The organism is Amycolatopsis sp. CFH S0740, from assembly GCF_004522315.1.
Taxonomy (GTDB): Bacteria; Actinomycetota; Actinomycetes; order Mycobacteriales; family Pseudonocardiaceae; genus Amycolatopsis; species Amycolatopsis nivea.
On sequence record NZ_SDLS01000021.1, the window covers coordinates 114261 to 170639 of the forward strand.

51 protein-coding genes and 1 pseudogene (2 of these 52 running past the window's edge) are annotated in these 56379 nt (G+C 69.9%); 30 read left to right on the forward strand and 22 right to left on the reverse strand.

Going from position 1 to position 56379, the window contains the following annotated elements:
- A protein-coding gene (locus EIZ45_RS30210) for a glycosyltransferase family 2 protein (protein ID WP_134667107.1) crosses the window boundary here: on the forward strand, positions 1 to 1806 show its 3' portion. The gene continues 1500 nt to the left of window position 1, outside the view; 1806 of the gene's 3306 nt are visible here — the last part of the coding sequence; its start codon lies off the left edge, out of view; it ends in the stop codon at positions 1804 to 1806.
- Between the two features lie 215 nt (positions 1807 to 2021).
- Here the strand turns inward: EIZ45_RS30210 and EIZ45_RS30215 are convergent, their stop codons facing one another.
- A complete protein-coding gene (locus tag EIZ45_RS30215; RefSeq protein ID WP_037816621.1) occupies positions 2022 to 2486 on the reverse strand; it encodes a metallopeptidase family protein in 465 nt (154 codons plus the stop codon).
- A gap of 79 nt (positions 2487 to 2565) precedes the next feature.
- On the opposite strand from EIZ45_RS30215, the gene EIZ45_RS30220 reads away from it, so the two are divergent.
- The 5 genes from EIZ45_RS30220 (at position 2566) to manA (ending at position 7040) form a co-directional block, all read left to right on the forward strand.
- Complete coding sequence (locus tag EIZ45_RS30220; protein WP_037718335.1) at positions 2566 to 2919, forward strand: DUF3499 domain-containing protein; 354 nt, start codon at positions 2566 to 2568, stop codon at positions 2917 to 2919.
- 75 nt (positions 2920 to 2994) lie between these two features.
- A complete protein-coding gene (locus tag EIZ45_RS30225) occupies positions 2995 to 4350 on the forward strand; it encodes a phosphomannomutase/phosphoglucomutase (protein ID WP_037816618.1) in 1356 nt (451 codons plus the stop codon).
- 68 nt (positions 4351 to 4418) lie between these two features.
- Positions 4419 to 4637, forward strand: coding sequence for a Trm112 family protein (locus tag EIZ45_RS30230; RefSeq protein WP_037816616.1), 219 nt, complete (start codon positions 4419 to 4421; stop codon positions 4635 to 4637).
- Between the two features lie 2 nt (positions 4638 to 4639).
- A complete protein-coding gene (locus tag EIZ45_RS30235) occupies positions 4640 to 5725 on the forward strand; it encodes a hypothetical protein (RefSeq protein WP_037816614.1) in 1086 nt (361 codons plus the stop codon).
- 82 nt (positions 5726 to 5807) lie between these two features.
- Complete coding sequence (gene manA, locus EIZ45_RS30240) at positions 5808 to 7040, forward strand: mannose-6-phosphate isomerase, class I (RefSeq protein WP_134667105.1); 1233 nt, start codon at positions 5808 to 5810, stop codon at positions 7038 to 7040.
- Between the two features lie 7 nt (positions 7041 to 7047).
- On the opposite strand, the gene EIZ45_RS47440 is transcribed toward manA, so the two are convergent.
- Positions 7048 to 7737, reverse strand: a complete 690-nt coding sequence (locus EIZ45_RS47440) for a nucleotidyl transferase AbiEii/AbiGii toxin family protein (protein WP_134666993.1) — start codon at positions 7735 to 7737, stop codon at positions 7048 to 7050.
- A complete protein-coding gene (locus EIZ45_RS30250) occupies positions 7679 to 8197 on the reverse strand; it encodes a helix-turn-helix domain-containing protein (protein WP_043828417.1) in 519 nt (172 codons plus the stop codon). The genes EIZ45_RS47440 and EIZ45_RS30250 overlap by 59 nt, the downstream gene beginning before the upstream one ends.
- A gap of 170 nt (positions 8198 to 8367) precedes the next feature.
- Here EIZ45_RS30250 and EIZ45_RS30255 point away from each other — a divergent pair, with 170 nt between their 5' ends.
- From EIZ45_RS30255 to EIZ45_RS30265, 3 genes are all read left to right on the forward strand, one after another.
- A complete protein-coding gene (locus EIZ45_RS30255; RefSeq protein WP_134666991.1) occupies positions 8368 to 9282 on the forward strand; it encodes a cation diffusion facilitator family transporter in 915 nt (304 codons plus the stop codon).
- Between the two features lie 78 nt (positions 9283 to 9360).
- Positions 9361 to 10905 carry an amino acid permease gene (locus tag EIZ45_RS30260; protein WP_037816607.1) on the forward strand — a complete coding sequence of 515 codons (1545 nt, stop codon included), beginning with the start codon at positions 9361 to 9363 and terminating at the stop codon, positions 10903 to 10905.
- Positions 10906 to 11184: 279 nt separating this feature from the next.
- Positions 11185 to 11907: an LPXTG cell wall anchor domain-containing protein gene (locus EIZ45_RS30265; RefSeq protein ID WP_134666989.1), complete on the forward strand. Its 723-nt coding sequence runs from the start codon at positions 11185 to 11187 to the stop codon at positions 11905 to 11907.
- Between the two features lie 730 nt (positions 11908 to 12637).
- Here the strand turns inward: EIZ45_RS30265 and EIZ45_RS30275 are convergent.
- Positions 12638 to 14875 (reverse strand): hypothetical protein, encoded by a 2238-nt coding sequence (locus EIZ45_RS30275; protein WP_051729246.1) that lies wholly within the window; start codon positions 14873 to 14875, stop codon positions 12638 to 12640.
- A 128-nt stretch (positions 14876 to 15003) separates the two neighbouring features.
- Here EIZ45_RS30275 and ahcY point away from each other — a divergent pair, with 128 nt between their 5' ends.
- The 3 genes from ahcY (at position 15004) to EIZ45_RS30290 (ending at position 17305) form a co-directional block, all read left to right on the forward strand.
- The gene (ahcY, locus tag EIZ45_RS30280) at positions 15004 to 16476 is read left to right on the forward strand and encodes an adenosylhomocysteinase (RefSeq protein ID WP_134666987.1); all 1473 of its coding nucleotides are present in this window, start codon (positions 15004 to 15006) and stop codon (positions 16474 to 16476) included.
- A 101-nt stretch (positions 16477 to 16577) separates the two neighbouring features.
- Positions 16578 to 16865: a toxin-antitoxin system HicB family antitoxin gene (locus EIZ45_RS30285; RefSeq protein WP_037816605.1), complete on the forward strand. Its 288-nt coding sequence runs from the start codon at positions 16578 to 16580 to the stop codon at positions 16863 to 16865.
- A complete protein-coding gene (locus tag EIZ45_RS30290; protein ID WP_134666985.1) occupies positions 16859 to 17305 on the forward strand; it encodes a type II toxin-antitoxin system VapC family toxin in 447 nt (148 codons plus the stop codon). Before EIZ45_RS30285 ends, EIZ45_RS30290 begins: the two co-directional genes overlap by 7 nt.
- On the opposite strand, the gene EIZ45_RS30295 is transcribed toward EIZ45_RS30290, so the two are convergent.
- Positions 17302 to 17844 (reverse strand): helix-turn-helix domain-containing protein, encoded by a 543-nt coding sequence (locus EIZ45_RS30295; protein WP_134666983.1) that lies wholly within the window; start codon positions 17842 to 17844, stop codon positions 17302 to 17304. The genes EIZ45_RS30290 and EIZ45_RS30295 overlap by 4 nt on opposite strands.
- A 47-nt stretch (positions 17845 to 17891) precedes the next feature.
- Between EIZ45_RS30295 and EIZ45_RS30300 the strand changes: the two genes are divergently transcribed.
- The gene (locus EIZ45_RS30300) at positions 17892 to 18356 is read left to right on the forward strand and encodes a YbaK/EbsC family protein (protein WP_134666981.1); all 465 of its coding nucleotides are present in this window, start codon (positions 17892 to 17894) and stop codon (positions 18354 to 18356) included.
- A 3-nt stretch (positions 18357 to 18359) separates the two neighbouring features.
- On the opposite strand, the gene EIZ45_RS30305 is transcribed toward EIZ45_RS30300, so the two are convergent.
- On the reverse strand, positions 18360 to 19322 hold the full coding sequence (locus EIZ45_RS30305; RefSeq protein ID WP_240014178.1) for a hypothetical protein: 963 nt from the start codon (positions 19320 to 19322) through the stop codon (positions 18360 to 18362).
- Positions 19323 to 19688: 366 nt separating this feature from the next.
- Here EIZ45_RS30305 and EIZ45_RS30310 point away from each other — a divergent pair, with 366 nt between their 5' ends.
- Positions 19689 to 19937 carry a hypothetical protein gene (locus EIZ45_RS30310; RefSeq protein WP_205670142.1) on the forward strand — a complete coding sequence of 83 codons (249 nt, stop codon included), beginning with the start codon at positions 19689 to 19691 and terminating at the stop codon, positions 19935 to 19937.
- A 26-nt stretch (positions 19938 to 19963) separates the two neighbouring features.
- Positions 19964 to 20605 (forward strand): dTMP kinase, encoded by a 642-nt coding sequence (locus EIZ45_RS30315; protein ID WP_134666979.1) that lies wholly within the window; start codon positions 19964 to 19966, stop codon positions 20603 to 20605.
- Here the strand turns inward: EIZ45_RS30315 and EIZ45_RS30320 are convergent.
- Positions 20602 to 21174 (reverse strand): TetR/AcrR family transcriptional regulator, encoded by a 573-nt coding sequence (locus EIZ45_RS30320; RefSeq protein WP_134666977.1) that lies wholly within the window; start codon positions 21172 to 21174, stop codon positions 20602 to 20604. The genes EIZ45_RS30315 and EIZ45_RS30320 overlap by 4 nt on opposite strands.
- 84 nt (positions 21175 to 21258) lie before the next feature.
- Between EIZ45_RS30320 and EIZ45_RS30325 the strand changes: the two genes are divergently transcribed.
- Positions 21259 to 22161, forward strand: a complete 903-nt coding sequence (locus tag EIZ45_RS30325) for an SDR family oxidoreductase (RefSeq protein WP_134666975.1) — start codon at positions 21259 to 21261, stop codon at positions 22159 to 22161.
- Here the strand turns inward: EIZ45_RS30325 and solA are convergent.
- From solA to EIZ45_RS30340, 3 genes are all read right to left on the reverse strand, one after another.
- The gene (gene solA / locus EIZ45_RS30330; protein ID WP_134666973.1) at positions 22151 to 23275 is read right to left on the reverse strand and encodes an N-methyl-L-tryptophan oxidase; all 1125 of its coding nucleotides are present in this window, start codon (positions 23273 to 23275) and stop codon (positions 22151 to 22153) included. The two genes, EIZ45_RS30325 and solA, sit on opposite strands and share 11 nt — an antisense overlap.
- Entirely contained in the window at positions 23272 to 25509 is a 2238-nt protein-coding gene (locus tag EIZ45_RS30335; protein WP_134666971.1) for an FAD-dependent oxidoreductase, read from the reverse strand. Before EIZ45_RS30335 ends, solA begins: the two co-directional genes overlap by 4 nt.
- A gap of 183 nt (positions 25510 to 25692) precedes the next feature.
- The gene (locus EIZ45_RS30340) at positions 25693 to 26478 is read right to left on the reverse strand and encodes an IclR family transcriptional regulator (protein ID WP_037816581.1); all 786 of its coding nucleotides are present in this window, start codon (positions 26476 to 26478) and stop codon (positions 25693 to 25695) included.
- 173 nt (positions 26479 to 26651) lie between these two features.
- Here EIZ45_RS30340 and mtrA point away from each other — a divergent pair, with 173 nt between their 5' ends.
- From mtrA to secA, 6 genes are all read left to right on the forward strand, one after another.
- A complete protein-coding gene (gene mtrA / locus EIZ45_RS30345; protein WP_037355684.1) occupies positions 26652 to 27329 on the forward strand; it encodes an MtrAB system response regulator MtrA in 678 nt (225 codons plus the stop codon).
- 7 nt (positions 27330 to 27336) lie between these two features.
- A complete protein-coding gene (gene mtrB / locus EIZ45_RS30350) occupies positions 27337 to 29067 on the forward strand; it encodes an MtrAB system histidine kinase MtrB (protein WP_134666969.1) in 1731 nt (576 codons plus the stop codon).
- Positions 29064 to 30821, forward strand: a complete 1758-nt coding sequence (locus tag EIZ45_RS30355) for an LpqB family beta-propeller domain-containing protein (protein ID WP_037816578.1) — start codon at positions 29064 to 29066, stop codon at positions 30819 to 30821. Before mtrB ends, EIZ45_RS30355 begins: the two co-directional genes overlap by 4 nt.
- Before the next feature lie 191 nt (positions 30822 to 31012).
- Entirely contained in the window at positions 31013 to 31528 is a 516-nt protein-coding gene (locus tag EIZ45_RS30360) for a ComF family protein (protein ID WP_240690799.1), read from the forward strand.
- 954 nt (positions 31529 to 32482) lie between these two features.
- Entirely contained in the window at positions 32483 to 33166 is a 684-nt protein-coding gene (gene hpf, locus EIZ45_RS30365; protein WP_037816576.1) for a ribosome hibernation-promoting factor, HPF/YfiA family, read from the forward strand.
- Positions 33167 to 33428: 262 nt separating this feature from the next.
- Positions 33429 to 36350 carry a preprotein translocase subunit SecA gene (gene secA, locus EIZ45_RS30370; RefSeq protein WP_134666965.1) on the forward strand — a complete coding sequence of 974 codons (2922 nt, stop codon included), beginning with the start codon at positions 33429 to 33431 and terminating at the stop codon, positions 36348 to 36350.
- Positions 36351 to 36495: 145 nt separating this feature from the next.
- On the opposite strand, the gene EIZ45_RS30375 is transcribed toward secA, so the two are convergent.
- Positions 36496 to 36975 carry an Rv3235 family protein gene (locus tag EIZ45_RS30375; protein WP_205670141.1) on the reverse strand — a complete coding sequence of 160 codons (480 nt, stop codon included), beginning with the start codon at positions 36973 to 36975 and terminating at the stop codon, positions 36496 to 36498.
- 256 nt (positions 36976 to 37231) lie between these two features.
- On the opposite strand from EIZ45_RS30375, the gene EIZ45_RS30380 reads away from it, so the two are divergent.
- A complete protein-coding gene (locus EIZ45_RS30380) occupies positions 37232 to 37615 on the forward strand; it encodes an HAD-IA family hydrolase (protein ID WP_134666961.1) in 384 nt (127 codons plus the stop codon).
- Here the strand turns inward: EIZ45_RS30380 and EIZ45_RS30385 are convergent.
- Entirely contained in the window at positions 37608 to 38372 is a 765-nt protein-coding gene (locus tag EIZ45_RS30385; RefSeq protein WP_134666959.1) for an RNA methyltransferase, read from the reverse strand. The genes EIZ45_RS30380 and EIZ45_RS30385 overlap by 8 nt on opposite strands.
- A gap of 34 nt (positions 38373 to 38406) precedes the next feature.
- Here EIZ45_RS30385 and EIZ45_RS30390 point away from each other — a divergent pair, with 34 nt between their 5' ends.
- Both EIZ45_RS30390 and EIZ45_RS30395 read left to right on the forward strand, forming a co-directional pair.
- Positions 38407 to 39804, forward strand: coding sequence for a wax ester/triacylglycerol synthase family O-acyltransferase (locus EIZ45_RS30390; RefSeq protein WP_134666957.1), 1398 nt, complete (start codon positions 38407 to 38409; stop codon positions 39802 to 39804).
- A complete protein-coding gene (locus tag EIZ45_RS30395) occupies positions 39801 to 40292 on the forward strand; it encodes a hypothetical protein (protein WP_106961329.1) in 492 nt (163 codons plus the stop codon). Before EIZ45_RS30390 ends, EIZ45_RS30395 begins: the two co-directional genes overlap by 4 nt.
- A gap of 59 nt (positions 40293 to 40351) precedes the next feature.
- On the opposite strand, the gene EIZ45_RS30400 is transcribed toward EIZ45_RS30395, so the two are convergent.
- The 4 genes from EIZ45_RS30400 to rsgA form a co-directional block, all read right to left on the reverse strand.
- A complete protein-coding gene (locus EIZ45_RS30400) occupies positions 40352 to 41149 on the reverse strand; it encodes a hypothetical protein (protein WP_134666955.1) in 798 nt (265 codons plus the stop codon).
- 153 nt (positions 41150 to 41302) lie between these two features.
- A complete protein-coding gene (locus EIZ45_RS30405) occupies positions 41303 to 42199 on the reverse strand; it encodes a hypothetical protein (RefSeq protein WP_037816559.1) in 897 nt (298 codons plus the stop codon).
- Between the two features lie 166 nt (positions 42200 to 42365).
- The gene (locus tag EIZ45_RS30410) at positions 42366 to 43157 is read right to left on the reverse strand and encodes a hypothetical protein (RefSeq protein ID WP_134666953.1); all 792 of its coding nucleotides are present in this window, start codon (positions 43155 to 43157) and stop codon (positions 42366 to 42368) included.
- A gap of 72 nt (positions 43158 to 43229) precedes the next feature.
- On the reverse strand, positions 43230 to 44249 hold the full coding sequence (gene rsgA, locus EIZ45_RS30415) for a ribosome small subunit-dependent GTPase A (RefSeq protein WP_134667103.1): 1020 nt from the start codon (positions 44247 to 44249) through the stop codon (positions 43230 to 43232).
- A gap of 112 nt (positions 44250 to 44361) precedes the next feature.
- Between rsgA and EIZ45_RS30420 the strand changes: the two genes are divergently transcribed.
- From EIZ45_RS30420 to EIZ45_RS30435, 4 genes are all read left to right on the forward strand, one after another.
- Complete coding sequence (locus EIZ45_RS30420) at positions 44362 to 45117, forward strand: SOS response-associated peptidase (RefSeq protein WP_043832896.1); 756 nt, start codon at positions 44362 to 44364, stop codon at positions 45115 to 45117.
- Positions 45114 to 45722 (forward strand): alpha/beta family hydrolase, encoded by a 609-nt coding sequence (locus EIZ45_RS30425; RefSeq protein WP_037816554.1) that lies wholly within the window; start codon positions 45114 to 45116, stop codon positions 45720 to 45722. The genes EIZ45_RS30420 and EIZ45_RS30425 overlap by 4 nt, the downstream gene beginning before the upstream one ends.
- A 108-nt stretch (positions 45723 to 45830) precedes the next feature.
- On the forward strand, positions 45831 to 46163 hold the full coding sequence (locus EIZ45_RS30430; protein WP_037816550.1) for a hypothetical protein: 333 nt from the start codon (positions 45831 to 45833) through the stop codon (positions 46161 to 46163).
- A gap of 9 nt (positions 46164 to 46172) precedes the next feature.
- Positions 46173 to 47222 carry a hypothetical protein gene (locus EIZ45_RS30435; protein ID WP_037816548.1) on the forward strand — a complete coding sequence of 350 codons (1050 nt, stop codon included), beginning with the start codon at positions 46173 to 46175 and terminating at the stop codon, positions 47220 to 47222.
- Here EIZ45_RS30435 and EIZ45_RS30440 read toward each other — a convergent pair whose 3' ends face one another.
- On the reverse strand, positions 47223 to 49964 hold the full coding sequence (locus EIZ45_RS30440) for a BTAD domain-containing putative transcriptional regulator (protein ID WP_134666951.1): 2742 nt from the start codon (positions 49962 to 49964) through the stop codon (positions 47223 to 47225).
- 705 nt (positions 49965 to 50669) lie between these two features.
- On the opposite strand from EIZ45_RS30440, the pseudogene EIZ45_RS47025 reads away from it, so the two are divergent.
- A pseudogene (locus EIZ45_RS47025) lies at positions 50670 to 50927 on the forward strand (alpha/beta family hydrolase); the annotation flags it as partial.
- Positions 50928 to 51072: 145 nt separating this feature from the next.
- Here EIZ45_RS47025 and EIZ45_RS30450 read toward each other — a convergent pair.
- The 5 genes in view from EIZ45_RS30450 to EIZ45_RS30470 are tightly spaced (each overlapping or abutting the next) and all read right to left on the reverse strand, a layout consistent with a single transcriptional unit that may run on beyond the window.
- Positions 51073 to 52488 (reverse strand): carboxylesterase/lipase family protein, encoded by a 1416-nt coding sequence (locus EIZ45_RS30450; RefSeq protein WP_205670140.1) that lies wholly within the window; start codon positions 52486 to 52488, stop codon positions 51073 to 51075.
- A complete protein-coding gene (locus EIZ45_RS30455) occupies positions 52485 to 53381 on the reverse strand; it encodes an MBL fold metallo-hydrolase (RefSeq protein ID WP_134666947.1) in 897 nt (298 codons plus the stop codon). Before EIZ45_RS30455 ends, EIZ45_RS30450 begins: the two co-directional genes overlap by 4 nt.
- The gene (menC, locus tag EIZ45_RS30460; RefSeq protein WP_134666944.1) at positions 53378 to 54484 is read right to left on the reverse strand and encodes an o-succinylbenzoate synthase; all 1107 of its coding nucleotides are present in this window, start codon (positions 54482 to 54484) and stop codon (positions 53378 to 53380) included. The genes EIZ45_RS30455 and menC overlap by 4 nt, the downstream gene beginning before the upstream one ends.
- Complete coding sequence (locus tag EIZ45_RS30465; protein WP_134666942.1) at positions 54481 to 55641, reverse strand: M20 family metallopeptidase; 1161 nt, start codon at positions 55639 to 55641, stop codon at positions 54481 to 54483. Before EIZ45_RS30465 ends, menC begins: the two co-directional genes overlap by 4 nt.
- Positions 55638 to 56379, reverse strand: partial view of an MFS transporter gene (locus tag EIZ45_RS30470; protein WP_134666940.1) — the 3' portion only. 560 nt of this gene lie beyond the right edge of the window; 742 of the gene's 1302 nt are visible here — the last part of the coding sequence; the start codon falls outside the window, past its right edge; its stop codon occupies positions 55638 to 55640. Before EIZ45_RS30470 ends, EIZ45_RS30465 begins: the two co-directional genes overlap by 4 nt.

Consider the following 56379-nt stretch of genomic DNA (forward strand, 5'->3'; position numbering starts at 1 on the left):
TGGGGCGGCCAGTTGCTTCCGGTCGGCGGGCTCGGCGAGATCTGGTCGACGTACCTGTCGCCGTGGCATTCGGTCGCTGGCGGCACCGGTGCGCCCGCTCCCGCGACGCTGCCGGTGCTCGGCACGATCGGCGCGATCTTCGCCCCGATCGGCGGTCCGGCCGCGCTCGTGGCGATCCTGCTCATCGGCGACATCCCGCTTGCCGCGCTGAGTGCGTACGTCGCCACTCGCAAGCTCGCCGTGCGCCGCTGGGTGCGCGCTGCCGTTGCCGCGACGTACGCGTTGCTGCCTGCCGCGACCGCGTCGGTCGCGCAGGGGCGGCTCGATGTGGTTGTGGTGCATCTCGTGCTGCCGCTTGTGGTCGCGGGGATCGTTCGGTTGCTGACCCGGCCGGGCACGCGGTGGTTGCACGTTTCGGCGCTGTCGGCGTTCGGGGTCGCGTTGCTGGGGGCGTTCTCGCCGCTCGCGCACGGGCTGGCGCTGGTGGGTCTGCTGGTCGGGTTCGTGGTGCTGCCCGCGCCGTCCGGGCTGGCTCGGCGGGTGGCGTCGGTCGGGATCGTGGTGCTGTTGCCGCTGGTGCTGCTGCTGCCTTGGCCGACTGTGCTGCTGCGGCATCCGGAACTGTTGCTGCAAGGCCTTGGCGGTCCGGCTGCGCCCGCGTCCGCTACGGATCTTGCCGGGCTTACGCCGGGTGGACCGGGGGCGTGGCCGATCGGGGTGGTGGTGCTCGTGGCGACGCTGGTCGCGCTTGTGGTGCGGCCGCGGAAGCAGGTCGTTGGCGGGTTGGCGCTGGCGGTGCTGGGGCTGATCGGCGTCGTGCTGGTGCGGCAGGTGCAGCTGACGCCGATGCAGGGCGGGGCGCCCGCGTCCGGGTACGCCGGGGTGCCGTTGCTGGTGGTCGGGGCCGGGTTGTTGTGGGCGGTGCTGGCTACTTGGCAGCGGGGTGGTGCGGCGGTGCCTGCGGTTTGGTTGCCGAAGGTGCTCGCGGTCGCCGGAGTTGTGGTGGTGGCAGCGCTGGGTGTCGGGGCGGTCGCGACCGGGTCCGAGGGGCCGTTGACGGCGGCGGCGCGGCCGCAGCTTGCGCCTGAGGTGGCGGCGGATGTCGCGGCTACGGGGCGTTCGGTGCTGGACGTCAGCGCGGGGCAGGTGCGGCAGACCGGTGGTCGGCTGGCGCTCTTCGGGGACGATGAACTCGCGCCGGTCAAGGGGACGCCGGAGCGGCTGGCCGACTGGCGGCGTGGGCTGGGGCAGGGGGATGTCGCGGCGCTGAAGCGGGTGTTCGCGGCTGCTGCGGCTTCTGGGGTGCAGTACGTGGTGTTGCCGGTGGGGACGGACGCTCGGGCGTTCGCCGCGGCAGCTAGTGATCTCGCTGCGGTGGCCGCGCCGATGTCGGACGGGCGGCCTACGTTGCGGTTGCTGCCCAAGTCCGGGGAGGTGGCGTTGATCTCGCCGGAGTTGGCCAAGCAGGCCGTTACTGGCGGGGGTGCGCCGGGGACTAATCCCGGGATTTCGCCGGTGGCTGCTCGGTTGCCGGATGTGCGGGTGCGGGCTTCTGAGGGGCCTACTGGGCGGTTGCTCGTGCTGGCAGCTGAGCAGGAGGCTGGGTGGCAGGCGAGTGTCGACGGGAAAGCGGTGCCGATCGTGCCTGCTTGGGGGCATCAGGTTGCCGTGTCGGTGCCTGCGAAGTCTTCGGAGGTGTCGGTGACGTTTCCTGGGACTGAGCGGGGGTTGCTGCTGCTGGTTCAACTGGCGGCGGTGTTGTTTACGGCGTTGACGGCTATTCCGTCTCGGGGGCGGGTCGAGTGAGTTTCGGCTCGTCGCCTGGCGGCGACATTGCACACCTTGGTTGCGTGGGGCACCCCGAAGCTTGATTGTGCTGACCGCAGGTGCGCTTCGTATCGGGGTGCGGGGGAGGGCTGGGTGCCTCGCTCGTTGGGTGCACCGGCTGCGGTTTTAGGGCCGTGAGGGGAACCCTGAGGGAATCAGAGTCAATGAGGGTGGCCCTCACGGACGAGGGTGCGTCAGTCGCCTTCGATGACGTCTGGTTCTACGCCTAGGTAGCCTGCGACTTGCTCTACCAGGACGTCGTGGACCAGGTCCGCCAGTTCTGACGGGTCTTTTGCGCGTGCTTCCAGCGGGCGTCGGTAGAGGACGATGCGGGCGCGGGTGGGCAGGCCTGCTCGGTCGACACCGGCTGGGACCAGCCTTGACAGGGGCACTGCGCCGTCGTGCAGCACTCCGTCTGCGGGGGCTCGGCCGTCCATGCGGACTTCGGGGACGTCGTCCACCGCCACGTCCAGTTTCGTCAGCTCGTGTCGCCAGCGGGCCTCGATGGGCTCCAGGGCGTCCAGCACCAGCGCGTCGAAGCGTTCCGCGCGGCTCGCGGCCGCTGGCAGGGTCGCCGGATAGAGCGTTCCGCGCAGGCCCCGGCCGTGCCGGTCCCGTCGCAGCCGCTGCCGTTGTCGGTAGTCACGAGCCGTCGCCACCGGCCAAGTCTATGCGGTCGCCAGGGGAACGCGCGTGTCGCCGGTACTCGCTTGCGGCGACGCGCTATCGTTTCGGATCGTGCGGAGCGTACGGAAATGTTCGCGAACGGGTTGCCTCGAACCCGCTGTCGCCACGCTCACGTATGCCTACCAGGACTCGACCGCGGTCGTCGGACCGCTGGCCACCGCTTCCGAACCGCACTCCTACGACCTCTGCGAGGCCCACGCGCTGCGGCTGACCGTCCCGAAGGGCTGGGAAGTCGTCCGCCACGAGGGGGCCTTCGCCGCTCCGGAGCAGTCCGCCGACGAGCTGACCGCGCTGGCCGAGGCGGTGCGCGAGGCCGGTCGCTCCGACGTCCCGCCCGCGCAGCCCGAGCCCGAAGGGCCCTCCGGCAGGCGCGGCCATCTGCGCGTCCTCCCGGGGCGCGCCTGAGCCATCCTCCCGACCGGTAGGCTTTCGCCCGCGGCGCGAGTGGCGTCGCCACGGAACTAGCGGCGGGGAGAAGGCGTGCCAGACCTTTCGGGCATCGTGAAGGCCTACGACATTCGCGGCGTGGTCGGCGAACAGCTCGACGCCGCCCTCGTCCGGGACTTCGGGGCCGCGTTCGCGCTGCTCATCAAACCCGAGGCGCCGGCCGTGGTGATCGGCCACGACATGCGCGATTCGTCGCCGGAACTGTCCGCGGCGTTCGCCGACGGGGTGACCTCCCAGGGCCTCGACGTGGTGACGATCGGCCTGGCCAGCACCGACCAGCTCTACTTCGCCTCCGGTTCGCTCAACCTGCCGGGCGCGATGTTCACCGCCAGCCACAACCCCGCGAAGTACAACGGCATCAAGATGTGCCGCGCCGGAGCCTCGCCGGTCGGGCAGGACACCGGCCTCGCGGAGATCCGCGACACCGTCGAGCAGGGCGTTCCCGCTTTCGACGGCCAGCGCGGCACCGTCTCCGAGCGCGACGTCCTCAGCGACTACGCCGCCTACCTGCGCAACCTCGTCGACCTCTCCGGCTCGCGGCCGCTCAAGATCGTGGTCGACGCGGGCAACGGCATGGGCGGGCACACCGTCCCGACTGTGTTCGAGGGGCTGCCGATCGAGGTCGTGCCGATGTACTTCGAGCTCGACGGCACCTTCCCGAACCACGAGGCCAACCCGCTCGACCCGGCCAACATCGTCGACCTGCAGGCCAAGGTGCGCGAGGTCGGCGCGGACGCCGGGCTGGCGTTCGACGGCGACGCGGACCGCTGCTTCGTCGTGGACGAGCGAGGCGAGCCGGTGTCCCCGAGCGCGATCACCGCGCTGGTCGCGGTGCGCGAGCTGGCCAAGGAGCCGGGCGGAACGGTCATCCACAACCTGATCACGTCGAAGGGCGTCCCGGAGATCGTGTCCGAGCACGGCGGCAAGCCGGTGCGCACGCGGGTCGGGCACTCCTTCATCAAGGCCGAGATGGCCCGCACCGGTGCGATTTTCGGCGGCGAGCACTCCGCGCACTACTACTTCCGCGACTTCTGGCGCGCCGACACCGGCATGCTGGCCGCGCTGCACGTGCTGGCCGCGCTCGGCGAGCAGAACGGCCCGCTGTCCGCGCTCACCCAGGACTTCTCGCGCTACGCGGCGTCCGGCGAGATCAACTCGACGGTCAGCGACCAGGTCGCGCGGATGCTCGCGGTGAAGGACGCGTACGCGGGCAAGTCCGGCGTCCAGATCGACGAGCTGGACGGGCTCACCGTGCAGCTGCCCGGCGGCGCGTGGTTCAACCTGCGCCCCTCCAACACCGAACCGCTGCTGCGGCTCAACGTGGAGGCCGCCGACCGGGCCGCGGTCGAGGCGCTCACCGCCGAGGTGCTGGCCATTGTCCGGGCCTGACCGGCTGGCGCCGGATTGTGTCCGGAAGGCGCCCTCAACACCCCAACGACGCGTGGTATGGAGGAACTATGGCCATCACGCTTGACGCACAGCTGCTGGAGATCCTCGCGTGCCCGTCGCCGGATCACGCCCCGCTGCGTCCCGGTACGCCGGACGACGCCGAGGCCGACGCGCTGACCTGCACCGAATGCGGCCGGGTGTACCCGGTCCGCGACGGCATCCCGGTGCTGCTGCTCGACGAGGCGACGCTGCCCGGTTCGGCCGCTGACCACGGCGACAGTGCTTGACCATGCTTGACGATTCCCTGCTCGACGACTCCGCGCGGCTGGCCGATGCCGACCGCGCGGGGTTGCTGCGCGCCGCCGCGATGGCCGGCGCGCAGGTGCGGGCCACCGCCGAGGCGGCGGCCGAACTGGAGCTGAGCGAACGGCTGGACGTCGGGCGTCCGCGTTCGCTGGTGCTCATCGACCGGCCAGGGGTGAGCCGCACTCTCACCCGGCTGCTGGCCGCGTTGCTCACGCCGTCGTGCCCGGTGCCGGTCGTGGTGGCCGAATCGGTGCCGGCCTGGATCGGCGCGCTCGACGTGGTGTTCGCGCACACCGACGACGCGGGCGACCGCGAGCTGGCCGCTTCGCTGGAGCGCGCCGCCCGGTTCGGCGCGTCGGTGGTGCTGTCCGCGCCGGCGGAGGGGCCGGTCGCGGCGTCGGTGGCGGGCAAGGGCGTGCTGCTCGCGCCGCGCGTGCCGGTGCCGCCGGAGCTGGCGTTCCCGCGCGGGCTGGCCGCCGGGCTGCTCACCGCGAACGCGCTCGGCCTGCTGGTCGCGGACGTGCAGGCGCTCGCTGACCAGCTCGACCTCGAAGCGGAGAAGGACTACCTGGCACGCGAGTCGTTCGCCAATCCGGCGAAGGCGCTCGCGCTGCGGGTCGCGGACCGGGTGCCGCTGCTGTGGGGGCTCGACCCGGTCGCGGTGGCGGTCGGCGAGCACGCGGCGCACGCGTTCGCCGCGCACGCCGCGCTGGTGTGCGACGTGGAGGACTACCGGCAGGCGCTGGCCCGCCCGGCGTTGCGCCGGGTCGCGCAGTCCGGCGGGGCGGAGCGGGACATTTTCGCCGACCCGGACGACTCCCCCGGCGGAGTCGCGACCCGGGTGCTGCTGCTGTCGGTGCGGACCGGTCCGGCCACCGAGGCGGCCCGGTACCAGGCCGAGGAGTTCCTGCCGGGCGCGGACCTGATCGCGCCCGCCGAGGAGATCGAGGCGGACGAGATCGTCCGCGCCGCGGTGCTGGCGCTGCGGTTCGAGCTGGCCGCGGTGTACCTGGGGCTGGCGGCGGGCAGCATCGGCGGGGCCGGGAGATACGAACCGGCCTCCGCCTGAGGGAGCAGGGGGGAACGCGGGCAGGCGGTTCCGCCGCCGCGTGCGTCGGCCCAGTGCCGACGGGAAGGATTGGGAGTTGACAGTGGAGCTGTTGCGCAACGCCGTACGGCCCTACGCCTGGGGATCGCGAACGGCCATCCCGCAGCTGCAGGGCCGTCCGGTGCCGGCGCCGCACCCCGAGGCCGAGCTGTGGATGGGAGCGCACCCAGGGGACCCGTCGCACGTGCTCGGCCCGGACGGCGCCGAGGTGAGCCTGCTCGAACTCGTCGACGCCGATCCGGTCGGCCAGCTCGGCGAGGACTGCGCGCGGCGCTGGGGCAACCGGCTGCCGTTCCTGCTGAAGATCCTCGCCGCGGAAGAACCGCTCTCGATGCAGGCGCACCCGTCGGCCGCGCAGGCCGCGGAGGGACACGCCCGCGAGGAGAAGCTGGGCATCCCGCGCGACGCCGCGAACCGGAACTACCCGGACCCCACGGCGAAGCCGGAGCTGGTCTGCGCGCTGACGGAGTTCCACGCGCTCGCCGGGTTCCGCGACCCGCACCGCACGGTCAAGCTGCTGAAGGCGATCGAGACGCCCGGGCTGGGCAAGTACACCGGCCTGCTGGAAGCCCAACCGGACCCGGCCGGGCTGCGCGCGCTGTTCACCACCTGGATCACGCTGCCGCAGTCCGCGCTGGACGAATTGCTGCCGGAGGTGCTCGACGCGTGCGTCCGGCACGTCCAGGACCACGGCGAGTTCGCGACCGAATGCCGCACGATCCTGGAACTGGGCGAAACCCACCCGCGCGACGCAGGCGTGCTGGCCGCGCTGCTGCTCAACCGCCTGACCCTGCGTGCGGGCGAGGCGATCTACCTGCCTGCCGGCAACCTGCACCTGTACCTGCACGGCACCGCGGTGGAGATCCTGGCGAACTCGGACAACATCCTGCGCTGCGGCCTCACCCCGAAGCACGTGGACGTGCCGGAGCTGCTGCGCGTGGTCGACTTCGCGTGCGGGGAAATGCCGGTGCAGCACGGAGAATGCGCCGGCCAGCGGATGGCGGTGTACCACACGGACGCCCCGGAATTCGAACTGTCCCGAATGGAATGGGCGGCCGGGGACGACACCGAGATCGAGGTCGATTCGGCCGGGCCACAGATCCTGCTGTGCACCGAAGGGGATCTCCTGGTGCTCGCCTCGGACGGGGAACAGGCGGAATTGCGGAGGGGACAGTCGGTATGGCTGCCCGCCGCGGATCCGGCGGTGCGGGTACGCCCGTTGGGCGGGGAACGGTCGCAGCTGTTCCGGGCTACCGCCGGGGCTTGCGAGCTGTGATCTGACTTCAGGCGTTCAGCTCGGCGGCCCAGACGGCGAAAAAGCGGCGCAGCGCTCGGACCTCGTCGAGTGCGATTGGCAGGTCTCGATCTCCGAAGCGGGACAGTGAGCCGAGCATCTGCGCGAACACCGAGGTATCGAAGCCAGGGTCCTGCTGTGCTGCCCGGGTCAGGAGCAAGTCTTTCGAGTAGGTGGCGGACAGCGCGTAGACGTCCGTGAAGTCGCGTGCTTCGGCACGGTCGAAAAGTGCGACCACCTTCCGTCCCGCGAGTTCTTCCCGGTCGAACGTGGGCCGAGAAACGTCAGTGTCGGCGGGAGGGTCGGTCCCGCGTCGAGCGCGAGATCCACGACCAGGCTCTCCGGCCCGAGCACGACTAGTCGGCAGAAGGTGCTGGCGTCTCGAACTCTGCTGACCTGCCAGCCGCGGGCGTGGGCAGCGGACTCGAACGCGTCCCTGGCATGCGGCACGTCTCCGTGCCCTGGGCTGGCGAAGAAGTCGAGATCCTGCGTCGGCCGGGTCGTCAACTGTTGCGCCAGCAGAGCCGCGCCGCCGGCGAGCAGGAATCCATCGCTTTGCGGCAACTCGAAGAATGCTTTCGCGACAGCCACCTGGAACGAAGTCAGCCCCTCCGGCGCCGTCACGACGCAGGTACCGGCCGGACGCTCTCGACGAGCGGAGCCCAGGCAGCTCGCACACCCCGCGGCAGGACCAACTCGTCCCACAGGTCGATCAGCAACGCGCCGTCGATGTACTCCGCGATGTGTTCGCTCGTGCCTTCCCGCAGCACGATCTCGTAGACCCTGGCCCGCTCCGCGCGTGCGGAGAGGTCGAAGCGGCGTTCCGGTTCCGACCAGTTGAGTTCGATCGGCAGGACCACCGTCGCGAAGGCTTTAGCGAGGGGCAGCCGGGGCAAGCTGGCGGGTACTGAAATCGAGCGGCCGCTGCTCGTGTGTTCGTGGAAAAGCAGCTGTGGCTCAAGGGCAAGCGCGAAGCCCGCCCCGGCGAGCAGGCGGATGACAGTGTCGACAGTGGGCGACTTCTTGCCCCTTTCGTACGCGGACAAGGTGGGGCGCGAAGTGCCCGCTCGCTGAGCCAGTTCTTGCTGGCTCAGCTCCGCCGCCCTGCGTGCTGTCGTGAGCAGTTCGGCTGTGTGCATCGTCGCCCTCCTTCGAGCCCGCTATGTATCCGATAGGATACCACTCCCGAGGTATCTGATCGGATACCTTGGCGAGGAAGAGCAAGCAGGGTGACGGCCCAGCGCTCCTCGCCGCGAAGGTTCCTCTAGGCTCCCACCGGGCAATTCGGGCGCGGAGCAGGGAGCGGGAAGTGTCAGCTGGCGGGGGAACCAAGGCGATCATCGCGGCGCTCGCCGCCAACGCCGGGATCGCGGTGGCCAAGTTCGTCGGCTTCCTGGTCACCGGGTCGTCGTCGATGCTGGCGGAGGCGGTGCACTCGCTGGCCGACACGTCGAACCAGGGGTTGCTGCTGCTCGGGCAGAAGACCTCGAAGCGGCGTGCCACCAAGGAACATCCGTTCGGGTTCGGCCGCGATCGGTACTTCTACTCGTTCATCGTCGCGCTCATGCTCTTCACGCTCGGCGCGGCGTTCGCGCTCTACGAGGGCATCCACAAGATCATCGAGCCGCAGCCGCTGGAGACGCCGGTCGTCGCGGTGATCATCCTGCTCGTCGCGATCTGCCTCGAGGGCTACAGCTTCTACACCGCGATGGGCGAGTCGCGCAAGATCAAGGGCAATGCGAGCTGGTGGCGGTTCATCCGCCAGGCCAAGGAGCCGGAACTCCCGGTCGTGCTGCTGGAGGACTCCGGCGCGCTGCTCGGTCTCGTGTTCGCGTTGCTCGGCGTCGGGCTTTCGGTGCTGACCGGCAATCCGGTGTTCGACGGGATCGGCACCGTCTTCATCGGGGTGCTGCTCGGCGTCATCGCGATCATCCTGATCATCGAGATGAAGAGCCTGCTGATCGGCGAGGGCGCGACCGAAACCGATCTCGCGACCATTGTGGACGAACTGGCCGCGGGCAAGGTCGAGCGCGTCATCCACATCCGCACCCAGTACCTCGGCCCGGACGAACTGCTCGTCGCCGCGAAGCTCGCGCTCGTTCCCGGTCTCGACACCGCCGCGATCGCCGGTGCGATCGACGACGCCGAGGCCCGCGTGCGTGCGAAGGTCCCCGTCGCGACGCTGATTTACCTGGAGCCCGACCTCGACCGCGAGACGCGCTGACTGTCCGGACAGCTGGCGCCCAACCGACAGGCTAGGGTGGCGCCCGGTCCCCACGAAGGTCACCGCAGGAGGTCAACGTTGCCCGGCACTGGGTTGTGGCGCACTAAGTCAATCGAGCAGTCCATTTCGGACACCGATGAACCGGAGACAAAACTCCGCAGGAACCTGAGCGCCTGGGACCTCACGGTCTTCGGCGTCGCGGTCGTCATCGGCGCCGGCATCTTCACGCTCACCGCACGCACGGCAGGGGACTTCGCCGGTCCCTCGGTGTCCGTCGCGTTCGTGATCGCGGCGATCGCCTGTGCGCTCGCCGCGTTGTGCTACGCCGAATTCGCTTCCACCGTCCCGGTCGCGGGCAGCGCGTACACGTTCTCCTACGCCACCTTCGGCGAGTTCATGGCGTGGATCATCGGCTGGGACCTGATCCTGGAGCTGGCCGTCGGCGCCGCCGCGGTCGCCAAGGGCTGGTCGTCGTACCTGCAGACGGTGCTGGAGTACATCTTCGGCAAGGGCACCAAGACGTCGATCGATCTCGGCGGCGGTTTCGGCATCGACTGGGGCGCGTTCATCGTCGTGGCCGCGCTGGTGACGCTGCTGGTGCTCGGCACGAAGCTGTCGTCGCGGTTCTCGATGGTGATCACCGGCATCAAGGTCGCCGTCGTGCTGTTCGTGGTCATCCTCGGCTTCTTCTACATCAAGTCCAGCAACTACACGCCGTTCGTGCCCGAGGGCAAGCCCGCCGGATCCGGGTCGAGCGGCGTCGACCAGTCGCTGTTCTCGCTCCTCGCCGGCGGCGGCAGCAGCTCGTTCGGCATCTTCGGCCTGCTGGCCGGGGCGTCGATCGTGTTCTTCGCGTTCATCGGGTTCGACATCGTCGCGACCACCGCGGAGGAGACCCGCAACCCGCAGAAGGCCGTGCCGCGCGGCATTTTCGGCTCGCTGGCGATCGTGACCGTCCTGTACGTCGCGGTGTCGCTGGTGGTCGTCGGCATGGTGCCCTACACCGACCTGTCGACCTCGGCGGGCGACGGCAGCCACAAGACGCTCGCCACCGCGTTCTCCGCGAACGGCGTCGACTGGGCCGCGAACGTCATCTCCGTCGGCGCGCTGGCCGGGCTGACCACCGTCGTCATGGTCCTGATGCTCGGCCAGGTGCGGATCATCTTCGCGATGTCCCGCGACGGCCTCATGCCGCGTTCGCTGGCCAAGACGAGCGACCGCGGGACGCCGAAGCGCGCGACGCTCGTGGTCGGTGCGCTGGTCGCGGCGGGTGCGACGTTCTTCCCGGCGGACAAGCTCGAGGAAATGGTCAACGTCGGCACGCTGTTCGCGTTCATCCTCGTGTCGGCGGGCGTACTGGTGCTGCGCAAGAGCCGCCCGGACCTGCCGCGCGCGTTCCGCGTGCCGGGCGTGTGGGTCATCGCGCCGCTGGCGATCCTGGCCTGCCTGTGGCTGATGCTGAACCTGACCGTGCTGACCTGGCTGCGGTTCGTCGCCTGGATGGTGATCGGCGTGGTGATCTACTTCGCCTACAGCCGCCGGCATTCGCTGCTGGGGAAGCGGCAGTCGGGCGTCGACCAGGGCGGTGCGGTTTCCGAACCCGCGCCGCCGGTCGCCGACTGACCTGTTTTCGCTGACGAGCGGCCCGTCGCCCACTGTGGGCGGCGGGCCGTTTCGCATGGTCGGTCACGGATGCGCAACTCGCGGATCTCGGTTCGGGTGGCTACTCGGGCCCACCAGGGAAGGCGTGCTGAGCGTGCGATACCCTCCGCGTCGTCTTCCCTCTGACGGGTTAATCACTCTCGGGTAATTCGCACGAACAGTGGTCGGGGTTCCTACGGAGGGTCGCAGTTCTCCGCGTGTGTTATCCCCCGTTCGGATTTTTCCCTGAGGAGTAACTCCATGCCCATCAGCACCAGACTGCGTGCCGGTTTCACGGTCGCCGCGGTGGCCGGACTCGCCCTGCTCGGCACCGCGACCTCGGCGCTCGCCTGCACCACGGACGACGGCCGGGCGAAGCCGGTCGAGGGCAACGCGACCACCTGTGCCCAGGCGAAGGTGCCCGGCGACCTGCTCGACGCGGGCGACCTCACCGTCACCGGCGGCACGCAGAAGGACAAGTACCTGAACGTCACCGCGGTGGGCGAGGGCGTCACGGTCACCGCGATCGTGGTCAAGGGCGGGCCCGGGTTCAACGTGTACGTGCCGGGTGAGCGCGGCATGTCGGCCACGCCGCCGTGGGAGAAGCTGCGCTCGCCGTACAACCGCGGCGACCAGCTGCCGACGATCAGCCACTGGTTCGCCTGCGGAACCAAGACCACGCCGACCAAGCCGCCGGTCTCGGAGACCCCGACCACTACTCCGTCGCAGCCGACTTCGGAGGCTCCTAGCACTACGCCTAGCGCTCCGGCTACGTCGACGGTGCCGGGCGGTGTGACTTCTGCTCCTGCTACTACGACCAGTGCTCCGGCGGTTGTTCCGGCTGGGAACCAGAATGGGACTGGGGGCGGGTTGGCTAACACTGGGTTCGACAATGCCTGGCTGTTTTGGGTTGCTGGGGTGTTGATTGTTGGCGGTGGCGGGTTGCTGGTGCTGCTTAAGGTTCGGCGGCGCGGGACTAACTGAGTCCGTTTCGGGAGCCTCGGCTCGTCGCCTGGCGGCGACATTGCGCACGGTTGGTGCGGCGGGGCACCCCGAAGCTGATTGTGATGACGGGCGGCGGGTGTTTGTCAAGGCGGGAAAGATGCCTTGACAAACACCCGCCGCCCGCATTTTTGGCTTCGTATCGGGGTGCGGGGGTGGTGTGGGTGCCTCGATGGGTGGGTGCATTGGTTGCGGTTTGGGGCTGGGTGCCTCGACGGGTGGGTGCATTGGTTGCGGTTTGGGGCTGGGTGCCTCGACGGGTGGGTGCATTGGTTGCGGGTTGGGGCTGGGTGCCTCGACGGGTGGGTGCATTGGTTGCGGGTTGGGGCTGGGTGCCTCGATGGCGGGTGCATCGGCGGCGGTTTCGTTCGCGGCGGGGCTAGCGCCCCAATGCGGCATTGGGTGCATCTGACGCACCCAATGTGGCGTTCGGTGCGTGGGACGCAACCAATGTGGCATTGGGGCCAGCACCCCCCGGCGGCCGCGGCTGGCGNTGGCATTGGGGCCAGCACCCCCCGGCGGCCGCGGCTGGCGAGGGCGGGCCGTGAAGGGGTCCCTCACGGACTCGCTCGGGTCGTGAGCGGGTCGTGAGGGGAACCCTCAGGGAATCAGGTTCCCTCAGGGTGGCCCTCACGTACGCGCAAAGGTCGTGAGGGGAACGTTGCGGGACTCTGGGGCTGCGAGGGTGGCCCGCACGGACAACGCGGGGGGATTAGCGGGGGCGGGGCAGGTCGCCGAAGAGGGAGCCTTGTTCGCCTAGTGTGCGGGCGCGGCCGTTGGGGCGGCCTAGGCCTGCGGCCATCGCTACGGCGTTGTCCCACTCTGGGTCGGCCAGGTACTCGGTGTGTTTCAGGACTCCGGGGGCCCAGCGGCTGCGGCCGTCGGGGGCTCGCAGGGGGTCGGGGACCCAGTGGTCGCCGCCGAGGATGAGGACTCCTGCGTCGTCTGGGGTGGTTTCCAGGGCGCCCCATTTGCCGTCCGGGAGGTAGCCCTCGCCCAGCAGGTGGCCGTTGCTCGTTTGGTGGCGCCAGGTCGTCACGCCGCCGCCGAAGATGTCGGTGCCTCGGCACAGTGCGCGCCAGCGGCCGTCCAGCGACGAGAACAAGTCGGCCAGCGAATCTTGCGGCAGGACGGCGGGGAAGGCGCGCTGGTAGCCCCACTGCAAGGGGGAGCCTGCGGTGAGGAGGCCGACTCGGTCGCGTTCGTTCGGGGGGAGTTCGGCGCTGAGTTGAGCTGCCGTGAGCACGGTGAGGATGCTGCCCAGGTTGAGGCCGGACAGGACGACTCGCGTGCCTGGCTCGGCGAGGTGTTCCTTGACTCGTGCCGCCAGTTCGGGGACGACCTTCAGTGCGTAGCAAGGGGGTACGCCGGGGTGGGCGGCGCGCGGCCAGAACGAGACCAGGTCCGCCAGCGCGCCCAGGTGGCGGCTCCGTTGGGGGGAGCGGGCGGCGGAGTAGACCACCCGCAGCAGGCCGGCGGCCAGCGCGCCTAGAGCGAATACGCCGATCGCCGACACAGTGGTGAACCAGCCTGGCTGCAGGTTGAAACCGAACCGCACGACCAGCAGGGCGATCGCGCCGACGCAGAGGCCCAGCGCGACGATCACGGCCAGGTGGTGCAGGTGGCGGCGTTCCCAGGCTGAGCGGGCCCAGGCTCGCGCGGCGTCTTGTTCTTGTTGTTCGTCGTGTTCCATCAGTTCGACGATGGGCGGGATGCCACGTCGGCGGCGACGCAGCGGGACGGCGATGGCGTACCCAGCGATGGCGAGCAGGGCCATCAGGCCCAGACCGCCGCCCCACAGGACGGTGACCAGGTCGTACGTCGTGGGCAGGGCCAGTTTCTCCGCGCGGAGAAGTTTTCGGATGGCGATTGCCAGTCCGGCGCCGAAACCGCCGCCGAGGAGGCCGGCGAGTGCGAGTACCGGGGCCGCTGCCCAGCCGCCGAGCCACGGGCGGAGCCGGCGTGGGCGGTCGCGCCAGGCGGAGCGGGCCAGCAGCGCGGACGGGATCAGCGCGAGTGCGAACAGCAGGGTGACGACGAGCAGAGCGCCGCCGAGTCCTTCGACGGTGTTGTCGACGCCGGGCAACCGATTGTCGACGGGCGCGGCCAGCACGGTGGCGAAGATGACCAGCAGCGTCGCGAAGGTGATCAAGCTCCGGCGCGCGATGGTGCCGGTGTCGCTGCCGATCGCGCCTCCGAGCAGAACCGCGAGGACCAGGGCGAGGGTGCAGATCCACGCGATCAACTGCGGGATTTTCGTGGGCACGTGGAAGGGTCCGCCCAGCAGAAGCAAGGAGATGCAGGCGAGTGCGGCGACCGCGTGCGTCGCGGACATTCCGGGCGCTTCCGGATCGGCGCGCAACCGCATCGGGACGCCCTGGCGGACGGGAGGACCGGGCGGGCGGACTCGCCAGTTCGTCGACGAGATCCGGTGCAGGGCGTAGACCAGTGCGAGGAGCACGGCGACCCCGACGCCGATCCGCAGCGGTCCCTTGCGCAGTTCGGGGGTCACCCAGGTGAGGCAGGCGCGTCCGGGTGCCAGGCATTGCGTCGCGACGAGGTCCAGCACCGCCGCCGCGACCTGGCTGACCAGCAGCATGGTGAGCAGCACCGCGGCGATCCGCAGCAGGCCGCGGCACAGGCCGCCGAGCCAGCGGCCGCGGTGGACCGGCGGCAGCATCCAGAACGCGACGTTCGCCAGCGAGAACGGGAACAGCAGCGCCCAGGCGGCCTTCGCGACGCCGCCGGACGTCATGCCGCTCCACAGGTAGCCTTCGACGGTGCGCGGGATCGACCGGCCGAGCGCGGGCACCACCGGACCGGGAGCCGGGCGCCGCAGCCGGTCGGCCGGGCGCACCACGCGGCCGAGTTCGTCGCCGGCGACGTCGACGGTCTGGACCGTGTCGAGGAGCGTCTCGCCGCTCGTGCCCACGAGTCCGGACACCCTCATTTCGACGATGCGGGTGTCAGGGCCGGGGAGCGGGGCGGGCACGGTGGTTCTCTCCTCATCCGTTCGAGTCAGGGTCGAGCCGACAACGGTACTGTTCAGGTGCCATCAAACCTTGGAGGAACCGCACTATGACCCCCGAAAGCGTTGTCAAGCGGCACGACACCCGGGGCGGCCTCGAATTCGCCGTCGCCGATCTCGAGGCCGCGGAGTTCGGCCGGAAGGAGATCCGGCTCGCCGAGCACGAGATGCCCGGCCTGATGGCGCTGCGTCGCGAATACGCTGAGGTCTACCCGCTGCGCGGGGCGCGAATCGCCGGGTCGCTGCACATGACCGTGCAGACCGCGGTGCTGATCGAGACGCTGGTGGCGCTCGGCGCGGAGGTGCGCTGGGCCTCATGCAACATTTTCTCCACCCAGGACCACGCCGCGGCCGCGGTCGTCGTCGGACCGCACGGCACGCCCGAGGAGCCCAAGGGCGTCCCGGTGTTCGCGTGGAAGGGCGAAACGCTCGAGGAATACTGGTGGTGCACTGAGCGGATGCTCACGTGGGAGGGCGAAGGCCCGAACATGATCCTCGACGACGGCGGCGACGCCACCATGCTGGTCCACAAGGGCACCGAGTACGAGAAGGCAGGCGTGGTCCCGCCCGCCGACGACGAGGACCCCGAGGAATGGAAGGTCTTCCTCGAGCTGCTGCGCGCGTCGGTCGCGGCGGACAAGGGCAAGTGGACCGCCATCGGGCAGAGCGTGAAGGGCGTCACCGAGGAGACCACCACCGGCGTGCTGCGGCTGTACCAGCTGGCGGCCGCGGGCGAACTGCTGTTCCCGGCGATCAACGTCAACGACTCGGTGACGAAGTCGAAGTTCGACAACCGCTACGGCATCCGCCACTCGCTGATCGACGGCATCAACCGCGGCACCGACGTCCTGATCGGCGGCAAGGTCGCGGTGGTCTGCGGCTACGGCGACGTCGGCAAGGGCGCGGCGGAATCGCTGCGCGGCCAGGGCGCCCGCGTGATCATCACCGAGATCGACCCGATCTGCGCACTGCAGGCGATGATGGACGGCTACGAGGTCAAGCGCCTGGAAACGGTGCTGGACGAGGGCGACATCTACGTCACCACCACGGGCAACAAGAACGTGGTGATGGTCGAGCACATGGCGCGGATGAAGCACCAGGCGATCGTCGGCAACATCGGCCACTTCGACAACGAACTCGACATGGCGGGCCTCGCGCGCTACCCGGGCGTGCGGCGCGTGAACATCAAGCCGCAGGTCGACGAATGGGTGTTCCCGGAAGGCAAGAGCATCCTGGTGCTGTCCGAGGGCCGGCTGCTGAACCTGGGCAACGCGACCGGGCACCCGAGCTTCGTGATGTCGAACAGCTTCGCCAACCAGGTCATCGCGCAGGTCGAACTCTTCACCAAGACTGAGGAGTACGACAAGGAGGTCTACCGCCTCCCGAAGAAACTGGACGAAAAGGTCGCGCGGATCCACCTGGAAGCGCTGGGCGGCGAGCTGACGAAGCTGTCGAAGGAACAGGCGGAATACATCGACGTGGATGTCGAGGGTCCGTTCAAGTCTGAGCACTATCGTTACTGATCGCTGACGCTAAAGCCGCCCCGAAATGCGTTTTGGGGCGGCTTTTGTCTGCAGATGAAAACACGTGATAACTCTAATTGGTTACGTTTTATCATGGTGTGGTGAAGCAATTGATCACTCGCGTCGACGACGAGCTGCACGCTCGGCTGAAGGCCAGGGCCGAGGCTGAGGGGCGCAGCATGAACGACCTGGTCACCGAAGTGCTCAGCAACGCGCTCAACAGGGAAGAGACGCCGGAGGCGTGGAAAGCCCGGCTGCTCGCGGAGGGCAAGCTGATCGCTTTCGAGTCTGAGCGGGAGCCGGTTGGCCTCGACGAACTGGAGCGGCGTTCGGCTGGATGGGGTGCGTCGGTCAGCGAGGCGCTCGACTGGTCGCGGGGTGAATGGTGACTGTCTATTACGCCGATACGAGCGCGGTCGTGCGGGTGTTCTTCGCTGATGAGCCCGAGCACGCCGAGTTGCGCGACCTGCTTGCGAGTGGCCGGAACCGGGTTCTCGCCAGTGAGCTGACCCGGATCGAGTTCGCGAGCGCGATGGCGGCGGCCAAGCGGTCCGGGCGCATCCCGGATGCGCGGGAGTTTCTCGATCAGTTCGACGCGATGAGTCGTTCTTCGACGTTGGGCGTGATTCCGTTCCGGCCTGCGCGTGTTTTTCCCGCCGCGCAGCGATTGGTCGTCGAAAACTATTCTCTTCGCACGCTTGATGCGCTTCATCTCGCGGTCGTGATGCGGGAAACCGCCGACCTCACTGGCGGTGAACCCGTCACTGTGGTTACTTGTGACGCGCGGCAGGCTGATGCGGCAAAGGCCAATGGCCTCCTCGTCCGCTAACGCGGATACCGCATCGTCAACACCGCAGTAGCCGGTCCGCCGATTCCTCGATAAACATGGTCCGTCTCCGCGATAAACGTATGCGTCCCGGCAGCGGTAACCGTCACCGGCGCGTCAACCGGCCCTACCTCTGCCGTCCCGGTAAGCACGGTCAAAACCTCCCGCACCCCCGGGCTGTGCGGATGCGACACCTGAACCCGCTCGTGGATCGTCAGCCGGTACACCTCGGTTACGCCGTCCGGATCCTCCCATCGGCCGAGCAGCGTCGCCGCCACGCTGTCGCCATGCGCTTCAGCCACCCCGTCGTCGCCGAAGAGCAAGTCGCTCAGCGGGATCGACAGCGCGGTGGCGATGGCGAACAGCGTGTCCAACGTAGGGTTTCGGCGGCCGTTCTCCAGCTCCGACAGCGTTCCCTTGCCAAGGCCGCTGTCGGCGGCGAGCGTGGTCAGGCCGACGCCTACGCGGGTGCGGAGCGTTCGGATGCGGGTACCGACCGCCGCGGCGAGGGCGCGGCCGTCCGGGGCGGGTGACGTCGACATTGGGCCTAGTCTAGTGTTCTGTTTACGGAACAGCTGGAGGTGTGCAGATGTCGGCAGTGCAAAACGTGCAGGACGCGCTCGACGAGGCGGGCGTCGAAGGTCGGGCGCGGACTCTCCCGCAGTCCACGCGGACGGCGGCCGAGGCGGCGGACGCGCTGGGCTGTCCGGTCGGCGCGATCGCGAACAGCCTGGTCTTCATGGCCGACGACGCCCCGCTGCTGGTCTTGACCAGTGGCGCGCACCGCGTGGACACCGAGGCGCTCGCCGCGCGGCTCGAGCGCGGCCGGATCCGCCGGGCCAAGCCGGACGAGGTGCGCGCGGCTACCGGGCAGGTGATCGGCGGGGTGTCACCGGTCGGGCATCCGGCTCCGTTGGAGACCGTGGTCGACGAGGCGTTGCGGCAGTACACCGAGGTGTGGGCAGCGGCCGGTACGCCGAACGCTGTCTTCCCGACGACGTTCGACGAACTGGTGCGGATCACCAAGGGCACGCCGCAGCGGGTGGACGGATAAAGCTCAGTTCCATTCCACCGCGATGCCGGCCAGCCCTGGTCCGGTGTCGCGGAAATACCCGCTCGTCACGCCGCCGGTGTCGCACGGCAATTCTTCCGCCTCGACCGGCAGCGCGTCGTCGCGGGCGCGGACCTCACGGGTGATCCGGGCGGGCATCGCGGTGGGCGCGAACTGCAGTTGCAGCAGATAGCTCGCGCATTGGTCGCGCAGCATCCGGTAGTACCCGGGGAACGTCACGGCGGAATTGTCGTGGATTTCGAAGCAGAAAACGTGGATCTCGCCCTCGGCGAGCTTCCGGTCGAAAAGCAGTTCCGTCGCCATCGTCTCGCGCGCCGGATGCCTGCGGATCCGCCCGACGCGGCAGCCTTCCGCGGTGATCAGCTCGACGTCGTCGATCCGGCAGCCGGGGTCGCCGTTGTAGACCGCCACGTACCGGTCCGGGCCGTGCCGTCGCGCGCGGGTGACCAGCCGGGTCCGGAATTTCACCTGATGTTTCTGTTCGTCGATGGTGATCTGGTCGTGCACCGACAGCATCTCCAGGTCGGAGTTCGACTGCCGGGACGCTGGCGCCGCGCCGAGGTCGCTCATCAGCTGTTCGACGATCGCGCCCATCTCGCCCGAGCGCAGGTCGTGGAACGACGCCGCGGCCTGGTGCCCGCGCGGGCGCGCCGTGCGGGGGCCGATCAGCACCACGAGCGAGTCCGCGGGCAATTGCAGCACCGACTCCAGCGCGCGGACCGCGGGCAGCGCCTTCGGCACCTCCGGCTGGCGCAGCCCCCGCTGCCAGTAGCTCAGCGTCGACTGTCCGATGTGGACGCCGCGGAGCGCGAGATGCGCTCGCAGCCGGGCGAGCGACAGGCCGCGATGCGCGATCGCGAGCCGCAGCGCCTGGTGGAATTCACCGGATCGCAGTGCTTCGCCGAGCTCGGGCGGCAGTTCACCCGCGCCGCGCCGGCCAGGTTCCATGATCAGTGGGCCATCCCCGTCTCGTGCCACCGCTGTCCCTTCAACGCCGCCCGTGCGCTGGGCGTGAATGCCGCGGAACGTTCACGTTAGCAGCGCGCGGTAACGGGTCCGGCCCCCGTTTGGTGTGCTTGGCCACGGAAGGGTAACCGTTCCGTGTTCCACCGCGGACCCGGAACACCCTCGTCGCCGGACAGGCATCTTGCTCGGAGTGATCGACCGGTTCACCGTTGTGACCACCACTGGCCACGTCTAGGCGGGAGGTGCGTCATGGGTCTGGGGAAACCGAATCACGTGGGGAGCACTGCCGGGCGGGTCCGGCGGTCCTCGACCACTTGCCGAAGGCACGTCGGACGCTTGCTGCTCCTCATGGCGTTCACGGGCCTGGCGTTGCCGGTGTCGGCTCCGGGCGCGGGCGCGGCGCAGCCCGCTGACACCGGCAACGCCCACCTTACGGCCGCACCGCGCAGCGAGGTGGTGCAGCGGGACGGCGGCCAGAGCACGCCGGCGCAGCCGCACGGCGACGACTGGATCCCGCTGCTCTGCCTCGCCGGGCTGCTGGTCGCGGTGCCGGTCGGCTACCTCGGCTACGCCCGCGCCCGCCGAGAGACGGCCTGAGCACGCCACCAAGTATCTTCGACGGCGTGGGGCGACTGGTCGTGATCGAAGGTCTGGACGGCGCGGGCAAGCGGACGCTGTCCGAGGGGCTGACTGCTGCGCTGCAAGAGGCGGGCGCGAGCGTCGGCAGTCTCGCCTTCCCGCGTTACGGCCGCAGCGTGCACGCCGACCTGGTGCGGGAAGCGCTGCACCGCGGGCACGGCGACCTCGCCGACTCGGTGTACGGAATGGCGTTGCTCTACGCCCTCGACCGCAGCGGTGCGGCCGACGAGATCCGCGCGCTGCTCAAGGCCAACGACGTGGTCCTGCTGGATCGTTACGTCGCCTCGAACGCCGCGTACGCCGCCGCGCGCCTGCGCGAGCACGCGGATGGCGCTGTGGTGCAGTGGGTTTGGGACCTCGAGGTGACGCGATTCGGGCTGCCCCGGCCGGACGCGCATCTGCTGCTGCGGGTGAGCCCGGAGGTCGCCGCCGAGCGGGCAGTCCGCCGGGCGGAGTCGGACGCGGCGCGAGCGCGGGACGCGTTCGAGTCGGACGATTCGCTGCAGCAGCGTTGCGCCGCGGTGTACGACGAGCTGGCCGCGGCTTCGTGGCTCGCGCCGTGGCATGTGCTGGACGGCGTGGCGGGCGTTGATCTGCCGATGCTGGCGAAGTCTCTGCTCGCTTAACCCAGCGCCGCGGTCGCCTTGCGCAATTCGCTGAGCACTTCGTCGGCCAGCGCCCCGAACTCCCGCCGGTTCCCTGCCTCGACCCAGCGGTGGAAAGCCGTCCCGAATGCGAGGCAGCCCAGTTCCGCGGCGACGCGTGCGGTCGGCTCGCTGATTCCGCGTGCCGCGAGTGCGTCGTGCATGGCCTGGACCATCTTGGTGCGCTTGAGCAATTCGCGTTCGAGCAGCTCGCTGTTCGCCGCCACGACCGGCTGCCGCGCCCGGGCCTGAGCCAGCCGCTCGCCGGTGAAAACCGCCGCTGCGGCATCCAATGCCCCGCCGACCGCTTCGAACGGCGTCGCGCCCGCTGGTGTCCCGGCAATGCCCTCGGAGAACAGCCGGGTCAGCTCCTCCTGCCCGCCGAACAGCACCTCGCGCTTGTCGGCGAAATGGCGGAAGAAGGTCCGTTTCGTGAGCCCGGCGCGTTCGGCGATTTCGGCGACCGTGGTCTGGTCGTATCCGCGTTCGGTGAACAGGTCGAGCGCGGCCTGCTCCAGGCGTTGGCGTGCGTTCGGTTCCCAGCGGCCCATGCCGTCCAGTCTAGGTGATGACACCGGATGACATCAGGCGTACGGTGATGGCACTAGGTGTCATCAACTGTGGAAGGACAGCCCATGCGGGTTTTCGTCACCGGGGCCAGCGGCCACGTCGGCTCGGCCCTCGTTCCCGAACTGCTCTCCGCCGGACACGAGGTGGTCGGGCTCGCCCGGTCGGACGCCTCCGCCGCGGCGCTCGCCGAACGCGGTGCGCAGGTGCGGCGCGGCGACCTCGACGATCTGGACGGCCTGCGCGAAGCGGTGGCCGAGGCGGACGGCGTCGTGCACTTGGCGTTCAAGCACGACTTGATGGCCAGCGGCGAGTTCGGCGCGGCGGTCGAGGCGGATCTGTCCGCGCTGAAAGCGCTCGGCGAGGCTCTCGCCGGCACCGGAAAGCCACTGGTCTCGGCCTCCGGAACCCTGATGTTCGCCGGGCTCGGCCGCGCCGGCACCGAGGACGACCGGCTCCCCGGCGGCCCGCGCGTGGACGCGGAGAACTACGTGCTCGGGCTCGCTGACCGCGGTGTCCGGTCGTCAGTCGTGCGGCTGCCGCCGTCGGTGCACAGTTCGCTCGACAAGCACGGCTTCGTCCCGACCATGATCCGCTTCGCTCGCGCGGCCGGGGTTTCGCCGTATGTCGGCGAGGGTGCCAACCGCTGGTCCGCCGGGCACACGCTCGACGCGGCCCGGCTGTACCGGCTGGCCCTGGAGAAGGCTCCTGCCGGCACGATGCTGCACGCCGTCGGCGACGAAGCCATCTCGCTCCGGCAGATCGCCGAGACGATCGGTGCGCGGCTCGGTGTTCCGGTGAAGTCCATCGCGCCGGAGGAAGCCGCGGCGCACTTCTCGTTCCTGGCACCAATGGTGCAGTCGGACGCGCCGACGTCCGCCGCGCGCACCCGTGAACTCCTCGACTGGAAGCCGGAACACCCTGGCCTGCTTGAAGATCTCGCCGAAGAGCACTACTTCGCTACAGCGTGAACCTCGCCGGATCGAACAGCGCGATCGGGTGCCGCGTCTCGCCGTCCACCACCAGGTCGGCGAGGATTTCCCCGACCACCGGCACGAATTTGAAGCCGTGCCCGGAAAACCCGGACGCCACGACCACGCGCGGATGCCGAGGGTGCGGGGCGATCACGAAGTGCTCGTCCGGGGTGTTGGTGTAGAGGCAGGTCGCCGCGCGGCGGAAGGTCGCCGGGAGCGTCGGGATCCGGGAGCCGACGACGTCCGCGACCGCGCGCACCTCGTCGTCATGGATTCGCCGGTCGATCGTGTCGGCGGTGCACGGCGTGCCGCCAAGGTGCACGGCGACTTTGACGCCTTGCGTGGTGTGCGCGGGAAAACCGTAGAACTGGCCGCCTTCGGCGGTTTCCCAAAGGTAGACGGGATGATCGGTGAACGGCCGCACGTCGGCCGGTTCGAACCAGTACTGGACCTGGCGGCGCACCTCGAAATCGACGCCTAGGTCCGCGAGCAGCACGGGTGCCCAAGCGCCGGGGCACAGCACGAGCCGCTCGGCGGTGTAGTAGCTCGAAGCGGTGCCGACGCGCACCCCGGTTTCCGTGGTGGTCCACGTGAACACCTGCTCCTCGTGGTGCAATTCGGCACCGTGGCGCGCGGCGAGTTGCAGGTGTGCGGCGACGCTTCCTTCGGGCGATACGAAACCGGCGCCTGGTTCCCACAGCGCCACCTCGTCGTCGGCCGGGGTGATGGTGGGGAACCGGCGCCGGATCTCGGCCGCGTCCAGGATTTCGTGCGGGATGTCGAACTTCTCCGCGGAAAGCGTGCTGCCCGCGATCGTGCGCGACTCCGGCGGTCCGCCCATCACCGCGCCGCAGCGGGTGAACAGCGACCGTCCGGAGTCGCGTTCGAGTTCGTCCCACATCTCGTGCGCGCGCAGCAGCAGCGGTACGTAGTCCGGACCTTCGAGGTACGCCTGCCGCGTGATCCGCGAACCGCCGTGGCTCGAACCGAGGTTGTGCACTGGCGCGAACTGGTCGATCCCGAGCACCTTCTGGCCCCGCTGCGCCAGTCGGTAGGCGGCAGCGCTGCCCATTCCGCCGAGGCCGATCACGATCACGTCGTAGTGCGTCATTCACTGCTCCTCAACGGTTCCGCGGCCACCTTCGCCGCGAGCCGTTTCCCGAAGTACTCGATTTCCACCGGCGTCCGCGGCCTGGCGTCCTCGACGGGAAGCCAGGCGTAGGCGAGGTTTTTGTCGACGGTGTAGCCGTACGCGCCGCTCGTGACGTATCCCGCCGGACGGCCGTCGACGTACACCGGCTCCCGGCCTTGCAGCACCGAATGTGGATCGTCGACGGTCAAGCACGCCAGTTTCCGCCGTACCGTCGCGGGAGAACGGTGGAGAAGCGTGTCCCGGCCGAGGAAGTAGCCCTTGTCCATCCGCACCGCGAACCCGAGCCCCGCCTCGTACGGATCGTGCTCGGTGGTCACGTCGACGCCGCAGTTCCGGTGGCCCTCCTCCATCCGGAGGCTGCGCAGCGCGTCCTCTCCGGCCGCGACGATCCCGTACGGCTGCCCGGCCGACCAGACCGCGTCCCACAGCGCACGCCCGAGATCCGCGCCGGTGTGCAGCTCCCAGCCGGGTTCGCCCACGTCAGACCCGCGCAGCACGGTCACCGGCACGTCGCCGACGTACGTCTTCCACGCGCGCGAGACCGATGTGGACAGTTCGGGCAGCACCTTTTCGGCGAGCGGTCCCCACAAGCCGAGGCAGCAGGTACCGCCGGTGGTTTCGCGCAGCTGGACCGAGCCGTCCCCGGGCAGATGACGGCGCAGCCAGGCGACGTCCCGATGATGGTGCGCGGCGACGTGGAACCGCTCCGCGCCAAGCCGGGCGACCGTCAGATCGCTGCGGATCCCGCCGTCTTCGCCGAGCAGCAACGTGCTGGTGACCGAACCGGGCGGCCGGTCGAGCTGGTTCGTGGTCATCGTCTGCAGGAACGGCAGCGCGCCGCGGCCGGTGATCTCCAGCCGTCGCCGCGGGGTCTGGTCGAACAACGCCACCCGGCTCCGGGCCGCGACTGCTTCCGCACGGCTGCCGGACGAATACCGCTGCGGCTGCGCCCAGCCGTCCACCTCGCGGAACTCCGCGCCCAGCGCGACTTCGCGCTCGTAACAGGGCGTGGTCCGCACCAGTTCCGTCGCCGGTCGCTGATGACCCGCCGCCCTTAGGCTCCGCTCCCGCACCCGGCCGGGCGCGAGCTGCAGCCGATCGAACCGGGCGAGGTCGACGGAGTGCAGGTCGAGGTGCGCTTGCCCCTCGATCAGCCAGCGCGTCAGCTCCCGTGCGACCCCGGCGGACCACGCGCAGTCCACCGCTTCGGCGACCCAGAACCCGTCGAGCTCCGGATGTTCGCCCAGCAGCGGCAACCCGTCCGGCGTGCCCGGGACCAGCTGCCGGACGCCCTCCTCGACCTTCGCGTCGGCGAGCGCGGGCACTAGTCCGAGCGCGGCCGTCCACGATTCCTCGAAGCCCGCCGGAGCGAACTCTGCGTCGGCCTCGACCGGACCCAGCGCGCTGATGCCCAGCCGGTCGACGTGCTCGCGCAGCGACAACCCGGCTCCGCGCAGGATCGGTTTGTCCGCCTCGGTGAAGTGGTCGTTGTCCCCGGCGAGCTGCGCCAACGGCGTGGTGCGCGCGTGCTCGACGGCGATCGGCACCACCGGCACGGCGAGGTCGACCAGCCGGCCGAACTGAGGCGCGCGTACTCCGGCGCAGGAGATGACCACGTCGGCGCGGAACCGATCGGTCGCGGTCGCCACGGCGGTCACCCGGCCCGCCGTGCGCACGATCTCGACAATCTCTTGCCCAGTAAGGAATTTCGCGCCCCGCTCCTTCGCGCGGCGGGCCTGGGCGAGCGCCGCGCGGATCGGTTTGACCAGCCCGTCGCCGGGAATGTGCAGGCCGCCGAACACCTTCGCGGAGTCGAGCAGCGGGTGCAGCTGCGCGCATTCGCCCGGTTCGCGCAGGTAGCCGCGCACGCCGGACGACGTCGCCCAGCCAAGCCGTTGCCGCAACCGGGAAAGCTGCTCGGGCGTGGTCGCGAGCTCCAGGCTCCCGACCGGCTGGAAACACCAGCCGCCGTCGACGGTCAGCCCGCTGTACTTCTCCGCGGTGTACTTGGCGAACTCGGACGCCGTGCGGTCGGCGTGCGTGCGGAAGAGCAGTCCCGGTCCGGCCGAGGCGAGCGCCGGTTCCGGTTCGAGGACGGTGACGTCGGTCCAGCCGCGTCCGGTCAGCTCGTCGGCGACCGCGCAGCCGAGGAGCCCGGCGCCGAGCACAACCACCCGCGGTCGCACTGCCATCGCGAGGTACCTCCTGCCTGCCGGCCGTCGCGGACGGCCCGGCTCGGGACGAGACAGGCATGCCGGAACGCCCCCGCCGGGGAACGGACGCGTTGCGGATGGAGATCGATGTTCCGTCTGCTGCAACTCACAAATTGCGGGATCGCGGGCGTGCTGTCAAGAGAGCCGCCGCGGCCGCCGGGGTCACGCGGAAAAGTAGCCGAGCTGAGCGGAAAGCTCCCGCGCCGCTTCCGCCATCGGCGCGACGATCTGCCGGATCCGCTGTTTGGACAGCCGGTAGGACGGACCGGACGCGCTCATCGCCGCGACGACCTCGCCGCCGGGGCCGCGCACCGGCACCGCGACCGCGTGCATGCCCAGTTCCAGCTCCTCGAAGGAGGCCGCGTAGCCGTCCTCGGCGACGCGGTCCAGTTCGGCCGCCAGCTCGTCCCGGTCGACCGTGGTCCGTGGTGTGTACTGCTCTAATTCGTGCGCGAGCATCCGCTTGCGCTCGGCGTCGTCCATCGCGGCGAGCAGGACCTTGCCGCTGGACGTGGCGTGCAGCGGCGTGCGCTGCCCGGTCCAGTTCTGCGTGGTGATCGCCGCCGACCCGCGCGCCTGGCTGATGTTGATCGCGACGCCGTCGTCGGCGATCGCGATGTTGACCGTCTCGCCTAGTTCCTCGGCGAGCGACTGGCAGGTCTGCCTGCCGAGCTTCGCCAGGTCCATCCGGCCGGTCGCGGCGCCCGCCAGCCGGACGACGCCGAACCCGATCGCGTACTTGCCGCGTTCGCCCAGCTGCTCGACCAGCCCGTGCGCCTCCAGCACGCTCAGCAGCCGGGACGCGGTGGACTTGTGCACGCCCAGCTCGCCCGCGATCTCGGTGATGCCCGTTTCGCCGTTGCGAGCCAGCAGCTCCAGGACGGTGATCGCCCGGTCGACGGACTGCACCGCGCTTCCCGTTGCGTTTCCCGAGTCCTGGTTCCGCATAGCGCAACAGTAACCGCTCGGCTGCGATCTGTTCGGCTGAGCGGGCGAATCCGGCCGCGGCCGGGCGCCCGAGGCGTCCGGATGGCCCAACCGGGTCGGTGATCTTGATCTTTCCGGTGGTCAAACGCGCGGGTCGTGCGCACGGGTGCGGGAGGTAGTGCGAACATGTGGTCATGAAGGCACGTGTCTTGGTGGTCGACGACGACCCGGCGCTGGCGGAGATGCTCACCATCGTCCTGCGCGGCGAAGGGTTCGACACCGCGGTGGTCGCGGACGGTTCGCGCGCGCTTCCCGCGCTGCGGGAGCTGAAACCGGACCTGGTCCTGCTCGACCTCATGCTGCCCGGCATGAACGGCATCGACGTGTGCAAAGCGATCCGCGCCGAGTCCGGCGTGCCGATCGTCATGCTCACCGCGAAGAGCGACACCGTGGACATCGTGCTCGGGCTCGAGTCCGGCGCCGACGACTACGTGGTCAAGCCGTTCAAGCCGAAGGAGCTTGTCGCCCGCGTGCGCGCCCGGATGCGCCGCACCGAGGCCGAGCCCGCCGAATCGCTCACCATCGGCGATCTCGCGATCGACGTTCCCGGACACGAGGTCACCCGCGACGGCAAGGCGATCCCGCTGACGCCGCTCGAATTCGACCTGCTCGTGGCGCTGGCCCGCAAGCCGCGCCAGGTGTTCACCCGCGAGGTGCTGCTCGAACAGGTGTGGGGCTACCGGCACGCGGCCGACACCCGGCTGGTGAACGTGCACGTCCAGCGCCTTCGCTCGAAGGTGGAGAAGGATCCGGAGCACCCTGAGGTGGTGCTGACGGTGCGCGGGGTCGGGTACAAGGCCGGCCCGCCGTGATTGTGCGATGACCGGTTTCGCGGGGCGGCTTCGCGCCGCCGCCCGCGCCACGGCTCGGCTTTCGGCCCGGGTCGTGGTTTTCGCACGCCGCCGCGCGGTGGCGTTCAACGAGCTGTGGAAGCACTCGCTGCAGTTCCGCGTCACGATCTCGACGCTGGCGCTGTCCTCGGCCGTGGTGTTCGTGCTGGGCATGGTCCTGCAGAACCAGATCACCGAACGGCTGCTGGACACCAAACGCCGCGCCGCGATCGAGCAGACGCAGGCGCTGGCCGACACCGCCACGCGCGAACTGGTCGGGATCGGCGGCGAGTCCCCGGAGGCGCTGCACACGCGCCTGCAGAACGCGCTCAAGAAGATCTCGACCACGTCCTCGTCGCGCGCGGGTTCCACCGCGGGCACCTTCGAGCCGGTGCTGGCCAGCGTCGGCCGCGGCCAGTCGGACGCCGACCCGGTGTACGTCGGGCCGTTCCCCGCGGTGCCGGAGCGGCTGCGCCAGTTCGTCGAGGCCGACCATCTCGCCCGGCTTGAGCACACCGTCGACGAGAACGGCGTCCGGACCACTTACCTGATCGTCGGCACTCCGCTGTCGACCGCGGCCAGTCCGCTGCAGCTGTACTTGCTGTTCCCGCTGACCAGCGAGCAGACCACCGTGTCGACAGTGCAGAACACGTTGTTCGTCGCCGGGATCGTGCTGCTGCTGTTGCTCGCCGGCATCACGAACCTGGTGGTCCGGCAGGTGGTGCGGCCGGTCCGGCAAGCCGTCGCGGCGGCCGAGCAGTTCGCCGGCGGAGACCTCGACCAGCGGCTCGCCGTCGTGGGCGAGGACGACCTCGCCAAACTCGCGGTGTCCTACAACAGCATGGCGGCCAGCATCCAGAACCAGATCCGCCAGCTCGAGGAATTCGGCGGTCTGCAGCGCCGGTTCACCTCCGACGTGTCGCACGAGCTGCGCACCCCGCTGACCACCGTGCGGATGGCCGCCGACGTGCTGCACGCCTCCCGCGAGCAGTTCCCGCCCGGCCTCGCCCGCTCGACCGAACTGCTGGTCGACGAGCTCGACCGGTTCGAGGCGCTGCTCGGCGACCTGCTGGAGATCAGCAGGCTCGACGCGGGCGTCGAGGAGCTGTCGGCGGAGTACATCGACGTGCGGCCGATCGCGACGCGCGCGGTCGAGCAGGTGCGGGTGCTCGCCGGGACCGCGGGCAGCGCGGTCGAACTGGTGTTGCCGGACGAGGACACCTCCGCCGAGGTGGACGCGCGGCGCATCGAACGGATCCTGCGCAATCTGCTCGCCAACGCCGTCGACCACAGCGAGGGCAAACCCGTGGTGCTGACGGTCGCGGTGAACGAGTCCGCGGTCGCGATCACCGTCCGGGACTACGGCGTCGGCCTGCGGGCGGGGGAGGCCGACCTGGTGTTCAACCGGTTCTGGCGCGCCGACCCGTCGCGCAACCGGCGCACCGGCGGCACCGGGCTCGGCCTCGCGATCAGCCAGGAGGACGCGCGGCTGCACGGCGGCGTCCTCGACGCGTGGGGCGAGCCGGGACACGGCGCGTGCTTCCGGCTCGTGGTGCCGCGCCGGCAAGGCGTGCCGATCGCGGACAGCCCGCTGGTGCTGCCGCCGCCGGACGCCGTTTCGGAGATCACGCTGTCGCCGTCGTCGGTCGCCGAACTGCATCCCGCGCCGGAGGCGATCCTCGCCGATCCGGCGCCGGACCGGGAGGAGGTCGGTCAGTGAGGCGAGTGCTCGTCCTTCTCGCCTGCGCACTGGTGCTCGTGAGCTGCGCGAACGTTCCGCAGGAATCGCTGCCGGTCGTGGTGTCGGTCGAAAAGGCGCCCCAGCAGGCCAACAACGCGCCGGAACCGCCGGCCAACGCCGAACCGCTCGACATCGTGCGGCTGTTCATCAAGGCCAACGCCGATCCGCGGTCGGGCAACGCGGCCTCGCGGGCGTTCCTCGACGACAAACAGCGCGGCGCGTGGCGGCCGAACCGCTCGTTCACGATCATCGACAAGACCTTCAGCACGGTCTACGACCCGACGGCCAGCACCGGCGCCACCACGACGCCCACTCCGTCGTCGACCGCGCCGGACCCGAACGTTCGCACGGTCACCGTGCGCGGTTCGGTGCTCGGCACGCTGAGCGCGGATTCCGCGTTCATCCCCGGCAGCGGTCCCGCCGAACAGACTTTCCAGGTGCGCAAGCAGGCCGACGGGCAATGGCGGATCTCCAGCCCGCCCCCGCCGGTGCTGCTGGTGACCGACGACGAGTTCGACGGCAACTACAACCCGGTCGTGGTGAGCTTCTACTCGCCCGACTCCGGATCCTTCGCGCCGGACCTGCGCTACGTTCCGGCGAAACCGCAGTCGGGCATGCCGGGCCGGGTGATGGACCTGATCCTCCAGGGCCCGTCCGCCGGGCTCACCGGTGCGGTGAAAAACCTGTTCGGCGACGGGGTGTCGCTCGAAAACAACGTGAAGAACAACGACGACGGCTCGCTGACCGTGCAGCTGAGCGGGCTCACCGGCGTCGGCGCGGACACGCGGTCGCTGATCGCCGCGCAGATCGTGCTGTCCATGCAGACGGTCACGTCCACGCGGATCCGGCTGCTCGCCGACGGCGCGCCGCTCGTGGCCGGTCACGAATACTGGCGCAGCACCGATTTGCCCTCGTACAACGCTTCCTCGTCGCCGAACGGGCTGATGACGGTCGGCGGCCGGGTCCGCTCGCTCAGCGACGGTGCGCCGATCCCGGGCGCGGTGGGCAACGGCGCGTACCCGGTGGTGAGCGCGGCCGAGTCGATCGACGGCAAACGCCTCGCGGTGGTCGAGCAGGACGGCGACCGCGTGCGGCTGCGCATCGGCGACCTCGGCCGCGACCTGCCGACGGTCGACCTCGGCGGCGGTTCGCTGAGCCGCCCGACCTGGCGTCCGGCTCAGGCCGGGGCCGGGCCGTCGAACGAGGTGTGGACGGTCGTCGACCATTCGATCATCGCGCGGATGGTCCTCGACCCGAACGGCCACTGGCTGCGCCAGAGCGTCAACGCGAACGACCTGCTGGCGCTGGGGTCAATCGGCGTCCTGCGGCTTTCCCGGGACGGCGCCCGCGTGGCCGCGACGGTGAACGGCCAGCTGGTCGTGGCGTCGGTGGTGCGCAGCGGCGACACGGTCACCTTGCGCGAGCCGCGGGTGCTGCAGCCCGGCGTGCTCACCGACGTGCTGGACGTGGACTGGGGCTCGACGCCGGACACCCTGGTGGCCGCGACGTCCTCGCCCTCGCAGCCGGTCCAGCGGCTGTCGATCGACGGACGGCGGATGGACGCTTACAACAGTTCCAACCTGACCGCGCCGGTGCGGGCGGTCGCGTCCGCCCCGAGCCAGCCGATCGTGGTCGCGGACGCCGGGGGTCTGTGGACGGCGACCGAGTTGGGCGAGGTGTGGCGGCCGCAGGCGCACTCGATGCAGAACGCGGATCCGTTCTATCCGGGGTGATTTCCGGGCTCCGGTGCTCGCGCGGCCGAAAACTGTCGGTGGTCGGGTGCACACTCGGAGTCATGTTGCTGAGACTGCTCTTGAACCTGCTCCTGCCGACCTACTGCGCAGGCTGTGAAACCCGCGGCGCGCCCGTGTGCGCCGGATGCTCCACGACGTGGGGGTCCCCCACTGCGGTATTCCGCGCGCCTTTGGCAGCGTTGGTCCCCGCCTACGCCTTGGCTCGCTACACGGGTGCCGCCAAGCGGATCTTGATCGCCTGCAAGGAACGCCGCCGTCGGGACGTGGCCCCGTTTTTGGGCCGGGTACTGGCGGCCGGGCTGACGGCGTTGCCTTCCGGCGGTCCTCGCGCCAGTCCTTGGTGCCTGGTTCCAGCGCCGAGCCGCCGGATCGCTTCGCGGGTGCGCGGCGGTCCGCACGTCCAGCGAATCGCCTCGGAAGCCGCTCGGCTGACGGGAGCGTATGTCGCGCCTGCCCTGGTGCTGAAGGGCGGCCGGGACGCGGTCGGGCTGAGCCGGGCGGAACGGACGGCCAATCTGGAGGGACGGCTGCGATTCGCCGCGGCAGGGCGTCCACCGCCGGGCACGCGGGTCGTGGTGGTGGACGACGTGATCACCACAGGCGCCACGTCCGCCGCATGCGTCACGGCGTTGAAAAACGCGGGCGTGCCGGTGGTGGCGGTGCTGGCCCTGCTGGCGACAGTCTGAAGGGAGCCTGTCCCACGTTGAAAGGCGGCCTGTCCCACTTCCGAAACCCGGATGCGCCTTGGCCGTGCGCGAATCCGAGACCTGAGCGCGCCTTGGCCGTGCGTGTATCGGGGACCCGGGCGTGCCCTGGCCGTGCGCGGATCGGGAACCTGAGCGCGCTCTGGCCGTGCGCGAATCCGGCACCCGGATGCACCTTGGCCGTGCGCGAATCGGGAACCCGAGCGCGCCCCTGGCCGCCCGCGAATCCGCCGCGCGCCCCAGTTCGGCGAGCTCGGAAACCGAAATCCGGTTACGCGGAAACCGATCCTCCACTCCGTGTCCGGCCAAAACGGAACGATTCCAAAACCGTCCACCCGAAAACGTCCGTCCGCTTTCTCGCCAGGGAGGCAACTCGCGTTCGCAATGCCCACTACCGCCAGGTGTCACCTACACGAGTGATGTCAAGAGGGAACCTCCTGTCCTCGTCGCCCGTTGTCGGGGCATGAGGGTCGAGGCCGGAATCACCCCCGCGACGGGGCAGTCCACCGAGGTGGCGGCTGTGCTGCGGGGGCCGGTCACCCTCGGCGTCCGAGGTGCCGCTCTGTTGAGCCGTCCGCGTGAAACTTGGGCACGCGCGCTCGGCCTTCCGAGCGGCGGCTCCGGGCTGCGCACGCATGATTCACTGCGCCCCGTGACGGGTTCCCGGATCGTGACATCCCCCGGCTCGGGGGCTGTTGCGGACGGCGTGATGAAGCTAACGTGCTCCGCTATCAGCAATACCCGCAGGCAGGGAGGTGTGCAGCCCATGTCCCTGGCGCCGGCGGCCCGCTGAGTCCGCGTTCGCGCTACCGCCACGAGACGTCGTGATCCGGTCGCGAATTCTTTATCAGCCCGCCGAACCCGTGCAGTAGCCGTTCAGTACCGGTGCCGTGAGAACACAACAGCTCGCAGTTTCCTCAGCGAGGGAGGTCGTGTATGGACATCGTCGTTAAGGGCCGCAACGTGGAGGTGCCCGAGCATTACCGGGCGCTTGTCAGCGAAAAGCTGGCCCGCCTTGAGCGCTACGACAAGAAGGTCATCCGCTACGACGTGGAGCTCTTCCACGAGCCCAACCGCAGGCAGGCCAAGAGCTGCCAGCGCGTCGAGATCACCGGGAAGGGCCGCGGTCCGGCTGTTCGCGCGGAAGCGAGCGCAGCCGACTTCTACGCAGCGCTCGACTCCGCCGTCACCAAGCTGGAAAACCGGCTCCGGCGGACACACGACCGCAGGCGCGTGCATTACGGACGCAGCCGTCCGGAGTCGGTCGCCGAGGCGACCTCGATGGTCGGCGGATCCGATGCCGTCGCCGGGCCCGCCATGGGCACGGCCGTCCTGGACGCACCCGACGCGACCGAACCCATGGTGAACGGTTTCGCGGCGACGAGTGCGGGCGACATTCCCCGGCAGGGGCGCTGGGAAGACGAGGACCTGGGCCATCAGCCCGGCCGCGTCGTCCGCGAGAAGCAACACGACGCGGATCCCATGACGGTGGACCAGGCTCTCTACGAGATGGAGCTGGTCGGCCACGACTTCTACCTGTTCAACGACTCCGAGGCCGGCCGGCCGAGTGTCGTCTACCGGCGAAAGGGCTTCGACTACGGCGTGATCCGGCTGGGCTGATCCAGCCAGGGACAAACCGCACCGGCGGCCCGCACGCGAACGCGTGCGGGCCGTCCGCGTGCCCGGAGCACGACCCGCGGCACGACCTTCGTCGGGACCTGTGCACACCTCCGTGACCTTCTGCGACGACGTGCGTGCGCGGACCAGGCCGCGTTCCCTACGATGGGGGAGACGGCGGCGGCGCACACGGGCGCCAGCCGTGGCGATTTACTGCCCGGGAACGGCCTGGGCGCGATCATGATCAGCTAGTGAGGTCGACCGGATGGTGCTGAACCGCCTGCTCCGCGCGGGCGAGGGCAAGATGGTGAAGCGGCTGCGCAACATCGCCGATCACATCAACACCCTCGAAGACGACGTGAAGGACCTGTCGGACGCCGAACTGCGGGCCAAGACCGACGAGTTCCGCGAGCGGTACGGCAAGGGTGAATCCCTGGACGAACTGCTGCCGGAGGCCTTCGCCGTCGCGCGGGAAGCCGCGCACCGGGTGCTCGGCCAGCGGCCGTACGACGTCCAGCTCATGGGCGGGGCCGCGCTGCACCTCGGCCAGGTCGCCGAGATGAAGACCGGCGAGGGCAAGACGCTGACCTGTGTCCTCGCGGCCTACCTGAACGCCATCCCCGGGGACGGCGTGCACGTCGTCACCACCAACGACTACCTCGCCAAGCGCGACGCCGAGTGGATGGGCCGCATCCACCGCTTCCTCGGTCTCGAGGTCGGCGTCATCGTCGCCGAGCAGGACCCGCAGGAACGGCGCAAGCACTACAACGCCGACGTCACCTACGGCACGAACAACGAGTTCGGCTTCGACTACCTGCGCGACAACATGACCTGGTCGCTCGACGAATGCGTGCAGCGCGGGCACAACTTCGCGATCGTCGACGAGGTCGACTCGATCCTCATCGACGAGGCGCGCACCCCGCTGATCATCTCCGGCCCGGCGGACCAGTCGTCGCGGTGGTACGTCGAGTTCGCCCGGCTCGCGCCGCTGATGCAGGGCATCGACACCACCACGATGGGCACGCGCGAACGGGTCGAGAAGGCCAACCTGATCAACTCGAAGTACCACTACGAGACCGACGTCCGGAAGCGCACCGTCGCGGTCACCGAGAAGGGCGTCCGGTTCGTCGAGGACCAGCTCGGCATCGAGAACCTGTACGAGGCGGCGAACACCCCGCTGGTCGGCTACTTGAACAACGCGTTGAAGGTCAAGGAGCTCTACCACAAGGACAAGGACTACATCGTCCGCGACGGCGAGGTCATGATCGTCGACGAGTTCACCGGGCGCATCCTGGTGGGCCGCCGCTACAACGAGGGCATGCACCAGGCGATCGAGGCCAAGGAAGGCGTCGAGATCAAGGCGGAGAACCAGACGCTCGCCACGATCACGCTGCAGAACTACTTCCGGCTCTACAAGAAGCTGTCCGGCATGACCGGTACCGCCGAGACCGAGGCGGCCGAGTTCCACCAGACCTACAAGCTCGGCGTCGTGCCGATCCCGACGAACCGGCCGATGGTCCGCGCGGACCGCGCCGACCTGATCTACAAGAACGAGCAGGCCAAGTTCGAGGCCGTCGCCGAGGACATCGCCGAACGGCACGAAAAGGGCCAGCCGGTGCTGGTCGGCACCACGAGCGTGGAGAAGTCCGAGCACCTGTCGAAGCTGCTGCTCAAGCTGGGCGTGCCGCACGAGGTGCTGAACGCGAAGTACCACAACAAGGAAGCGCTGATCGTCGCGCGCGCCGGCCGGAAGGGCGCGGTCACCGTCGCCACGAACATGGCGGGCCGCGGTACCGACATCGTGCTCGGCGGCAACCCGGACATCATGGCCGACGAGGTGCTGCGCGAGCGCGGCCTCGACCCGGTCGAGCACTCCGAGGAGTACGAGGCCGCGTGGCCGAAGGTCCTCGAGGAGATCAAGGAAGAGGCGCGCGCCGAAGCCGACGTCGTCCGCGAGGCGGGCGGGCTCTACGTGCTCGGCACCGAGCGGCACGAGTCCCGGCGCATCGACAACCAGCTGCGCGGTCGTTCCGGACGGCAGGGCGACCCCGGCGAATCGCGGTTCTACCTGTCGCTGGGCGACGACCTGATGCGCCGGTTCAACGCGGTGCTGGTCGAACGCATCATGACCACCATGCGGCTGCCGGACGACGTGCCGATCGAGCACAAGATGGTCTCCAAGGCGATCAAGAGCGCGCAGACCCAGGTCGAGCAGCTCAACATGGAGACCCGCAAGAACGTCCTCAAGTACGACGAGGTCATGAACGAGCAGCGCAAGGTGATCTACGCCGAGCGCCACCGCGTGCTCGAGGGCGAGGACCTGCGCGAGCAGATCGAGCACATGATCGTCGACGTGGTGAAGGCGTACGTCTCGGGCGCGACCTCCCAGGGCTACGCCGAGGACTGGGACCACGAGCAGCTGTGGACCGCGCTGAAGACGCTGTACCCGGTGAGCCTCGACTGGGACGACCTGATCGAGGACGGCGACCTCGACGCGGAATCGCTCAGCCAGGCGCTGGTCGACGACGCGCTCGACGCGTACGCCAAGCGCGAGGCCGAGATCGACGAACTGGTCGGCGAGGAAGGCTCGATGCGCCGCCTCGAGCGCCAGGTCATGCTCACCGTGCTGGACCGCAAGTGGCGCGAGCACCTCTACGAGATGGACTATCTCAAGGAGGGCATCGGCATGCGGGCGCTCGCGCAGCGCGACCCGCTGATCGAGTACCAGCGCGAGGGCTTCGACATGTTCCGCGCGATGCTCGACTCGCTGAAGGAGGAGGCCGTCGGCTTCCTGTTCAACCTTCAGGTCGAGCGCGCCGAGCCGGAAACCGTGCAGCAGCCGGAACCGTCGGCGCTCCCGGGCGGAGTCACGTCCGCGACCGCCGCGGCGGCGGGCGCCTTCGGCAACCAGGGCGAGGACGAGGGCAAGCACGCCCGCCCCGCCCCGCCGCAGCCCCCGGCCACCGACTCCGATTCGGTCCCGTCCGCCTTGCGCGGCAAGGGCCTCGGCGGCGGCGGTGTCCAATCCGGACTGACCATGTCCGGCCCCTCCGAGGGCGGCGGCGTCGAGTCCCATTCGGACAGCGCGAACGACGCGGACGCCGGAGCCGCGGGCGGCACCCGCCGCGAACGCCGGGCCGCCGAGCGGGCGCAGGCGAAGAAGGGCAAGAAGGGCCCGCGTCGCTGACGCGTGCCTAACTCCGTCCACTGTGGACGGTATGGACTGAGAACGGCAGCACGAGAACCCTCGTGCTGCCGTTCTTTTTTGTCTCCACAGTGGACTCGTTCTAGGCTGTATGTCCTAATCTTCAGGACACGTGTCCCATTGGGAATCAGGCCACTGAGGACCGACCAGCCTGCGCGATCTCGGCGCGCGGCGCGAGGACGTGAAACCGCGTGCACACCCACCCCGTCCGCGTGCGCTCGAACCGGGCCGCCAGGGCCAGCACGCGGGGTCCGGAGTGGATGATCGTGCTGGTCTCCAACGCGGTCTCGGCCGGACGGCAGACGCGCAACTCCCCGGCGACGTGATGGCGGATGCCCGGCATCAGCCCTTGGCTGCTGAGCCGGGAAAACAACGCCTCGTCCACGAGCGGCCGGATCTGCCCGGCCGCCCGCCGCCCGGCGAGGACTTCGAGGATGGCGTTGAGCCGCTGGCTCAGCCGCTGCCCGGTAGGCGGATCGGCAAGCCGCACCAGCCGATGCCCAGCAGGCGGCAGTTCGTGCGGCGACGGCCACCGACCGCGTCGATGCCTGCGCCGCCCCTTGACCTCCGGGACCGCGGCCAGCGGCCGGAGGCTGTGGTTCGTCATTGAGTTCCCTCCCCGAAACATGGACGTCCACCCGCGGATTAGTGTGTCCGGGGGCCGGGGGATGGGACGTTGAGTGCCTGATCCGGCGAAAAGGGCAGATTGGCGCAGACGGGATGAGCCTGATGCGCTAGGGGGCCGGACCGACCGGCACCGACCCGCGACCGGTCGAGCGAAACGCGGGCATGGTTCGCGGACTCGCTGCGCACCACGCTGCTGGGAAACCCGACCGCCCGAACAAAACAGTTAGGCTGGCGAAGTGCTGAAAGGCTTGCTCGTCGACTACGCCGGAGTCCTAACCGACCCGGACGCCGCGCTTCTCTACGAATACCTCCGCGACGCCCGCGAGAACGGAACCCGCACCGCGCTCGTCTCGAACGCACCCGGAGCCGCCCCTGGGGTGAAAACCGAGCTGGCGCAATACTTTGACGCCCTCGTCTTCTCCGGCGAGGTCGGCGTCGCCAAGCCGAACCGCGAGATTTATCTTGTCGCGGCTGAGCGGATCGGGCTTGCCGCGCCGCGGTGTGTGTTCGTGGACGACGCCGAGCGGAACGTGCGCGGGGCGGTCGCCGCGGGCATGGTCGGCGTGCACCATCGCAGCATCGCCGAGACTCTCGACGAGCTGGCCGCGTTGTTCAGCTGACCCCGCGTCGCACCAGTTCGAACGACAGCACGGCAGCGGCGGCGGAGACGTTCAGTGATTCGACGTCGCCGGGCATCGGGATGGACAGCCACTCAGTCACCAGTTCGGCAACTGCCTCGCCGACGCCTTCGGTTTCGCCGCCCAGTACGAAGGCCGAACGCTGCGGCAGCTCCACGTCGAACACCGAGGTCGACGCTGAGGCACCGAGTGCGAACAGGCTGTATCCGGCTTCCACCAGCATTTCCGCCGCCTCGCGCGCCGATCCGCAGCGCAGTACCGGTGCCCGGAAGGCAACGCCTGCCGAGGATTTCACCACCATCGGATCCAGTGCGGCGACGCCCCGGCGCGGCACGATTACGCCCGACAGGCCGGCGGCCGTCGCGGTGCGCAGGATCATTCCGACGTTGGCCGGCGTGGTGATGCCGTCCAGGAGCAGCAGCCGGGCCGGCGGGCGGCGGTCGTCGAGGGCCGCGGCGAGGGCTCGCATTCGCGGCGCGACGACGTCGGCCAGTACGCCCTGGTCCTGTTTTCCGTTGCCGGCCAGCACTTTCACCCGGTGTGCGCTCGCTCGCTGCACGGGTACCCCGGCGGCTTTCGCGGCGCGCTGGATTTCCGCAGCGGCGGGGCCGCGCGCGGTGTCGGCGAGGATCACCTTGTCCACGCGCAGATCCGGATCGCCCAGTGCCTCCAGCACGGGTTTGCGCCCGTAGACGGTCAGGAAGCGGTCTTTCGGCGAACCCGCCAGCTCATCACCCACACCGGCCAGTCTCGCATTGTGTAAGGATCGGCTCATGCCCGACCGCCTGTCCGCGCTGGACGCCTCGTTCCTGTACGTCGAGGACCAGACGACGCCGATGCACGTCGGGGGCGTGGCGATCTTCGAACGGCCGTCGTCCGGGTTCACCTACGAGCAGGTCCTCGACCTCGTCGCCGCGCGGCTGTCGTTTCTGCCCCGCTACCGCCAGCGCGTGCTCGGCGTGCCGGGGCACCTCGCGCGCCCGGTGTGGGTGGACGACGTCGACTTCGACCTGAACTACCACGTCCGCCGCTCCGCGCTGCCCCAGCCGGGCAGCGACGACCAGCTGTTCGACCTGGTCGCGCGGCTGATGTCGCGGCGCCTCGCGCCGGAGCGCCCGTTGTGGGAGGCGTATTTCGTCGAGGGGCTGGCCGGCGACCGGGTCGCGATGGTGACGAAAACGCACCAGTCCGTTGTGGACGGTGTCGGCACGATCGACCTCGGCCAGCTCATCCTCGACGAGACTCCCGAACCGCCCGAGCCGTTCGAGGACATGTGGGCGCCGCGGCGCGAGCCCAGCCGTGCGCAGCTGGTGCTCGACGCGATGAGCGAGACCGTGCAACGTCCCGGCGAGCTGATCGAAAACGTGCGCTCGATCGCCGGTGACGCGGTGACCACGGTGAGCAAGGCCGTCGAGACGCTCGGTGGCGTCGCGGCGACGATCACCCGACCCGCGCCGCCCGGGCCGTTGAACGTCCGGGTCTCCGGCGGCCGGGTGTTCTCGGTCGTGCGCACGCGGCTGGAGGATTTCCGCAAGATCCGCGCGGACCACGGCGGCACGGTCAACGACGTCATCCTCGCCGCGATCACCGGTGCGCTGCGGGAATGGCTGCTGTCGCGCGGGGAGCACCTCACGCCGACCGAGACCGTGCGCGCGCTCGTGCCGATGGCGGTCACCGACGCCGAAACCGCCGAGTTCGCGACGCCCGCGCTGGTCGGCAACGAGGTCGCGGCCTACCTGATCGACCTGCCGGTCGGCGAGCCGAGCGCGGTGCTGCGGCTGCAGCACATCGGCCACGCGATGGCCGAGCACCTGAATTCGGGAAGATCGGTGGCCGCGCGCGGGTTGCTGAAGGTGAGCGGGTTCGCACCGGCGACGCTGCATTCGCTCGGCGCTCGGGCCGGCGGTTCGCTGTCCGGGCGGATTTTCAACCTGATGATCACGAATTCGCCGGGGCCGCAGGTGCCGATGTATGCCGGAGAGGCGAGACTGGTGGAGATGTTCCCGGTGATGCCGCTGATGCGCACGCAGGCGCTGGCGATCGGGGTCACCTCCTACCACGGCGGTGTCTACTTCGGACTCAACGGCGACCGCAAGGCCGCGTTCGACGTCGGGCTGCTCGGCGGGATGATCGAAGAAGCACTGGAAGAGCTGAAGGGTGCGCACTGGTGAGGGTTTATCTGCCTGCGACGATCGCGATGCTGCGCGACCTGGAGGCCAATGGCGAGTTCCGCGCTCGCAGCGGCACCGGTTTCGCGCTGACGCCCGCCCTGCGCGAGGCGTACGCGAGCGGTTCCGACGAGGAACTGGAATACGCCGCGTTGCTGGACGCGGCCCGTGCCTCGCTGCGCCTGATCGCCGCTGAGGAAAAGGCCGAACCGCGGCGGGCCGTGGTCTCGGTGGACGTCGACGACGCGACGCTGCGGCCGGACCTGGACGCGGCCGTCGTGCGCCTCGCCGGTCCGGTGCCGAAGTCCCAGATCGCGGCGATCCACGTGGACTCGGCCGAGGCGGAGGAAGCGGTGGCCGCCGCGGCGGCGGTGATCGACGCCGCTGACCTCGGCGACGAGGACGCCGAGTTCACCCTCGGCGACGCCGAAGACCACGAGCTGGCCTGGTACGCGCTGCAGGAACTGCCCTTCCTGCTCGAACTGCTTTAGCGGTCCGTGAAGGACTCCTTGAGGGAATCAGATTCCCGGAAGGAGCCCTTCACGGCACGTCAACCGCCGGTGAGGACGCCGATCTCCGCCGGGGCGGGGGCGTTCACGGTGACCGGGGAGTTCCAGTCCGTGTAGTGCGCCTTGACCGTGGCGACGCCGGTCTGCCCGGTGGCCTGCATGACCGGCGTCAGGTCCAGGACCAGCTGCATCGGCCGGTGCTGCGGGTCCAGCCAGAGGTCGAACGGCACCGTCTTGCCGCGGTCGCCGAGCCGGGTCAGCGCTTCGGCGGGCAGGCCGCCGGGCAGTTCCGAGCCGAGTTTCCCCAGGTCGACGGTCAGGTGATAGTGCTCGGCCGAGGCTCCGTCGAGGGTGGTTTGCTCGCTGGACGCCACGGTTCCCGCCGTGCGGACCTGCGCCAGGGTGCGCGCCGGGTCGTTCTGCTCGGCCAGTTGCGCCAGGCTGCCGCCCAGCACCTGCGAGAGCGGATCGGTGCCGTCCGGCGACACCTTCACCCATGCTTTGTGGTCGCTGACCTGGTCTCGCGCGCTTTCCGGCACCTTCGCGTACAGCGTCTTGTCCACCAGGCGCAGTTCGATCGGCTCGCCGACGTAGTCCGTCGTCATCGAGAGCGACGTTCCGGCGGGGTCGAATTTCGCCTGGCCCTGGCCGTGGGACACGAGGGTGCCGGTGGTGACGTCAGCGGTGAACTTCGCGGTGTGCCCGGCCAAGGTCGCGGCCGAAGCGGCGTCCGCGAGCGCGCGGGCGTCGGTGAAGCGCTGCGGTTCCGGGGTGCTGGAACAACCCGCCGAGACGATCGCCAGCAGCGCGGCGACACCCGCCACGGCCGTCCTGCGCATCCGAAAACCCTCTCTGACCGGCCGTAAGGTGCCTCAAGCCAAGCACAACGGGCGGGTCCGCCCCGTTCGGGGGAACGCGTGCTACCGGCAGTAGCGCACAAAAAAACGGGCCCCGAGCCGGAGCGGCTCGGGGCCCGCGAAGAGCGGCGGGGGTCAGCGCCCCATCTTCTTCATGAGCTCGCCGAAGTCGGTGACCTGGTCGGCGGGCGGCGCGGTCACGTCGACCGGCTTGCCCCAGTCGCTGTACTTGACGTCGATCTTGCCGCCGGCCGCGGCCGCGGCGGGCGAGCCGGTCGAGGCGCCGAGCTGCTTCATCATTTCCGTCTGGTCCATGGTGATCTGCACCGGAAGCTGGTCCTTGTCGATCCAGATTTCGGCCGGGATCTGGATGCTCTTGCCCTCGAGCATCTTCTTCATCTGGGTCTTCACTTCTTCGGGCATGCCCTTGGCGTAGGTCTCCATGGACTTGCTGACGTCCAGCTCCACCTTGTAGTGGTTGACCTTCTCGCCGTTCAGGTCGACCTGGTCGGCCGAGACGATCCGGCCCGCCTTCGAGACCTGGTCGAGGATCTGGGTCGGGTCGCTCTGCTGGGTCGACTGCGACATCATCTTGCTGAACGACTGCGACATCGGGTCGGTGGCGTCCGGCGAGATCTTCAGCCACGGCTTGTCGCTGCCGAACTGCTTGGACTGCGAGGCCGGGACCTTCATGTAGAGGGTCTTGTCGACGTAGCGCATTTCGGTGGGGCCCTGCGGGCTGTCCATCGTCATGGCCATGGCCGAGTTCTCGCCGTCGAAGCGCATCGAGCCTTCGGCCTTCTGGCCCATCATTTCCATCGTCATCTTCGCCGACTTGGCCTTCTCCGTGCCCTGCTTGGCCGCGTCGGCCAGCTTCAGCGCGTCGCTGAACGGCGACGCCAGGCCGGACCCGCCGTCCTTGGACTGCCCGGCCGGGGACGCGGTGCCGTTCTCGGCGCTCGAGCCGCAGCCCGTCAGCACCAGCGCCAGCGCCGCACCGGCGGCGACAGCGAACGTCGTGGTCTTGCGCATGGTTCTCCCCCTAGGAAGGAATCGGTCTTTCACCTGCGTTGCCGCCGGCTGCCTTCGCGGCCGCGTCCTTGCGGTCCGGCGCGCGGGGCGGCTCCGCGAGGTTGCTTCTGAGACGCCGTCCGGCGGGTAAAGGTTCCCTCCGCCGGAGAGGTTCTTCCGGTTTACCTTATCCGCCCAGGTTGTCCACCAGATCCGCGGCCGGGGCCGCGACCTCGACCGGAGTGCCCCAGCGGCGGTACTGGACGGTCAGCACCGAGCCGGTCAGATCGGGGTCGAACCGGGCCATGGGCCGTTCGTCCAGGACGACCTTGACCGGCCGCTGGTAGTCGTCGAGCCACAGATCGAGCGGGATCCGCACCCCCTTCCCGGACAAACGCGTCCGGATCCGGTACTGCGATTCGTCGGAGATGAAGCCGATCAGATGGTCCGCGACGCGCTCGAAATCCAGCCGCACGCGGTAGTGCGTGAGCTTGCGGCCGTCGAGTTCGGCTGGTTCGGACCCGGTCAGTTCTCCGCCTCGGATGAGCTGGTCGACGGTGCGCAGCGGGTCGGTCTGCTCGGCGGTTTGCTCCGCGAGCTTCCAGAACGCCCTGGAGTACAGGTCGGCGGCGAGCGGGAAGACCCGGATCCACCGGCCGCCGGAGTCGGCCTGCGCGGTGGGCGGTTTGACGAACACCGTCTCGCCGGACATGCGCAGTTCGGCCCCGTTGGTCATGCGCAGGTCGACCGCGGTGTGCGGGCCGTTGTAGAGAAGGCCGACCTCGACGTCGGCCGTTCCTTTGCCGCTCTCCTCGGACATGGTCAGCCGCACCGTGCCGGTCTTCCCGAGGCTCTGGCGGACAGCCGCGGCGAGCGACCCGAGATCGGTGAACGGGCCCGCCGTCGATGGCGCGGGCGCGCCGCACCCAGCCAGCGCGAGCGCGGCGCAAACGGCCGCGGCACCAACGCGGAGCCGCATGGATTTCCCCCTGGACTTGGAAGCTGTCGCACTCCGTATCGGCGGCCGACGCCAGGGGTTACGCCGTTCAGGTCACGATTCGGTGCGGATGTCCCCGCCGCCCGAACGCGACACCAGGAGCCTGCGCAGCGACGCCAGCCGTTCCGCTCCGGCGTTTCCGTCGGCGACCACGTCGTCCAGCGCGCAGTCCGGGTCCTCGGGCGGGCCGAGGTGGCCGCAGTTCGGCGGGCATTCCTCGGCGGCCGCGGCGAACTCCTCGAAGGCGTTCACGATGTCGTCCGCGGTCACGTGCGCGAGCCCGAACGACCGGACGCCGGGGGTGTCGACCACCCAGCCGCCGCCCGCCAGCGGCAGCGCCACCGCGGCGACCGAGGTGTGCCGTCCCTTGCCGACCGAGCTGACGTCGCCGGTCGCCAGTTCGGCGGCGGGCACCAGGCGGTTGACCAATGTCGACTTGCCGACTCCGGAGTGCCCGACGAGGGCGGTGATCCGGCCGGCGAGGCGTTCGCGCAGGCCCTCGGGTTCCTCGTCGTGCCGGGTGACGATGGCCGGGACGTCGAGGCCCGCGTAGCCGGCGAGCAGCGAATCCGGGCTGGCGAGGTCGGCTTTCGTCAGGCACAGCACGGGTTCCAGGCCGCCCGCGTAGCACGCGACGAGGCAGCGGTCGATGAATCCGGGCCGGGGAAGGGGATCGGCCAGCGAGGTGACTATCAGCAGCTGCGCGGCGTTGGCGACGACCACGCGTTCGTACGGGTCGGTGTCGTCGGCGGTCCGGCGCAGCACGCTGGTGCGCTCGTCGACGCGGACGATCCGGGCGAGCGTGTCCGGCTTGCCCGACACGTCGCCGACCAGTGCGACCATGTCCCCGACGACCACCGAGACGCGGCCCATTTCGCGGGCCCGCATGGCCATCACGACGCGACCCGGATCGGCGTCGACCGCGCACGTCCAGCGGCCGCGGTCCTTGCCGATCACCATCGCGGTGACCGCGTCGGCGTGCTCGGGCCTGCGCTTGCTGCGTGGCCTGGTGCCCTTGCCGGGACGCACCCGCACGTCGGATTCGTCCAGCCGCCTCCAGTCGCCTCGCCCCAAGCCGCCCACGTCCTCCCGGTCGCCCTTTGCCTGGTCGAATGATCCCATGCCGGTCGCGCCGGGCCCGGTTTGCGTGCGACGATGGCGTTCGAGGCACCCCGAGGAGGTTGGCATGTGCGGCCGTTACGCCGCGACGAAAGACCCGGCGAAGCTGGTCGAGGAGTTCGCCGCGGTCGACCTGACCGAGGGCCGGGCGCGAGTGGACCACAACGTCGCGCCGACCAAGAACGTCGTGACCGTGGTGCAGCGGCACCCCCGCGACGCCGAGGGGCTCGTTCTCGAGGACGAACCGGCGGAGCGCTCGCTGCGGATCATGCGGTGGGGCCTGGTTCCGTTCTGGGCCAAGGATCCTTCGGCGGGTTCGCGGATGATCAACACGCGTGCGGAAACCGCGAAGGAGAAGCCCGCGTTCAAGCGCGCGCTGGCGTCGCGGCGCTGCCTGGTTCCCGCCGACGGCTGGTTCGAGTGGCGGCGCACGGGCAAGGAGAAGGAGCCGTTCTACATGACGGATCCCTCCGGGAAATCGCTCGCCTTCGGCGGAATCTGGGAAAGCTGGCGGCCGAAGGACGACGCGGACGCCGAACCGCTGATCACCTTCTCGATCCTGACGACGGACGCCGCGGGCCAGCTCACCGACGTCCACCACCGGATGCCGCTGATCGTGCCGCACGAGAACTGGGCCGGCTGGCTCGACCCGGACCGGTCCGAAGTGGACGAATTGATGGTGCCGACGTCGCCCTCGGTCGTCGAATCGCTGGAGCTGCGGCCGGTGTCGAGCCTGGTGAACAACGTCCGCAACAACGGCCCCGAACTCTTGCGGCGCACGGAAACCGAACAGTCCGTCGACTCGCTGTTCGACCTGTCATGACCACGCTCGAGATCGACACCGAGCACGGGATCGCGCGAGCCGAACTGCATTGCGCGCCCGACGGAGACGCGGTGCTGCTGCTCGGCCACGGCGCGGGCGGCGGCATCGGGGCGAAGGACCTCGTCGCGGTAGCTCGCGCGGCCACCAAGGTCGGAGTGCACGTGGCGCTGGTGGAACAGCCGTACCGCGTGGCAGGGCGGCGCGCGCCCGCTCCGGCGAAGCAACTGGACACGGCGTGGCTCACGGTGGCGGACGAGGTGTCCGCCCGTTTCGACGATTTGCCGCTGATCTTCGGCGGCCGCTCGTCGGGTGCGCGAGTGGCCTGCCGGACGGCTTCGGCCGGGCAGGCGGTCGCGGTGCTGTGCTTGGCGTTCCCGGAGCATCCGCCGGGGAAGCCGGAGAAGTCGCGGCAAGCGGAACTGGACGCGGTCGAGGTGCCCGCGCTGGTGATACAGGGGGAGCGCGATCCGTTCGGCCGTCCGGAACCCGCGCCGCACCACGAGATCGTCGTAGTGGCGGGAGACCACGCCCTGTCGAGCGACCTGGACGCGCTCGCCCGCGCGGCGGCGGAGTGGCTGGTAAGGATCGTCCGGCCGCATTCGTGACGGCGGCGCTCCTTCAGACAGCGATCTGTCAGCGTTCCGAAAGCGGTGTGGTTTTCGCTGTCCGTACGGCCGCACGCGGGGGCGGCCGACGGACGAAGGGGGCAGGTCGTGCCGGACGGGTATTCGGTGGACCTCGAAGGGTTCAAACAATCGCTGACTGATCATCTGGACCCGGCGGTCGAGCATTTCGCCGCCGGCGCCGACGCGGTGCGCCCGCTCCGCGACCTCGACATGGCCGGCCTGCTCGGTGCCGACCAGGCTGGTCTCAACGTGGCCTTCGCGGTGCGGGCGACCGGCGTGCACAAGCTGATCTCGCAGTCCCAGGACCAGCTGCGGGATTCGCTGCGCGGACTGGACGACGCATTGTGGGAGGCGTACCGCGTCTATTCGAGCACCGAGCAGGCGCACACCGACCGGCTGCACGGAATCGGCAAGGGCTGAGGGGGAGCGATGGCCAACGTCGATCCGAGCGTCTTCGCCGGCCTGGCACCGGAATTCCTGGCAGACCGGAAGCTGCTGGCAGACGTCGCCAACTGGGCGGACCTGTGCACCGCGCCACGGGGAGCGCCGGTTCAGCATCCGGAATCCGGAATCAACAACCACGTCCTGGACGATTCGCGGCAGTGGCCAGACCGTTCCAAGATCATGCAGGACAACCGGCCGGCCAACCTGCCGATGCCGGACACGACGATCAACCATTTCTTCTACCACGCCCGGGTGCTGTCACAGCCCCAGCTGGACAAATTCGAGGATCCGCACCGGCTGCTCGGCGATCTGCTGGTGAACCTCACCGTGAACCTGACCAACCAGCCGGGCGACGTGCACGATCCGCAGAGTCCGGCCCGGCAGGCGAGCGGCGGGCAGATGGGCCTGCACGACGCGCTGGACCATCTCTTCGACAACTGGTCGGGGGCGGCAAAGGACAAGTGCCTTGACTACGCCGGGTCGATCTACGATTTCCTGCAGCACGAGCAGGTGATCGTCGCGGAGGCGGCCGATGCGCTGCTGGCGTACTGCAGCGTGCTCGTCGGAGCGCGGAAGAAGCTGGTCAACCTCATGCGCGGGTTCGTCTCGGCGATGCAGAAGCGGGAAGCAGAGGATGTTTCCGAGGACCAGGCCTTCCCGTGGGGGATCGTCGCGGCCGCGGTCGTCGCGGTGGCGAGCGGCGGCTTCGGGCTGGCCGCGCTGCCGGCGGCGGCCGCGACGGCGGAGATCGTCAACGCGGTCGCCCAGCCGGTTTTGGGGTTGGCCGGGAACGTCGCGGACAAGATGCTGAGCAGCGGGGGCACCAACAGCGTGACCTCGGCCGATTACGAGGCCGCCGCCCGGCAGTACTTCCACGACGCCGACGCGATCATCGAGGATGTCCGGAAGGGGATCACGCAGATCGCGCAGTCGTACGGAGACATGGAATCCCGATATCTCCCGCCGCCGGCTCCGCCGCTGACGAAAGCCGAGTTCGACGCGAATCACCGCGAATTGGAGCCGGAAGCGCGCTGATCACCGCGCCGCCGACCCGGCCCGCACGTCGGCCAGCTCCCGGAAATGGCGCCGGTAGTCGACTGCGATGGTCGGGTTGGCGGCGACCAGTCCGTCGAGTTCCCGTTGCAAGGCACGGGCTCGATCGTGCTGACCCAGCAGGTAGCAGGCGCGGGTCAGGTCGCAGAGCACGCCGCCTTCCAGCGCGGTCGAGCCGAGTTCCCTGGCGATCCGCAGGGCTGCCCCGAGGCTGTGTTCGGCCTCGGGGCACCGGCCCATCCCGAGCAGCGCACGGCCGTGTCCGTGCCGGGCTTCGCCGGTTTCCCAACCCGCCCCCACTTCCTCGCAGATCGCCAGCGCTTGTTCGGCGTGCGTCAGCGCTTCCGCCGGCCGGTCCAGGATGAGCAGGATGTCGCTGAGCACTCCGTTCGCGGCCGCGACGTTGATCGGATTGCCGGAGCGAGGCGCCAACTCCAGAGCGCGGTAGCCGGCATCGAGCGCTTCCTCGTTGCGGTCCAGCACGGTGTACGCCGAAGCGAGGTTGAACAAGCACATCATCTCGCCGTCCACTGAGGACAATGCGCGCCAGGCCGAAAGCGCCTGCTCGTATTCCGCGACGGCTCGGTCCGCTTCGCCCATGCCGAGCAGAGCCAGCCCCAGGCCGTTGCGCATCCACGCTTCGCCGACGCGATCGTCCGAGCGCAGGGCTGCGGCGAGGCCGGTTCGATGCGTTCGGACGAACAGGGTGCACTCTCCGCACATCAGGAACACGTGCGCCATCGTCCGGGCGATCTGCCAGGACTGGCGGTCCAGCCCCGTTTCGTACGCCTGCTGGACGGCCCAGATCAGGTTGGTTTGCTGGGACAGCACCCAGTCGGCGGACGCGTCGGCGCTCGAAAACCGTTCGACCGCCGGGCCGTCCGCGCCTTCCGCTTCGGTGTAGGGCCGGGACGCGTCGAAGGCGTTGACCGCGGACGCGGCGTACCAGTCCACCAGGCGGGCGGTCGCGGTTTCGTCTTTCTCGGCGGTCAGGCTGACCGCGTAGTCGCGCAGGAGGTCGTGCAGATCCCAGCGGTCTGGGTGGCGTTGCTCGGCGAGGTGCGCGGCGGTGAGCTGGTGGAGGAGGCGGCGGGCTTCGTGGACGTCCACCGCGGCGAGCGCGGCGGCCGAGCGCGCCGATACGCCGCCGACCGGATGCAGCCCGAGCAGCCGGAACAGCCGGGCGACCGGTGCAGGGAGCGCAGCGTAGGAATAGGCGAAGAGAGCGGCGAGGTTGCTGTCGTCGCCGTCGTCGAGATCGAAACCGCGCAGGACGGCGTCTTCGTCGAATTCCGCGACGACTGCTTCGAGGGAGCGGCCGGCCTGCCGGTTGACCCGCTCGCCGAGGATCCGGATGGCCAGCGGCAGCCCGGCGCACAGTTCGAGCGCGCGCACCCACGCCGCGGATTCGGGCTGGATGTCCGCGAGCGAGGTTCTGAGCAGTTCGCCGCCGTCGCTCGGGGCGAAGCGCTGGACGGTGATCGGGCGCGCTCCGTGCCGGGTGATCAGGCCGCCGAGCCGGCGTCGGCTGGTGACCAGCGTCAGGCAGCCGGCACCGGGCAGCAACGGCTGTACCTGCGCGGTGTCCCACGCGTCGTCGAGCACGAGCAGATACCGGCGGTCGGCGGTGCGGGACCGCCACAGGGCGGCACGTTCCGCCGGGCCTGCCGGGACTTCCTCGCCGGAGACTCCGATCGCCCAGAGCAACCGGGCCAGCAGCGCGTCCGGGCTCGCCGGCCCGCCCGGCGAGAACCCGGCCAGTTCCAGGAAGAGCTGGCCGTCCGGGAAATCGGCGGCGACCTGGTGGGCGAAGCGGACCGCGAGCGCGGACTTGCCGACGCCCGCGGTGCCTTCGAGCAGCACCACGCCGGACGGCACCCCGTGCAGCTCGGCCAATTCGCTGGTACGCGCGGTGAACCCGGCGACGTCAGCGGGCAGCTGCCGAGGCACCGGCGACGGCGTGGCATGCGGCCGGTGGTCGAGCGCCGGGTCGGCGGTGATGATCGCCTGGCGCACCTCGCGCAGGCCGGGGCCGGGCCGCAGCCCCAGTTCCTCGTCGAGGACAGCGCGGATGCGGTCGAACGCTGCCAGCGCGTCCGCCTGGCGTCCGGCGCGGTACAAGGCGATCATCAGCTGCTCGTGCACGCGTTCGCGCAAGGGGTGTTCGGCGGCTGATTCAGTCAGGACCGGGATCAGCTGCCGGTGCTGGCCCAGTGCCAACATTGCGTCCGCGCGGGCTTCCCGCACTGCTTGCGCTTCTTCGCGCAATGCGGGCACCACGTCCCGGCGCAGTACTTCGGATTCCACATTGGACAGTGGCTCGCCGGACCATTCGGCGAGCGCGGTTTCAAACGCGGCGACGGCCTCGGCGTGCGCACCGCGCTCGGCAGCTGCCCAGCCGCGAGCGGCAGCCGAACGAAACCGGGTCAGGTCGACGGCGTTCTCGGGAACGTCCAGGCGGTAGCCGCCCAGCCCGGTCCGCAGCACATCTGCGGTGCTGAGCATGCGGCGCAGGCGGGAGACGTAGGTATGGACGGACGCGCGGGCGTTGCGCGGCCCGTCGCCGTCCCAGAGCCAGCGCGTCAGCTGTGCGACGCCGACTTCCTGCCCGGGATGAGTCAGCAGCCCGGCAAGCACTACCAGCGGACGCTCGCCCTCGGTGGGCAGCGTGATGCCGTCCTCGACCGCCCGCACCGGTCCCAGCACCTGAAACGTCAGTTCCATGCTCTGCAGTATCGCCGGGGAACAGAGCGAAAACAGCCCCTTGGCGATACTCGCGGCAATCCGGATTTCCTTCGTGAACACCCGGCAAGACTGTTGGCCGTGGATGGCTGCAATTCGGACGTTGTCCCAGCTCAGAGCGAGATCTTTCGGGTTGTCCACAGCTGGGCGGGTCGGTGGGCAACTGTGCGGGTTCTGTGTCGCCAGACCGCTTCACCGTCGAGGTCGCCGGTAATGTCGGTCGCGGGAGCACTGGAAGACGATAAGCAGATCAGCGCGGTCGTCGGCGTCGAACGTCCGGCAGGGTGCGCCGAACATACCGAGGTTCGCGACAGCGGCCACGGCCGCCGGAGCGCGAAGCCGTCCGCTCCGGCGGCCGGCGGCAGCTCGATGGCGCGACGGTCATCGCGTGGGCGGCGTCCATCCGGTCGTGCGTGCGTGGTGACGATGGCGGAGGTCGCTTCGCCTGGATTCGGGTGGCTCCGAACACGGCCGAGCTGATGGCCAGGACGTGCTCGGCGTCGAAGAATCAAGTCGCGCGGCCATGATCGACGGCACAGCCGGGCGGTCGCGCTTTCCCGCACCTCGTCGAAGCTGGTGCGGAGCTGCTCGCCCGGTTCCGTGAACAGGTGCGAGAGGCGATCGAGCACCTCGCTTCGCGACTGGCCGGCACTGGTGCGGCGCGCGGAAACCGAGCCGCCCGTCAGGCAGGCGGTCGCCGTGCTGTGCCTGGCTTTTCCGGAGCATCCGCCGGGGAAGCCGAAGTTCCGGCAAGCCGAACTGGACGCGGTCGAGGTGCCCGCGCTGGTGATCCAGGGGAGCGGGACCCGTTCGGGAGGCCTTCGGCGGCTCCGCATCACGAGGTCGTCATGGTGGCGGAGGACCACACGCTGGCGAGCGATTTGGACGCGGTGGCGCGGGCTGCCGGAGGAGCGGCTGAGGCGGGTTGTCCGGCCGCATCTGTGACGACGCTGGCTGTGGATAGTTTGAGAGCTCGTTTCCGCTGTTCAGGGCTCTTTCTGTGGAGTTGTCCACAACCCGGCCAGCCTGTGGGCAACTGGTGCGGAGACCGGTTCCGGGGCGCTTGTGCCGGGTAGGGTGGGCAGCGACGTCAGGTTGTGAGGTGCCAATCTTCGGCGATGCGCATGATCGCGGGCGCGTCCGGGCAGTGGGGCGACCAGCCCGGGGCGCCGTTCGTGACGTAGGCGACCCACGCCGCGTGGGTGCGCGCAGCCAGCGCGGGATCCGGTCGTGCTGTGCCGAGCAGTCCGGATGGTCCGTAGAGGCTGGGCAGCGCGGCGTGGTCGAACACGAACGGCAGTTCGGCGCAATGGCACGCACCCAGCGGGTGGTCCGGGCTGGGCGGGGGCCAGGCGAACTCGTAGACGTGGGTGGGGTTTCCGGCCCTGCTGTGCGCGTCCGCGAGGAGTCGGTTGCTCGCTTGGTACGCCTCGGTCATCAGGCGCGCGGCCAGGTCGCCGGGGGACGCGCCGGGGTGCCGTGCCCGGGCGCGGGCGATCGCTGCGGCGGGGTCTGGGAACCGGCGGGCCGCCGCGGCCTGGAGTCCGGTGTCGTCGAGGTTCGCGGTGTAGAGGTTCGCCTCGTTGGCGTTGGTGCCGATCAGGAGGCTGACCGGGGCCGTGTTCCCGGACGCGGGTTGGGTCGGCAGGGTCTCCTCGTCCAGGACTGGTTTGTACGGGCTGTTGCCCAGTGACGTATCGCGGAATTCGGCGATCGCCGCCCCGGGCATCGCGGCGGGTGCGGCGACCAGTCGCTCGTCGGGAAGCTCGCTCAGCGCGGCTGCGGTGGGTGCCACGCCAAGCGCGTCGGCTGTGGCGCGCGTGATCAGGTCGGCTTTCTCGACCGGGAAAGCGCATTCGCCGCTGCCGCTCTGGCTGATCGCCCGGCGGAACAAGCCCGCAGCCCCGGGGGTGACGAGCAGGGCGGAGACCAGCATGGCCCCGGCAGACTGTCCGGCCACCGTGACGTTGCCCGGGTCGCCGCCGAACGTCGCGATGTTCTCGGCGACCCAGCGCAGTGCCGCGAGCGCGTCGAGCAGGCCGCGGTTGGCTGGGGCGTCCGGGAGCCGCAACCATCCGGCGACCCCGAGGCGGTACTGCACCGTGACCAGGACGACGCCGTCGCGGGCGAAGGTGTCGCCGTCGTAGAGCTCGGTCTGCCCGGTGCCTGCGGTGAACCCGCCGCCGTGGAAGAAGACCAGCACGGGCAGGCCCGCGTTGGCCGGGTCGGGGGTGCTGACCGTGACCGACAGGTAGTCCGTGCCAGGAATCCAGCCGGAACCCAGTACTGGCGTCAGGTCGACCCCGCCGAAATCACGCCGGGCGGCCGGTGCGGTCGGGCCCGGCCGGGTGGCGTCGCGTACGCCGTCCCAACGTGGTGCGGGGGCGGGTGCCTGGAACCGCGCGGCACCGGACATCGGTGCGGCGTAAGGAATCGCGCGAAACGTGTGCACCCCGTTCCGCACGGTGCCGCGGACTCGTCCGGAGGCAACGGAAACCACGGTCATGCGTCGGACCCCCATCGATTAACCGCGAACTTCGCACCGTCCCGGACGATTTCCACCGCCGGTCCGGCACCAACGTGCGCGGGGAAAACCAGGGCACGATCGTCGGCGGCCTGGCCGAGCAACCGGTGCCGGGTCGCCGCGGCGCGCGCCGGGTCCTCGCAGAAGCAGCTGCTGAGGCCGGGTTCGGCGAATTGCAGCGGGTGGTGCAGCAGGTCGCCGACGAACAGCGCCCGGTCGGTGCCCGAGCGCACGGTCAGCACGCACGACCCAGGCGTGTGCCCGGGCGCCGGTTCGAGCCGGAGTGCGCCGTCGATGTCGTAGCCGTCCTCCCACAACCGCGCCTGTCCACTGTGGACCACCGGGGCGACGCTGTCGGCGAAGACGTTTTCGTTCGCCCGCGCCAGTTTCGGCCGGTGCGGCCCGGACGGGTCCCAGAAGTCGTGATCGGCGCGCGGCAGCAAGTAGGTCGCGTTCGGGAACGTCGGCCGCCATTCGCCGTTGTCGAGGCGGGTGTTCCAGCCGACGTGGTCGGCGTGCAGATGCGTGTTCACGACGAAGTCGACCTCTTCGGGCACGACGCCCGCCGCGGCCAGCCGGTCGAGGAACCCGGTGTGCAACTGGTGAAACGCCGGGGTGCCGGGCCGCTCCTTGCCGTCGCCGGCCCCGGTGTCGACCAGGATCGTGGCGCCTCCGCTGCGCAGCACCCACGTCTGCACGCAGGTGCGCAGCAGCCCGGACTCGCGGTCCCAGGAGTCCGGCGGAAGCCCGGATTCGTGCGCTCGCCACGTGTCCTGCGCGAGGCCGGGGAACATCGCTTCGGGCGGCCGGGTGGTTCCTTCGTACTCGACGACGCGCGTCGCGGTCACCGAGCCCAAGGCGATCGTGTCGGTCATGCGGTCACCCAGGTCTTCTCGACGGTTCGTTCGGCCAGTGCCGCTTCGTCGGGCGTGACGCCGATGCCCGGTTCGGCGGGTACGTCGAGGTGGCCGTCCCGGAGCACGAACGGCTCGGTCAGGTCGTGCTCGTAGTAACGGCTCGATGCGGAGGTGTCGCCGGGAACGGTGAATCCCGGCAGGCCGGCCAGCGCGACGTTGGCCGCGCGGCCGATGCCGGTCTCGAGCATCCCGCCGCACCAGACGGCGGCTCCGTGGGCGCGGCAGACGTCGTGCACGCGCCGGGCTTCGAGGTAACCGCCTACGCGTCCCGGCTTGATGTTCACGATCCGGCACGCGCCGAGCGCCAGCGCGTCGGCCGCGCTCTCCGCCGAAACGATCGATTCGTCGAGGCAGATCGGCGTGCGCAGCAGCCGGGCGAGTTCGGCGTGCTGGCGCAGTTGCTCTTCGCCGAGCGGCTGCTCCACGAGCAGGAGCCCGAACGCGTCGAGCCGCTGCAGGTGCGGGGCGTCCGCCAGCGTGTAGGCGGCGTTCGCGTCGACCTGCAGCAGGAGATCGTCGCCGAAGCGTTCGCGGACCGCGCGCACCGGCTCGACGTCCCAGCCGGGCGCGATCTTGAGCTTGATCCGCAGGTAGCCCTCGGCGAGGTGCCCCGAGACGACGTCGAGCAGCTCCGGCACGGAGTCGAGGATGCCGACCGAGACACCGGCGGGCACCCGGTCCCGGGTAGCGCCGAGATAGTGCGCCAGCGGTTCGCCGCGGGCTCGCAACTGCGCGTCGAGCAGGGCGGTCTCCACCGCGCTTTTCGCCATCCGGTGCCCGCGCACCGGCGCGAGCAGCTCGGCGACCTCCTCCGCGCGCACGTCGCCGCGTTCGAGCAGCCGCGGGGCGAGGAACCGCTCGACGACGTCGTGGGCTCCGGCCACGTACTCGGACGAGTACATCGGCGTGCCGAAGGCCGCGCATTCGGCCCAGCCCTCGGCATCCGGGGAAGCGACGCGCACGAGCAGCAAATCGCGTTCGCGGACGGTGCCGAACGACGTGCGGAACGGCTGTCGCAGCGGCATCCTGACCTGGATCAGTTCGATCCCGTCGATTTTCACGGAGTCTGTCCTTCCGGGAGGGCGGCCAGCACGGCCGCGGCGATCGCGGCGCGTTCGGAGAGGGCCGCGACCGAGATGTGCTCGTGGCGGGCGTGCGCTCCGTCGCCGACCGCGCCGATGCCGTCGAGCACGGGAACCCCCAGAGCGGCGGCGAAGTTTCCGTCGCTGGCGCCGCCTACGGAAACGTCCGGCAGGTCGCGTCCCAGCGTCGCGGCGGCGGCTCTGGCGAGCGCGGCGATCGAGCTGATCGCGGGCGTGCGCTCCATCACCGGCCGGTTCCATTCGCCGGTGACCTCGATCGCGGCACGCGGGTCGTGCGGGACGAGCCGGGCGAACGCGTCGTCCAGCCGGGCGGCCTCGGCCTGGCTCGCGACCCGCACGTCGATCCGGGCGCGGGCGTGGCCCGCGACGACGTTGACCGCGCTGCCGCCCGCCACGAGCCCGACGTTGACCGTGGTGCCGGCCGCCGGATCGGCGAGCGCGCCCAGCTCCAGCGTGACCCGGGCGAGTTCGTCGATCGCGCTCGCCCCTTTCTCCGGCTCCAGCCCGGCGTGCGCTTCGCGTCCGGTCACCGCGACGTCGAAGAGCCCGACGCCCTTGCGGCCGGTTTTCAGCGCACCGCCCGGCGCGCTGCCTTCGAAGACGAGAACCGCCGCCGCGCCGGCGCATTCCTGTTCGATCACCGGGCGGGACGCGGGACTGCCGATCTCCTCGTCCCCGGTGAGCACGAGCCGGACCGGCGGCCGGTCGTGGCCGGTGGCGGCGAGCGCGCGCAGCGCCCAGACCGACTGCACGAGCCCGGCTTTCATGTCGAAGATCCCCGGTCCGCTTGCCCGGTCGCCGCTCACTTCGGCAGGCCATCCGGCGAGGGTGCCCGCGGGCCACACCGTGTCGTAGTGCCCGAGCAGCACGACCGGTGCGGATCCGACGCCCGGGTAGTCGAAGACGATCGCGTGGCCGGTGCGGGACCGGTGCCGGGGTTCGCCGAGCGACCCGGTGACCCAGCGGTCCAGCCAGTCCAGTGCCCGCGCGAGCAGTTCCCGGTCGGTGCTGGGCGTTTCGTGCCGGACGAGCGCGAGGACGTCGGCCAGCAACTGGTCCCGGTGGTCGTCGAGCCACCGGTGCAGACCGGGCACGTCGACGTGGTCGGTGATCATCGCAGCGCCTCCTCGGCGATCTTGTTTTCCGCGCTGGTGCGCAAGGTTTCGGGCAGGCCGAGAACGCAGCCGGTGACGAGAGCCGCGACAGCGAAGCCGAGCAACGCTACGCTCCACGTCGCCTTCCCGGACGAAACGAACACGAGCGTGGCGACGGCCGGGGCGAATCCGCCGCCCAGCGCCGCGCCGAGCTGGTAGCCGAGTGAGGCGCCGCTGTAGCGGACCGACGCGGGGAACTGCTCCGCGATGAGGGCTGGTGTCGCACCCTTCATGGCCGCGGTCAGCGGGGAGGCGAACGCGAAGGCCAAGTAGAAGAGAACGCTGTTGCCGTTCTTCACCAGCCAGAAGAAGGCGAAGAGATACAGCCCGGTCAGCACGGCGCCGGCGAGTACCACCGGACGGCGTCCGAACCGGTCCGCGAGAATGCCGGAAACGAGTGAAAAGAGCGTCGTCCCGGTGAGGAAGACCGCTTGCGCGCCAAGGCTTTCGCCCGGTGTGCGGCCTACGGCCACGGCGTAGGCGAGGAAGAACGAGAAGCCGATGTAGGCGATGGCGTTGTAGCCGAGGCTCAGCCCGAATGTCAGCAGCAGCGCCCTCGGGTGCTGACGGAAGACGGTGATCAGCGGGATTCGCGGCGGCGTCTCGGCGGCCGCGCGCTCCGGCGTCTCCGCCGCGCCTCGGCGGGCCACCAGGCCGACCACGATCAGCAGACTGCCCAGCAGGAACGGGATACGCCAG

Bases quoted from the DNA above. Each gene is read 5' to 3' on its own strand.
- EIZ45_RS30230 (WP_037816616.1), top strand. From the start codon at position 4,419: ATGGCCATCACGCTTGACGCACAGCTGCTGGAGATCCTCGCGTGCCCG.
- EIZ45_RS30235 (WP_037816614.1), top strand. From the start codon at position 4,640: ATGCTTGACGATTCCCTGCTCGACGACTCCGCGCGGCTGGCCGATGCC.
- EIZ45_RS30250 (WP_043828417.1), bottom strand. From the start codon at position 8,197: ATGCACACAGCCGAACTGCTCACGACAGCACGCAGGGCGGCGGAGCTG.
- EIZ45_RS30265 (WP_134666989.1), top strand. From the start codon at position 11,185: ATGCCCATCAGCACCAGACTGCGTGCCGGTTTCACGGTCGCCGCGGTG.
- EIZ45_RS30275 (WP_051729246.1), bottom strand. From the start codon at position 14,875: ATGAGGGTGTCCGGACTCGTGGGCACGAGCGGCGAGACGCTCCTCGAC.
- ahcY (WP_134666987.1), top strand. From the start codon at position 15,004: ATGACCCCCGAAAGCGTTGTCAAGCGGCACGACACCCGGGGCGGCCTC.
- EIZ45_RS30290 (WP_134666985.1), top strand. From the start codon at position 16,859: ATGGTGACTGTCTATTACGCCGATACGAGCGCGGTCGTGCGGGTGTTC.
- EIZ45_RS30295 (WP_134666983.1), bottom strand. From the start codon at position 17,844: ATGTCGACGTCACCCGCCCCGGACGGCCGCGCCCTCGCCGCGGCGGTC.
- EIZ45_RS30300 (WP_134666981.1), top strand. From the start codon at position 17,892: ATGTCGGCAGTGCAAAACGTGCAGGACGCGCTCGACGAGGCGGGCGTC.
- EIZ45_RS30305 (WP_240014178.1), bottom strand. From the start codon at position 19,322: ATGGAACCTGGCCGGCGCGGCGCGGGTGAACTGCCGCCCGAGCTCGGC.
- EIZ45_RS30310 (WP_205670142.1), top strand. From the start codon at position 19,689: ATGGCGTTCACGGGCCTGGCGTTGCCGGTGTCGGCTCCGGGCGCGGGC.
- EIZ45_RS30320 (WP_134666977.1), bottom strand. From the start codon at position 21,174: ATGGGCCGCTGGGAACCGAACGCACGCCAACGCCTGGAGCAGGCCGCG.
- EIZ45_RS30325 (WP_134666975.1), top strand. From the start codon at position 21,259: ATGCGGGTTTTCGTCACCGGGGCCAGCGGCCACGTCGGCTCGGCCCTC.
- solA (WP_134666973.1), bottom strand. From the start codon at position 23,275: ATGACGCACTACGACGTGATCGTGATCGGCCTCGGCGGAATGGGCAGC.
- EIZ45_RS30335 (WP_134666971.1), bottom strand. From the start codon at position 25,509: ATGGCAGTGCGACCGCGGGTGGTTGTGCTCGGCGCCGGGCTCCTCGGC.
- EIZ45_RS30340 (WP_037816581.1), bottom strand. From the start codon at position 26,478: ATGCGGAACCAGGACTCGGGAAACGCAACGGGAAGCGCGGTGCAGTCC.
- mtrA (WP_037355684.1), top strand. From the start codon at position 26,652: ATGAAGGCACGTGTCTTGGTGGTCGACGACGACCCGGCGCTGGCGGAG.
- mtrB (WP_134666969.1), top strand. From the start codon at position 27,337: ATGACCGGTTTCGCGGGGCGGCTTCGCGCCGCCGCCCGCGCCACGGCT.
- hpf (WP_037816576.1), top strand. From the start codon at position 32,483: ATGGACATCGTCGTTAAGGGCCGCAACGTGGAGGTGCCCGAGCATTAC.
- secA (WP_134666965.1), top strand. From the start codon at position 33,429: ATGGTGCTGAACCGCCTGCTCCGCGCGGGCGAGGGCAAGATGGTGAAG.
- EIZ45_RS30375 (WP_205670141.1), bottom strand. From the start codon at position 36,975: ATGACGAACCACAGCCTCCGGCCGCTGGCCGCGGTCCCGGAGGTCAAG.
- EIZ45_RS30390 (WP_134666957.1), top strand. From the start codon at position 38,407: ATGCCCGACCGCCTGTCCGCGCTGGACGCCTCGTTCCTGTACGTCGAG.
- EIZ45_RS30400 (WP_134666955.1), bottom strand. From the start codon at position 41,149: ATGCGCAGGACGGCCGTGGCGGGTGTCGCCGCGCTGCTGGCGATCGTC.
- EIZ45_RS30405 (WP_037816559.1), bottom strand. From the start codon at position 42,199: ATGCGCAAGACCACGACGTTCGCTGTCGCCGCCGGTGCGGCGCTGGCG.
- EIZ45_RS30410 (WP_134666953.1), bottom strand. From the start codon at position 43,157: ATGCGGCTCCGCGTTGGTGCCGCGGCCGTTTGCGCCGCGCTCGCGCTG.
- EIZ45_RS30420 (WP_043832896.1), top strand. From the start codon at position 44,362: ATGTGCGGCCGTTACGCCGCGACGAAAGACCCGGCGAAGCTGGTCGAG.
- EIZ45_RS30425 (WP_037816554.1), top strand. From the start codon at position 45,114: ATGACCACGCTCGAGATCGACACCGAGCACGGGATCGCGCGAGCCGAA.
- EIZ45_RS30435 (WP_037816548.1), top strand. From the start codon at position 46,173: ATGGCCAACGTCGATCCGAGCGTCTTCGCCGGCCTGGCACCGGAATTC.
- EIZ45_RS30440 (WP_134666951.1), bottom strand. From the start codon at position 49,964: ATGGAACTGACGTTTCAGGTGCTGGGACCGGTGCGGGCGGTCGAGGAC.
- EIZ45_RS30450 (WP_205670140.1), bottom strand. From the start codon at position 52,488: ATGACCGTGGTTTCCGTTGCCTCCGGACGAGTCCGCGGCACCGTGCGG.
- EIZ45_RS30455 (WP_134666947.1), bottom strand. From the start codon at position 53,381: ATGACCGACACGATCGCCTTGGGCTCGGTGACCGCGACGCGCGTCGTC.
- EIZ45_RS30465 (WP_134666942.1), bottom strand. From the start codon at position 55,641: ATGATCACCGACCACGTCGACGTGCCCGGTCTGCACCGGTGGCTCGAC.